The organism is Muriventricola aceti (assembly GCF_025567565.1).
Lineage (GTDB): Bacteria > Bacillota > Clostridia > Oscillospirales > Oscillospiraceae > Lawsonibacter > Lawsonibacter aceti.
Genome location: NZ_JAOQKF010000012.1, coordinates 57,672 through 113,272 on the forward strand (window position 1 = coordinate 57,672; position 55,601 = coordinate 113,272).

Annotated in this window: 61 protein-coding genes (2 of these 61 cut by a window edge); 18 read left to right on the plus strand and 43 right to left on the minus strand. The window is 55.6% G+C overall.

Features of this window, described 5'->3' with window-relative positions; genetic code table 11:
* Window positions 1-367, minus strand: partial view of a BlaI/MecI/CopY family transcriptional regulator gene (locus OCV64_RS12845; RefSeq protein WP_147571816.1) — the 5' portion only. The gene continues 17 nt to the left of window position 1, outside the view; 367 of the gene's 384 nt are visible here — the first part of the coding sequence; the start codon lies at window positions 365-367; its stop codon lies off the left edge, out of view.
* Between the two features lie 125 nt (window positions 368-492).
* Window positions 493-1,257, minus strand: a complete 765-nt coding sequence (locus OCV64_RS12850) for a MerR family transcriptional regulator (protein WP_262670258.1) — start codon at window positions 1,255-1,257, stop codon at window positions 493-495.
* Window positions 1,258-1,458: 201 nt separating this feature from the next.
* On the opposite strand from OCV64_RS12850, the gene OCV64_RS12855 reads away from it, so the two are divergent.
* Complete coding sequence (locus OCV64_RS12855) at window positions 1,459-3,285, plus strand: CvpA family protein (RefSeq protein WP_262670259.1); 1,827 nt, start codon at window positions 1,459-1,461, stop codon at window positions 3,283-3,285.
* A gap of 18 nt (window positions 3,286-3,303) precedes the next feature.
* Here the strand turns inward: OCV64_RS12855 and OCV64_RS12860 are convergent, their stop codons facing one another.
* Window positions 3,304-3,564 (minus strand): GIY-YIG nuclease family protein, encoded by a 261-nt coding sequence (locus OCV64_RS12860; RefSeq protein WP_147571818.1) that lies wholly within the window; start codon window positions 3,562-3,564, stop codon window positions 3,304-3,306.
* Between the two features lie 234 nt (window positions 3,565-3,798).
* Here OCV64_RS12860 and trpS point away from each other — a divergent pair, with 234 nt between their 5' ends.
* From trpS to OCV64_RS12880, 4 genes are all read left to right on the plus strand, one after another.
* Window positions 3,799-4,797 (plus strand): tryptophan--tRNA ligase, encoded by a 999-nt coding sequence (gene trpS / locus OCV64_RS12865; protein ID WP_147571819.1) that lies wholly within the window; start codon window positions 3,799-3,801, stop codon window positions 4,795-4,797.
* 81 nt (window positions 4,798-4,878) lie between these two features.
* The gene (locus OCV64_RS12870; RefSeq protein ID WP_147571820.1) at window positions 4,879-6,015 is read left to right on the plus strand and encodes an MraY family glycosyltransferase; all 1,137 of its coding nucleotides are present in this window, start codon (window positions 4,879-4,881) and stop codon (window positions 6,013-6,015) included.
* Complete coding sequence (wecB, locus tag OCV64_RS12875) at window positions 6,012-7,160, plus strand: non-hydrolyzing UDP-N-acetylglucosamine 2-epimerase (protein ID WP_147571821.1); 1,149 nt, start codon at window positions 6,012-6,014, stop codon at window positions 7,158-7,160. Before OCV64_RS12870 ends, wecB begins: the two co-directional genes overlap by 4 nt.
* A gap of 54 nt (window positions 7,161-7,214) precedes the next feature.
* Entirely contained in the window at window positions 7,215-7,976 is a 762-nt protein-coding gene (locus OCV64_RS12880) for a hypothetical protein (protein WP_262670260.1), read from the plus strand.
* A 37-nt stretch (window positions 7,977-8,013) separates the two neighbouring features.
* On the opposite strand, the gene OCV64_RS12885 is transcribed toward OCV64_RS12880, so the two are convergent.
* From OCV64_RS12885 to OCV64_RS12895, 3 genes are read right to left on the minus strand one after another with little or no spacing between them, the layout of a single operon-like run.
* The gene (locus OCV64_RS12885) at window positions 8,014-8,409 is read right to left on the minus strand and encodes a hypothetical protein (RefSeq protein WP_147571823.1); all 396 of its coding nucleotides are present in this window, start codon (window positions 8,407-8,409) and stop codon (window positions 8,014-8,016) included.
* Entirely contained in the window at window positions 8,402-8,821 is a 420-nt protein-coding gene (locus OCV64_RS12890; protein WP_240287625.1) for a hypothetical protein, read from the minus strand. The genes OCV64_RS12885 and OCV64_RS12890 overlap by 8 nt, the downstream gene beginning before the upstream one ends.
* Before the next feature lie 35 nt (window positions 8,822-8,856).
* Complete coding sequence (locus tag OCV64_RS12895; protein ID WP_240287623.1) at window positions 8,857-9,138, minus strand: hypothetical protein; 282 nt, start codon at window positions 9,136-9,138, stop codon at window positions 8,857-8,859.
* Window positions 9,139-9,201: 63 nt separating this feature from the next.
* Between OCV64_RS12895 and OCV64_RS12900 the strand changes: the two genes are divergently transcribed.
* Together OCV64_RS12900 and cls are read left to right on the plus strand one after the other, a co-directional pair.
* On the plus strand, window positions 9,202-9,660 hold the full coding sequence (locus tag OCV64_RS12900; RefSeq protein ID WP_147571825.1) for a metallophosphoesterase family protein: 459 nt from the start codon (window positions 9,202-9,204) through the stop codon (window positions 9,658-9,660).
* A 31-nt stretch (window positions 9,661-9,691) separates the two neighbouring features.
* Window positions 9,692-11,218, plus strand: a complete 1,527-nt coding sequence (gene cls, locus OCV64_RS12905) for a cardiolipin synthase (RefSeq protein WP_240287619.1) — start codon at window positions 9,692-9,694, stop codon at window positions 11,216-11,218.
* A gap of 74 nt (window positions 11,219-11,292) precedes the next feature.
* Here the strand turns inward: cls and OCV64_RS12910 are convergent, their stop codons facing one another.
* Entirely contained in the window at window positions 11,293-12,141 is an 849-nt protein-coding gene (locus OCV64_RS12910) for a hypothetical protein (protein WP_186852606.1), read from the minus strand.
* Between the two features lie 164 nt (window positions 12,142-12,305).
* On the opposite strand from OCV64_RS12910, the gene OCV64_RS12915 reads away from it, so the two are divergent.
* The 4 genes from OCV64_RS12915 to OCV64_RS12930 all read left to right on the plus strand — a co-directional run bounded on the left by OCV64_RS12915 (window position 12,306) and on the right by OCV64_RS12930 (window position 16,517).
* Complete coding sequence (locus tag OCV64_RS12915; protein WP_186852607.1) at window positions 12,306-12,872, plus strand: DUF4364 family protein; 567 nt, start codon at window positions 12,306-12,308, stop codon at window positions 12,870-12,872.
* A gap of 16 nt (window positions 12,873-12,888) precedes the next feature.
* Window positions 12,889-13,365 (plus strand): pyridoxamine 5'-phosphate oxidase family protein, encoded by a 477-nt coding sequence (locus OCV64_RS12920; RefSeq protein WP_262670261.1) that lies wholly within the window; start codon window positions 12,889-12,891, stop codon window positions 13,363-13,365.
* Window positions 13,366-13,575: 210 nt separating this feature from the next.
* On the plus strand, window positions 13,576-15,144 hold the full coding sequence (locus OCV64_RS12925) for an alkaline phosphatase (protein WP_240287615.1): 1,569 nt from the start codon (window positions 13,576-13,578) through the stop codon (window positions 15,142-15,144).
* A 212-nt stretch (window positions 15,145-15,356) separates the two neighbouring features.
* On the plus strand, window positions 15,357-16,517 hold the full coding sequence (locus tag OCV64_RS12930) for a YibE/F family protein (protein ID WP_240287613.1): 1,161 nt from the start codon (window positions 15,357-15,359) through the stop codon (window positions 16,515-16,517).
* Here the strand turns inward: OCV64_RS12930 and OCV64_RS12935 are convergent.
* Both OCV64_RS12935 and OCV64_RS12940 read right to left on the minus strand, forming a co-directional pair.
* Entirely contained in the window at window positions 16,514-17,173 is a 660-nt protein-coding gene (locus OCV64_RS12935; RefSeq protein WP_240287611.1) for a helix-turn-helix domain-containing protein, read from the minus strand. The genes OCV64_RS12930 and OCV64_RS12935 overlap by 4 nt on opposite strands.
* A 77-nt stretch (window positions 17,174-17,250) precedes the next feature.
* Entirely contained in the window at window positions 17,251-18,141 is an 891-nt protein-coding gene (locus tag OCV64_RS12940) for an SPL family radical SAM protein (protein WP_262670262.1), read from the minus strand.
* Between the two features lie 132 nt (window positions 18,142-18,273).
* Here OCV64_RS12940 and dinB point away from each other — a divergent pair, with 132 nt between their 5' ends.
* The 4 genes from dinB (at window position 18,274) to OCV64_RS12960 (ending at window position 23,194) form a co-directional block, all read left to right on the plus strand.
* The gene (gene dinB / locus OCV64_RS12945; RefSeq protein ID WP_262670263.1) at window positions 18,274-19,527 is read left to right on the plus strand and encodes a DNA polymerase IV; all 1,254 of its coding nucleotides are present in this window, start codon (window positions 18,274-18,276) and stop codon (window positions 19,525-19,527) included.
* Window positions 19,528-19,555: 28 nt separating this feature from the next.
* Complete coding sequence (locus OCV64_RS12950; RefSeq protein WP_262670264.1) at window positions 19,556-20,587, plus strand: inorganic phosphate transporter; 1,032 nt, start codon at window positions 19,556-19,558, stop codon at window positions 20,585-20,587.
* A gap of 187 nt (window positions 20,588-20,774) precedes the next feature.
* On the plus strand, window positions 20,775-21,515 hold the full coding sequence (locus OCV64_RS12955; RefSeq protein WP_394803844.1) for a ZIP family metal transporter: 741 nt from the start codon (window positions 20,775-20,777) through the stop codon (window positions 21,513-21,515).
* 218 nt (window positions 21,516-21,733) lie between these two features.
* Window positions 21,734-23,194 carry a carbon starvation CstA family protein gene (locus OCV64_RS12960; protein ID WP_147571877.1) on the plus strand — a complete coding sequence of 487 codons (1,461 nt, stop codon included), beginning with the start codon at window positions 21,734-21,736 and terminating at the stop codon, window positions 23,192-23,194.
* A 61-nt stretch (window positions 23,195-23,255) separates the two neighbouring features.
* Here OCV64_RS12960 and sigG read toward each other — a convergent pair whose 3' ends face one another.
* The 8 genes from sigG to OCV64_RS13000 all read right to left on the minus strand — a co-directional run bounded on the left by sigG (window position 23,256) and on the right by OCV64_RS13000 (window position 31,310).
* Window positions 23,256-24,026 carry an RNA polymerase sporulation sigma factor SigG gene (gene sigG, locus OCV64_RS12965; protein ID WP_147571878.1) on the minus strand — a complete coding sequence of 257 codons (771 nt, stop codon included), beginning with the start codon at window positions 24,024-24,026 and terminating at the stop codon, window positions 23,256-23,258.
* Between the two features lie 134 nt (window positions 24,027-24,160).
* Window positions 24,161-24,625: a DUF523 domain-containing protein gene (locus tag OCV64_RS12970; RefSeq protein WP_147571879.1), complete on the minus strand. Its 465-nt coding sequence runs from the start codon at window positions 24,623-24,625 to the stop codon at window positions 24,161-24,163.
* A complete protein-coding gene (locus OCV64_RS12975) occupies window positions 24,622-25,194 on the minus strand; it encodes a DUF3795 domain-containing protein (protein WP_147571880.1) in 573 nt (190 codons plus the stop codon). The genes OCV64_RS12970 and OCV64_RS12975 overlap by 4 nt, the downstream gene beginning before the upstream one ends.
* A 61-nt stretch (window positions 25,195-25,255) precedes the next feature.
* A complete protein-coding gene (locus OCV64_RS12980; protein WP_262670266.1) occupies window positions 25,256-25,507 on the minus strand; it encodes an IreB family regulatory phosphoprotein in 252 nt (83 codons plus the stop codon).
* A 95-nt stretch (window positions 25,508-25,602) separates the two neighbouring features.
* Window positions 25,603-26,817, minus strand: a complete 1,215-nt coding sequence (locus tag OCV64_RS12985) for an MFS transporter (RefSeq protein ID WP_147571882.1) — start codon at window positions 26,815-26,817, stop codon at window positions 25,603-25,605.
* Window positions 26,818-26,878: 61 nt separating this feature from the next.
* A complete protein-coding gene (locus OCV64_RS12990) occupies window positions 26,879-29,596 on the minus strand; it encodes an FtsK/SpoIIIE family DNA translocase (RefSeq protein ID WP_262670267.1) in 2,718 nt (905 codons plus the stop codon).
* 29 nt (window positions 29,597-29,625) lie between these two features.
* Entirely contained in the window at window positions 29,626-30,483 is an 858-nt protein-coding gene (locus OCV64_RS12995) for an undecaprenyl-diphosphate phosphatase (protein WP_262670268.1), read from the minus strand.
* A 110-nt stretch (window positions 30,484-30,593) separates the two neighbouring features.
* Window positions 30,594-31,310, minus strand: a complete 717-nt coding sequence (locus tag OCV64_RS13000) for a ClpP family protease (protein ID WP_147571884.1) — start codon at window positions 31,308-31,310, stop codon at window positions 30,594-30,596.
* Between the two features lie 142 nt (window positions 31,311-31,452).
* Here OCV64_RS13000 and OCV64_RS13005 point away from each other — a divergent pair, with 142 nt between their 5' ends.
* Together OCV64_RS13005 and OCV64_RS13010 are read left to right on the plus strand one after the other, a co-directional pair.
* Complete coding sequence (locus OCV64_RS13005; protein ID WP_262670269.1) at window positions 31,453-32,034, plus strand: helix-turn-helix domain-containing protein; 582 nt, start codon at window positions 31,453-31,455, stop codon at window positions 32,032-32,034.
* Window positions 32,031-32,462 carry a hypothetical protein gene (locus OCV64_RS13010; protein ID WP_262670270.1) on the plus strand — a complete coding sequence of 144 codons (432 nt, stop codon included), beginning with the start codon at window positions 32,031-32,033 and terminating at the stop codon, window positions 32,460-32,462. The genes OCV64_RS13005 and OCV64_RS13010 overlap by 4 nt, the downstream gene beginning before the upstream one ends.
* Window positions 32,463-32,562: 100 nt before the next feature.
* Here OCV64_RS13010 and OCV64_RS13015 read toward each other — a convergent pair whose 3' ends face one another.
* The 16 genes from OCV64_RS13015 to tsaE form a co-directional block, all read right to left on the minus strand.
* Window positions 32,563-33,234 carry a nucleotidyltransferase domain-containing protein gene (locus OCV64_RS13015; protein ID WP_262670271.1) on the minus strand — a complete coding sequence of 224 codons (672 nt, stop codon included), beginning with the start codon at window positions 33,232-33,234 and terminating at the stop codon, window positions 32,563-32,565.
* A gap of 70 nt (window positions 33,235-33,304) precedes the next feature.
* Window positions 33,305-34,717, minus strand: a complete 1,413-nt coding sequence (locus OCV64_RS13020) for an aminopeptidase (protein ID WP_262670272.1) — start codon at window positions 34,715-34,717, stop codon at window positions 33,305-33,307.
* 22 nt (window positions 34,718-34,739) lie between these two features.
* On the minus strand, window positions 34,740-35,357 hold the full coding sequence (coaE, locus tag OCV64_RS13025; RefSeq protein ID WP_262670273.1) for a dephospho-CoA kinase: 618 nt from the start codon (window positions 35,355-35,357) through the stop codon (window positions 34,740-34,742).
* On the minus strand, window positions 35,342-35,617 hold the full coding sequence (locus tag OCV64_RS13030; protein WP_243200961.1) for a DUF4180 domain-containing protein: 276 nt from the start codon (window positions 35,615-35,617) through the stop codon (window positions 35,342-35,344). Before OCV64_RS13030 ends, coaE begins: the two co-directional genes overlap by 16 nt.
* A gap of 95 nt (window positions 35,618-35,712) precedes the next feature.
* A complete protein-coding gene (locus OCV64_RS13035) occupies window positions 35,713-36,738 on the minus strand; it encodes an L-threonylcarbamoyladenylate synthase (RefSeq protein WP_262670274.1) in 1,026 nt (341 codons plus the stop codon).
* Window positions 36,735-37,283: a GNAT family N-acetyltransferase gene (locus tag OCV64_RS13040; RefSeq protein WP_262670275.1), complete on the minus strand. Its 549-nt coding sequence runs from the start codon at window positions 37,281-37,283 to the stop codon at window positions 36,735-36,737. Before OCV64_RS13040 ends, OCV64_RS13035 begins: the two co-directional genes overlap by 4 nt.
* Entirely contained in the window at window positions 37,276-37,932 is a 657-nt protein-coding gene (locus OCV64_RS13045; protein WP_262670276.1) for an HAD family hydrolase, read from the minus strand. The genes OCV64_RS13040 and OCV64_RS13045 overlap by 8 nt, the downstream gene beginning before the upstream one ends.
* A 10-nt stretch (window positions 37,933-37,942) precedes the next feature.
* On the minus strand, window positions 37,943-38,200 hold the full coding sequence (locus OCV64_RS13050; protein WP_147571894.1) for a hypothetical protein: 258 nt from the start codon (window positions 38,198-38,200) through the stop codon (window positions 37,943-37,945).
* Window positions 38,201-38,218: 18 nt separating this feature from the next.
* Window positions 38,219-39,277 (minus strand): peptide chain release factor 1, encoded by a 1,059-nt coding sequence (gene prfA, locus OCV64_RS13055; protein ID WP_147571895.1) that lies wholly within the window; start codon window positions 39,275-39,277, stop codon window positions 38,219-38,221.
* Between the two features lie 11 nt (window positions 39,278-39,288).
* Window positions 39,289-39,927, minus strand: a complete 639-nt coding sequence (locus OCV64_RS13060; RefSeq protein WP_262670277.1) for a YdcF family protein — start codon at window positions 39,925-39,927, stop codon at window positions 39,289-39,291.
* Window positions 39,924-41,837 carry a ribosomal protection-like ABC-F family protein gene (abc-f, locus tag OCV64_RS13065; RefSeq protein ID WP_147571897.1) on the minus strand — a complete coding sequence of 638 codons (1,914 nt, stop codon included), beginning with the start codon at window positions 41,835-41,837 and terminating at the stop codon, window positions 39,924-39,926. Before abc-f ends, OCV64_RS13060 begins: the two co-directional genes overlap by 4 nt.
* A 63-nt stretch (window positions 41,838-41,900) precedes the next feature.
* Complete coding sequence (locus OCV64_RS13070; protein ID WP_186852624.1) at window positions 41,901-43,292, minus strand: UDP-N-acetylmuramoyl-tripeptide--D-alanyl-D-alanine ligase; 1,392 nt, start codon at window positions 43,290-43,292, stop codon at window positions 41,901-41,903.
* Window positions 43,292-44,344: a D-alanine--D-alanine ligase gene (locus OCV64_RS13075; protein ID WP_147571899.1), complete on the minus strand. Its 1,053-nt coding sequence runs from the start codon at window positions 44,342-44,344 to the stop codon at window positions 43,292-43,294. The genes OCV64_RS13070 and OCV64_RS13075 overlap by 1 nt, the downstream gene beginning before the upstream one ends.
* A 322-nt stretch (window positions 44,345-44,666) precedes the next feature.
* On the minus strand, window positions 44,667-45,302 hold the full coding sequence (gene upp, locus OCV64_RS13080; protein ID WP_186852625.1) for a uracil phosphoribosyltransferase: 636 nt from the start codon (window positions 45,300-45,302) through the stop codon (window positions 44,667-44,669).
* Between the two features lie 19 nt (window positions 45,303-45,321).
* Window positions 45,322-46,035: a tRNA (adenosine(37)-N6)-threonylcarbamoyltransferase complex dimerization subunit type 1 TsaB gene (gene tsaB / locus OCV64_RS13085; protein ID WP_147571901.1), complete on the minus strand. Its 714-nt coding sequence runs from the start codon at window positions 46,033-46,035 to the stop codon at window positions 45,322-45,324.
* The gene (gene tsaE, locus OCV64_RS13090; protein WP_262670278.1) at window positions 46,032-46,463 is read right to left on the minus strand and encodes a tRNA (adenosine(37)-N6)-threonylcarbamoyltransferase complex ATPase subunit type 1 TsaE; all 432 of its coding nucleotides are present in this window, start codon (window positions 46,461-46,463) and stop codon (window positions 46,032-46,034) included. The genes tsaB and tsaE overlap by 4 nt, the downstream gene beginning before the upstream one ends.
* Before the next feature lie 124 nt (window positions 46,464-46,587).
* On the opposite strand from tsaE, the gene OCV64_RS13095 reads away from it, so the two are divergent.
* Window positions 46,588-47,778, plus strand: a complete 1,191-nt coding sequence (locus OCV64_RS13095) for an FtsW/RodA/SpoVE family cell cycle protein (protein ID WP_147571903.1) — start codon at window positions 46,588-46,590, stop codon at window positions 47,776-47,778.
* Window positions 47,779-47,816: 38 nt separating this feature from the next.
* On the opposite strand, the gene OCV64_RS13100 is transcribed toward OCV64_RS13095, so the two are convergent.
* The 10 genes from OCV64_RS13100 to OCV64_RS13145 form a co-directional block, all read right to left on the minus strand.
* Complete coding sequence (locus tag OCV64_RS13100) at window positions 47,817-48,617, minus strand: RnfABCDGE type electron transport complex subunit B (RefSeq protein ID WP_186852627.1); 801 nt, start codon at window positions 48,615-48,617, stop codon at window positions 47,817-47,819.
* A gap of 18 nt (window positions 48,618-48,635) precedes the next feature.
* On the minus strand, window positions 48,636-49,244 hold the full coding sequence (locus OCV64_RS13105; protein ID WP_262670290.1) for an electron transport complex protein RnfA: 609 nt from the start codon (window positions 49,242-49,244) through the stop codon (window positions 48,636-48,638).
* A gap of 5 nt (window positions 49,245-49,249) precedes the next feature.
* The gene (gene rsxE, locus OCV64_RS13110; protein WP_147571906.1) at window positions 49,250-49,936 is read right to left on the minus strand and encodes an electron transport complex subunit RsxE; all 687 of its coding nucleotides are present in this window, start codon (window positions 49,934-49,936) and stop codon (window positions 49,250-49,252) included.
* A gap of 16 nt (window positions 49,937-49,952) precedes the next feature.
* On the minus strand, window positions 49,953-50,486 hold the full coding sequence (locus OCV64_RS13115; protein ID WP_147571907.1) for an RnfABCDGE type electron transport complex subunit G: 534 nt from the start codon (window positions 50,484-50,486) through the stop codon (window positions 49,953-49,955).
* Window positions 50,483-51,427 carry an RnfABCDGE type electron transport complex subunit D gene (locus OCV64_RS13120; RefSeq protein ID WP_147571908.1) on the minus strand — a complete coding sequence of 315 codons (945 nt, stop codon included), beginning with the start codon at window positions 51,425-51,427 and terminating at the stop codon, window positions 50,483-50,485. The genes OCV64_RS13115 and OCV64_RS13120 overlap by 4 nt, the downstream gene beginning before the upstream one ends.
* On the minus strand, window positions 51,427-52,737 hold the full coding sequence (rsxC, locus tag OCV64_RS13125; RefSeq protein WP_147571909.1) for an electron transport complex subunit RsxC: 1,311 nt from the start codon (window positions 52,735-52,737) through the stop codon (window positions 51,427-51,429). Before rsxC ends, OCV64_RS13120 begins: the two co-directional genes overlap by 1 nt.
* 440 nt (window positions 52,738-53,177) lie before the next feature.
* Window positions 53,178-53,333, minus strand: coding sequence for a hypothetical protein (locus OCV64_RS13130; protein ID WP_186852629.1), 156 nt, complete (start codon window positions 53,331-53,333; stop codon window positions 53,178-53,180).
* Window positions 53,334-53,425: 92 nt separating this feature from the next.
* Entirely contained in the window at window positions 53,426-54,532 is a 1,107-nt protein-coding gene (locus tag OCV64_RS13135) for an S-layer homology domain-containing protein (RefSeq protein ID WP_186852630.1), read from the minus strand.
* Window positions 54,529-55,197: a redox-sensing transcriptional repressor Rex gene (locus tag OCV64_RS13140; RefSeq protein ID WP_147571911.1), complete on the minus strand. Its 669-nt coding sequence runs from the start codon at window positions 55,195-55,197 to the stop codon at window positions 54,529-54,531. The genes OCV64_RS13135 and OCV64_RS13140 overlap by 4 nt, the downstream gene beginning before the upstream one ends.
* 171 nt (window positions 55,198-55,368) lie before the next feature.
* On the minus strand, window positions 55,369-55,601 hold the end of the coding sequence (locus tag OCV64_RS13145; protein ID WP_147571912.1) for an alanine/glycine:cation symporter family protein. Its footprint extends 1,222 nt past the window's final position; 233 of the gene's 1,455 nt are visible here — the last part of the coding sequence; the start codon falls outside the window, past its right edge; its stop codon occupies window positions 55,369-55,371.

The window sequence follows — 55,601 nt, forward strand, 5'->3', positions numbered from 1 at the left end:
CCCGGTCCAGCAGAGCCCTCAGCTCATCTAAGTCCTGATCGGTCAGCTGATCTCCCCGCACCAGGCTGGCCACCAAATCTTTGGCACTTCCCCGGTAAACCCTCTGAATCAGAGAGCGGGTAGACCATCGCTGATAATCCTCCCTGTTCAAGACAGGGCGATAATAAAAGGACTCTCTCCTTCTGGCCTCTACCGCCCCTTTCTCGCACAGGCGGCGCAAAAGAGTCTTGATTGTAGAGCTGTCCCAGCCACGGCGCTCCTCCAGCCGCTTTCGTATGGGCGCGATGGGCAGGGCCTCCTCTGCCTCCCAGAGCACCTCTAACACTTCCAGCTCTGAATCTGATATTTTGGCCGCTATGTCCTGCATGGTACCTACCTCCTAAAGCAGTCTACACTTGTAACCCTTTATAAGTCTACAACTGTAACCTGCTTTTGTCAAGGATTTTTTAAGGAGGCGGGCCCCGAACAGATCGGGCGCCCGCCTCCTTCTCCTTACAGCTTACCTGCCCAATGCAGGATGGCATCTCGCAGGAACTGTGCACATCCATCTGTCTCTCTGTCATAGTAAGCGGTAAACCGCTCATCTGCCACATATAATTCGGCCAGTCCCTTATGCCTGTCCACATCATACTGATTTCCGGAGATCGTAAGCCAGCGGCGATGGAGAGCCGCCAGCTCCTCCCCTTTCTCTCCCGATGGGGCGTCACCCATTTCTACAGCCTGCCGAAGTTTGGAGCGTATCTCCTGACCGAGAGACTCCCACTGACGATACTGCTCTTGTGTCAGCCCCATCACAGACGCATTGGCCTGGTCCATCTCCTGGTCACCGTATGTTTGGCGGATCTCCGCCCCATATCTTTTCTCATTTTCCTCTACGGCACGCCGCTTAAAAGCCTGAAATTTCTGTTCATCCATCATAACATCATTCCTTTCCAATGACAGGATAGTTTCCTTTACAGAACCTATCAGCTTTTCGATTCTGGCCCTTTCTGCCATCAACGTGGACAGATGGCTCCGCAGGGCAGACAATCGATTGAAGGAGGGGTCGTCCAGACTTTCCCGTATCCGCGCCAGCTCCACCCCGAGGGCACGGTAATACAGGATATCCTGGAGTCGGTCCACCTCAGCCGGGCCATAATAACGGTATCCGCTCTCAGCGGTACGGCTCGGCTTCAGCAGGCCGATCTTGTCGTACCAGCGCAGCGCGCGGGTGGTCACGCCAGCCAGCTTCGACATTTCCTGAATCGAATATTCCATCGCTTTCCCTCCTTGCTCTGCATTGTATCAGTTGACGTTGCGTAAAAGTCAACCCTGTTTTTTTATTTTCTCATTTCTTCCAGCGGTTCCGTTTTTATCCAATTTTAATGCGCTCTTGATTGCTTTTTTTTAAAAAATCGTCTATGATATATTATGATATTTTTTCAGCACCATCAGAACTATGATAAAAGGAGAATTAATTTGAAAAAAGAACGGTCTGGGTCCCCTTTCCTCAAAACAGGCTTTGGGCGCACCCTTCTCAGTCTGGTCATCACAGCGGTGGTTGGCTTCCTCTACTTTTATGTCAGTCTGCCTGCCATCAATCCCCAGTCCAGTGATTTTTACACCTTCCTCGCCCTTCTATGTGTCGTCTATGTGATCTGTGTGTTTTTGCTGTCCGGTGCCCCCAGAGACAACGTGGTACGCACCCCGGCTGAAAAGCTGAAGGAGTGGGTCCGGTTTGTCAAAAGCCGCTGTCTTCCGGTCGGCATCCTGTTCGTGGTGGTATTGGCGGTCGCGCTGGTGGGGCAGATTATTTCCCTGCCCATCTTCCGCGCGTCCTCTTACCGGGATCTGCTCACAGTAGAGGATGGTAAGTTCACGGAAGACATCAGCCAAATCTCTTTTGATAAGATCCCCACTCTAGATCGGGAGTCCGCCGAGTATCTGGGTGACCGTCAGATGGGTACACTCAGCGATATGGTCAGTCAGTTTGAATACTCCAATGACTCCACCCAGATCAACTACCAGGGGCGGCCTGTCCGGGTGGCTCCTATCGCCTACGCTGATCTCATCAAGTGGTTTACCAACCGGAGCGAGGGCCTGCCCGCCTATGTATTGGTAGACATGGTCACCCAGGAGGCCACAGTTACTCGCTTGACTGAGGGCATGAAGTACTCCTTCTCCGAGCCCCTGAACCGGAACATCATGCGCCATCTCCGTTTCCAGTACCCCACTTTTCTCTTTGACACCCCCCAATTTGAGATTGACGAGGATGGACACCCCTGGTGGATCGCTCCCCGAGTGGTCAAGACCATCGGTCTGTTCGGTGGCCGGGATATCCAGGGGGCCGTACTGTGCGACGCCATTACCGGGGAGAGCGTCTATTACGACATCAGCGAAGTCCCAACCTGGGTAGACAATGTGTATACCCCCGCCCTGATCATGGAGCAGTACGATTACCATGGAACCCTGGTCAACGGCTTCATCAATTCCATTCTGGGCCAGCGGGGTGTGACTGTCACCACCGAGGGGTATAACTATATCGCTCTCAACGATGACGTGTATGTGTATACTGGTATTACTTCCGCAAACGCTGACCAGTCCAACCTAGGCTTCCTGCTCAGTAACCAGAGGACCAAGGAGACCAAATTTTATGATGCTCCCGGCGCTACAGAGTATGCCGCCATGGCTTCTGCACAGGGCGTGGTCCAGGACTTGGGATATGAGGCTACCTTCCCCCTGCTGCTGAACATCGCTGGAGAGCCCACCTATTTCATCCCCCTTAAGGATGCAGCCAGTTTGGTAAAGAGTTACGCTATGGTCAATGTGGCCCGATATGATATCGTGGCTACTGGAAACTCAGTCACCGCCTGTGAGCAGGCCTATATCCGTCAGCTCACCGAAAAGGGAGTAACACAGGCGGAAGAGCTTCCCCAGACGCAGGTCAGCGGCATTGTGGCAGAAATTCGGAGTGCTGTGCTGGAGGGCAACACCTACTATTTCGTCCGTCTGGAGGGAGAGGACGTGTTTTACTCCATCTCCGCCGCTCAGAACCGTGAGGTAGTCACCTTGAATGTTGGGGACCTGGTCACCATTGACCACGCGGTGGCCGCCGAAGGGAGCCAAAGCAGTATTCTGGACGGCTATTCCCTGGCCATTTTGGACGTCATCGGCGAAGCTGATAGCCCCACCGACACTACCCCCCAGCCCGCGGACTCATCTTTCAGCCCTTTGGACAGTGAGCAGATCGGCATCATCGGCGGAGCCGATGGCCTCACCGCTATTATCACACAGCCCAAGGCATAAGTCACACAGGAGCGCCAGTTATCTGGCGCTCCTGTGCCATGTTTGGATTAATTTCTCTTTCTGTTCCCGGCGAAGCTTTTTGAGCGCCAGCTCCCGGCGCAGGGCGGCAGGCTTGTCTGGCTGCGCCTCTGTGTAGCATAGCTCTAGCGGGCCTCTCCCCCTGGTATATTTGGCCCCTCTGCCCGCCCGGTGAGCGGCTAGGCGGCGGTCTACGTCGTCGGTGATCCCAGTATACAGTGTCCCATCTCCACAGCGGAGGATATAAACAAACCACGACACTCCTCTCCCCCCTTGCTGAATCATAGTGAAAAAATGGGATGTGCCGGTATCAGAAGAAAACGATTCCAATATTTTTCTTTCCAGAAAAAGTCTATCACAGAAATAAAACATCTACAAGGAAATCATCCCTCTTCGTTCAATCTTTTATTGCCATTCTTTTTATAAAGTGTTAAAATAAAATGATATTATATGGGCGCTTATCCTCTGTGCCCTAAAATAAAGGAGCAACACCAGATGGACGAAAAAAAAGTAATGCTCTCCGGCATCCAGCCCAGCGGAGATCTGCACCTGGGTAACTACCTGGGTGCCATCAAAAATTGGGCCGCCCGGGCCGAGGAGTTCGACTGCTACTATTTTATGGCAGATATGCACACCATCACCGTCCGGCAGGACCCCGCCGCCCTGCGGCGCCGCACGCTGGAGCAGCTGGCCCAGTACATCGCCTGCGGCCTGGATCCTGAAAAAAACACTCTCTTCATCCAGTCTCATGTCCCTGCCCACGCGGAGCTGGGCTGGGTACTCAACTGCTACACCATGTTTGGCGAGCTGTCCCGGATGACTCAGTTCAAGGACAAATCCGCCAAGCATAAGGACAACATCAACGGCGGTTTGTTCACCTATCCCGCTCTCATGGCGGCCGATATTCTCCTCTACCAGCCCGACTTTGTCCCCGTTGGAGAGGATCAGAAGCAGCACGTGGAGCTGACCCGGAACATTGTCCAGCGTTTCAACGGGATTTACGGTGATGTATTCAAAATGCCGGAGCCCTATATCCCGAAGGCCGGTGCCCGTATTATGGGACTGACTACTCCTGATTCCAAGATGTCTAAGTCCATCCCAGAGGGCTGTGTCTTCCTGATGGAGAAGCCGGAGGACATCGCCAGAAAGTTCAAGCGGGCTATCACCGACAGCGACACGGAGCGATGCGTCCATTTCGACCCGGAGCACAAGCCAGGAGTGGCCAACCTGATGAACATTTATTCCGCCGTCACTGGTAAGACCTTTGAGGAGATTGAGGCCGAGTTTGACGGCCTAGGCTATGGCAAATTCAAGCCCGCTGTGGGCGAGGCAGTCGTGGAGTGCCTGCGCCCCATCCGGGAGGAGGCTACCCACATTTTGGCGGATAAGGCTTATCTGGAGAAGGTCTACACCGAAGGGGCCCAGAAGGCATCCTATGTAGCGAACAAGACGCTTCGTAAGGTCTATAAAAAGGTAGGCTTTGTGGCCCGCTGACTCTATTTTGCCACTTCATCCGCCTCTGCGGCTTGGCCCGAAGGGCAAAGCTGGTCAGAAAAACGCAAAAGAGGATTTGATATGCCGATTCAACTTTCTGTGGTGGGGATGGCTTTGGCCGCCCTGCTAACCGCCGCGGTGGTATCTCTGATTGCCACTCCTGTTGTGAAATCGCTGGCCTTTCGTGTCGGCGCGGTGGATATCCCAAAGGACGGGCGGAGGATGCATGACCACCCGATCCCCCGTATGGGTGGACTGGCCATCTTTTTTGGCTTCATGCTCAGCGTCCTCCTATTTGTCCCGCTGACGGAGCAGTTGCGGGGAATGCTTTTAGGCGGTGTCATCATCGTCATACTAGGAATTTTTGACGACATCTATGCCCTCCCCGCCAAACCTAAATTCTTGGTACAGATCGCCGCTGCCCTTGTCGCCGTGTGGGCGGGGAATAAGATCGAGTTCCTCTCCAACCCTAATATTTTCAGTAGCGAGCCTTACTGGGAGCTGGGATGGCTGTCTATCCCCATCTCTGTATTGTGGATTGTGGGCATCACAAACGCCGTCAATCTGATTGACGGTCTGGACGGACTGGCTTGCGGAGTTTCCACCATCAGCTCCATGACTCTACTGGTCATCGCTTTGACTGTATCTGAGCCGGATGTGGCCCTTCTGATGGCCGCCCTGGCCGGTGCCTGCATCGGCTTCCTGCCCTATAACCTGAATCCCGCCAAAATCTTTATGGGGGACACCGGGTCAACCTTTTTGGGCTTTATCCTGGCCTCTGTGTCCATTCAGGGGCTGTTCAAGTTCCACATGATCATCTCCTTTGCGGTCCCATTCCTCATGCTTGGTCTGCCCATTTTTGACACCTGTTTCGCAATCCTCCGTCGGGTATCCAAGGGGCAGTCCCCTATGACTCCAGACCGTGGGCACATCCACCATCGGCTGATCGACATGGGCTTTTCCCAAAAGCAGGCAGTCGCTGTGCTCTATATCATCAGTGCGATCCTAGGCCTGTCCGCCGTAGTGCTGACCACCAGTGGGGTATTCAAAGCCATGTTGTTTCTGGTCGCGCTTTGCGCGGCCGGCGGTCTGGCTGCCGGCCTGTTTCTGACACACAATGACGGGAGGCATACGCCTCAGGACCCAGGAAGGCATCACAAGACACAGATTTCTGGCAACGACAACTTCTTTGGTGAGGAGGACCAGTCTGAAAAATGAGCGACCTGAAAGTTATGACGATCTTCGGCACCCGGCCGGAGGCCATCAAAATGGCCCCTCTGGCCCTGGAGCTATCGAAACGCCCCGGCATAGACGCTCTGTGCTGTGTCACAGCTCAACACCGGGAGATGTTGGACTCTGTACTGGATATTTTTCGGTTAAAACCTGACTACGACTTGAATATCATGGAGCCCCGACAGACCTTATCCACTATCACCTCTAAATGCCTGCTGGGCATGGAGCAGGTGCTGGAGGAGGCGAAGCCTGACCTTGTACTGGTCCACGGGGATACTTCCACTACCTTTGCGGGGGCTCTGGCCGCGTTCTATCACAAGATACCAGTAGGCCACGTGGAGGCCGGCCTTCGAACCTATGACAAGTGGTCTCCCTTTCCAGAAGAAATGAACCGAAAAATGGTGGGATCTATCGCCGATCTGCACTTTTGCCCCACTGTGTCAAACCGGGACAACCTAACCCGTGAAAATATTACGAACGGGATTTTTCTCACAGGTAACACGGTCATTGATGCCCTTCAAACTACAGTGAGAAAGGATTTTTCCTTTACAGAAAGGCTCCTTGACCAGTTGGAGTATGAAAAACGAAAAGTTGTATTAGTTACCTGCCATCGGAGGGAAAACTATGGTCAGCCCATGGAGGATATCATGGCTGCTCTGGCCTATATTGCCCGGACTCATCCCGAGGTATCTCTGGTCTACCCTGTCCACCTCTCCCCTGTGGTCCAGGAGTGCGCCCATCGGCATCTAGACGGCGTTGAAAACGCCCACCTGATCCCCCCCCTAAATGTGGAGGAGATGCACAATCTGATGGCCCGGTGTTATATGGTCATGACTGACTCCGGCGGTCTTCAGGAGGAGGCTCCCGCTCTTGGTAAGCCCGTTCTTGTCCTCCGCCGGGAGACCGAGCGACCTGAAGCCGTTAAGGCGGGCACGGCTAGACTGGCCGGCGTGGATTACAGCCGCATCACAGCGATGGCCGAGGAACTTCTGGAAAACCCAGATGCCTACGCTGCGATGGCCCATGCCGTCAATCCCTATGGAGATGGCCAGGCCTGCCGCCGGATTGTGGACGCTATTCAGTGGCACTTCGGCCAGCGCAAGGAGCCTCCGGACGAATTTTTGATTTGAGTCTGTTTTGACTCATCTGCTCTATTAATCCCAAAAAATCTTGGAGGTGAGGACGTGGAACCTAAAAATCGTCTTTTAATCGCAATCACTGTGATCGTCCTCATCGTAGCTGCTATGTTCACCAGTTTTGGGCGCAATCTTTTTGCCCTCAATACTCCGTCGGTCGTCCTGCCCAATGTGAACGGCGACGGACAGACTGGCGATGTCAGCGGTCCTCAAACTGGTCTAGAACAATACCAGGCGGTGGAGGTCACACCTCAGACTGTTGGCAGCGTGATTCGGACTCTGTCCCGCAAAGACAGCTATTACCGAGAACTCACCATCACGACCTTCTGGGACGGTGGTTCCTCCTCTATTCCGGTACAGACTTGGGTAGACGGCGGCTGGTCCCACAGCAGACAGGTGCTTCCCTCCGGTGCGGTCAGGCACGATCTGGTGGGGGATGGCACTCTTTATTACTGGTATGAGGGCTCCTCCCGCTGGGAGTCCACTCCCGCGGACAGCCTGTCCTATGATTTGACACAGCGGATCCCGACCTATGAGGTCGTGACCGAATTAGATCCTGATGAGATCACCCACGCCGGCTATGAGCTTCGTGAGGGAGTTCCTTGTGTCTATGTAGAAGTGGCCCGTGAAGACCCTGCCTATCAGGAGAGATACTGGGTCAGCGTGGAGAGCGGCCTTTTGATTTGCGCGGAGCTGGAAAAGGAGGGGGCGCTCGTCTATCAGATGACCTCCTACGGCACTGTTATATCTCCCTGTCCAGCGGAGGCCTCCTTCGCTCTGCCCAATGGTGACATATTATATACCAGGTAAAATATGGGACGGCCGGAGGCCGTCCCATCCTGATACCTCAATCTTCACCTTCCCGATCTCCAAGTCCCATGAGCAGGACCAGCCCCAGGGCTATCACCAGTTCCAGATCGTCTCCTTCCACCAAAAGAAACAGGATGATAAGCAGCAGAAGGATATCCCCCGGGTCGATGTCTTCTAACTTCAGGGCTTTCAATAGCCCGGATAGCCCCCCGCTGCCGTCTCCAGATGAAAAGAGGCTTCCCGCCCCCTCTTTTCCGCCCAATAGAGCGCCCAGCCCCTCCTTTCCGGAAAATAGAGAGGAAAACCTGAAGCCCCCTGTGGAGGCCGGACCATGGCCCTTTGTTCCGCTGTTGGATCTGCCCCCTCCTTGGGGGTGCTCGGCCTCCTGGATAGGGACATAAGGGGTGTCCTCTGATATGTAGCGGTTATACACTCCCCTCCTCCTCCTTCCTGCCCATAGCGGTCAGGGCCACCCGGATCAGGCGGGTCATGCGTGCTATCTGCTGGGCTCGGTCCAGCCGGGCCCGCCGTTCTTCTCGTAAAAATGGGCGCAACGCGGATAGCAGAGCCGCGTTTCTATCATCGGTACTCTGATACTCCCGCAGCACCTGCACCCCTATCTGGAGCATCCGCGGGTCTATCTGCCCCAGCAGCGAGGACAGGTCCCAGGATCCATCGGACGGGCCGCTCTGTTCCGGAGACTGGGCGGGGACCTCTTCCGCGCTCTGTGTCCCATTCCCCTGGGGCCCGTTCTCCCCTGATAACGACCGGGCTAGAGCCATGATCTGCCCCATGGCCTTTTCATTCCCCAGGATCGAGTTCAATTTTTCCTCAAATTCGGCCACGGTCTCGCCACCTTTCTACCCGGCTGTGGTTTCTCCTATTCCAGCCCTGCCTCTTTTGCCTTGCGTCCGATTCTATCTACCAGTTCCGCCCCCTCCTGGCTCCTCATCAGCCGGTCCATCATAGACATCAAGGCGCTGGGGTCCCCGTCAGCGGCCGCTTTGGCCGCCTCCTTCACCCCTCCCTGCTGGTTCAAAATCGACATCAGCTTTTGGGCATCGCTGGATTTAGCCAGTTTGGAGATCACTTCACGGTTTTTCACCAGATCAGCGGCAGTAGTCCCTTTTTTCAGATTGTCTTGACCCTGTTTTAAATTCACAATCTCTCACTCCCGATTTGATTTCATTCCAGTATATGCGGCTAGAATGGTAAGGTGACAAATTTGAAAATTCTCGTGTTTTCCGACTCCCACCGGTCCATGTCCGGGATGTATTCAGCCATTGACAGACATCTCCCAGACCAGGTCATTCACCTGGGAGATCTGCTCCAGGACGCTGAAATGCTGGCGGATATCTATCCGCGCCTGCCGATCTGTCGTGTGCCCGGTAACTGTGATGGCTGGACTACCGAGCCTCTGAAACGCCAGATCACTCTGGCCGGCAAACAGTTTCTTCTCTCCCACGGCCACCTGTGGGGTGTAAAAAGTGGATATAGCCACGCAATTTCCGACGCCAAAGCAGCTCAAGTCGATGTGCTTCTTTTTGGGCATACCCACCGCTCCCTGTGCCATCAGCTGGAGGACGGGCTTTGGGTCATGAATCCGGGTTCCAGTCGTTCCAGCTATGGGTTTATTGAGATCAAGGATGGAACTCTCCACTGTGAGATATTTCCTGTAAACTGATTTTTAGCCGTAAAGGAGGTAAGGCTGTCAAGTGAAAAAGCTGCTCTATATTCTGTTTCACCGCTCTGTTTTTGTCTGTCTGGCCCTGCTGGCCCAGTTTGCCACGCTAGTCATTATGGTAGTCGTTTTCTCCGAATATACAGAGTCCTTCTATTGGTGCTGTATCGTGATCAGCATCCTAGCCGCCTTAGCTATCATCTGCAGCAGGATGGAGCCTGGCTACAAAATTGCCTGGCTGATCCTGATTCTGCCCTTTCCTGTGTTTGGCGGTATCTTTTACCTGCTGGTGGGGGGAGGCACCATCCCCCGCCGGACGCAAAAGCGGATGCAGGGAATCTTGAAAAAATCCGCCCTTGCCCTACAAGATGACTTTAAGTCCGACGACCTTATCTCTCTTGGCGGCGATGCCGCCAGCCAGGCCCACTATATGGAGCAATACGCCGCCTGTCCCTCCTACACGAATACAGAAACAGAATACTTCCCTCTGGGGGACCAGGCCTTTCCGCGTATGCTGGAGGAGTTGGAAAAGGCGGAGCACTATATTTTTCTGGAATACTTCATTATACAGCCCGGTATTTTTTGGGACAGCATCCTGGCCATCCTGGAACGAAAAGCGGCCCAGGGCGTTGAAGTGCGTGTGATGTATGATGATATGGGCTGTATGTTTACCCTTCCCCGGGACTATGACCAGGTGTTAATGAAGAAGGGGATCCAGTGCCGGGTATTTAATCGCTTCCTGCCGGTGATGTCCCTCCGTCTGAACAACCGGGACCATCGGAAGCTGATGGTAATTGATGGGAAGGTTGGCTTCACCGGTGGACTCAATCTGGCTGATGAGTATATCAACATTCGTAAGCGATTCGGGCACTGGAAGGACAGCGCGATCCTATTGGAGGGAGACGCGGTCTGGTCTATGGCCGTCATGTTTTTGACCCTATGGGATTACTGCTGTGGCTGGGATGAAAATTTTGACCGGTTTCGTCCCCCGGCCTCTCCTGTCCGGCCCTGGACCGGCTATGTACAGCCCTACACGGATACCCCTCTGGACCGTGAGGCGGTGGGACAGGCCGTCTATCTCAATATGATCTCCAAGGCCAAAAACTACATCTATATCACCACCCCCTATCTGGTGGTAGATGTGGCGACCAACACCGCCCTGTGCAACGCCGCCAAGTCAGGGGTAAACGTAAAAATCATCACGCCCCATATCCCGGACAAACGCTACGTTTTTGAGGTGACCCGAGCCCACTATCCCCCTCTGCTGGATGCGGGAGTAGAGATTTATGAGTATACCCCCGGCTTTATCCACGCCAAAAACTTTGTGGTAGACGACCGTTTTGCTACCGTTGGCACCGTCAATCTGGACTATCGCAGCCTGTTTCTTCACTTTGAGGACGGCGTCTGGTTGTGCGAAGCGCCCTGTATCCGAGATATCCGCGCGGACTTTGAACGGACGTTGACCTGTTCAGAGCCAATTACTCCACGAAGGTTCAAACATTTGAACATCCTGCTCCAGCTCTACCGCAGCATCCTGCGTATCTTTGCTCCTCTGATGTGAGAATAAAAAGGCGGAAGAGCCGCCGCCCTCCTGTTTGGAGTGGCGGCGGCCCTTTTTATCGGCACCCTGCCGCTTTAGCTACAACAGCCGGAGCGTACCTCTTGATAGGTGGTATTCCCCTTGCTCTGGATGCTGTTGGGTGGGAAAAATTCGTTGAAGGGGAACTGAACCTTACGGAACATCTCGCAGGGGTCCTCCTGGCACTCGCAGCCGCAGCCACAGGTGCACTCCTTCTCCGGCAGGCAGTAGTCATAGACTGGGATCAGAAGCTGGGTATCCCGCTCCAAGCGGATGATGGAGAACTGGCCCAGTGTTACGAACATTCTGTGTATATCGCCGTCTACGATCAGATCCTCTTGGAAGACAGCGGTAATAGCGGGTGGGATATCCAGATAACTATTGTCGCAGCAGTGGCAGTTACAGGCGTCCATCAACTTCAGGTTTAGGATAATGGGGTCTACCGCCTCTACTACCGCGCTGGGCAGATTAGTTTGAGGCAGGTTTTGGATTTCTGGCCCTTCTCCTACTACTCCAGTCGAGAATATCTTGGAGCTTCCCTCACTTCCGAAGAGGACAACCCGCTTGTCAAAGATGGCCAGCCCGGTCACTTCCACCGGGCGGGCGGCTCCCACGAAGGCGTCAGCAGTGATGCGGTAGAAGTACCGCACATCTACCGTATAGAAGCCCCGGTTGAAATTGATGGGCTCCACATCGATGTACGCATACAGTAGTTCAGCAGTCCCCGCTTTCACCGACTGGGCCCGGTCGATGACCGCCTGAGAACTTCTGGTAGGATAGACGCGGATGTCTTCAATACAATCTTTGTCTTTGCAGGAGTCAAAGATTTTTTTCGTGTGTATGCACACGGCCTCCCGGATACTGCGGTCTTCGCAGACGGGGCCGGGCACGACCTTTTCTGGCATATGGTTCCCTCCTAGATTTGGATGGTAAGGACGGTCAAAGCCGCCCCTTTGGGTTTCGCTTACATTCCATCTTATGAGGCGCTCCGTATTTTGTGCGGCTCCATCTCTTTTCTATCCCACTCTTGCGGCTTTCCTCTGAATCGGGTATAATGGAGTGTACCTTAATGCCTCTTGCAAAAGGAGTGGACACCATGGCCCCCATCGGCTTTATTCAAAATGAGCTGGATCTGAAGTTCTTAGTTCTGTATATCATGGCCCGGACTGCCGGGCCCATTACCTTTCTTCAGCTTCTGGAGCTGGCCCTGTGCGACGCGGGCGTGGACTACTTTTCTCTGACCAAGGCTGTGGAACATATGGTGGAGACCGGCCAGTTGTCCAAAGAAGGCGACCGCTATTCTATCACCGAAAAGGGGGTGCGAAACAGTCAGATCTGTGAGAGCAGCCTCCCCTACTCGGTCCGAATGCATTGTGACGAGAATCTGGTCAAGGTCAACGAAGCTCTCCGCCGAGAAGCCCAGGTCCGCTCCCAGGTGTCGGAGAATCAAGACGGGACCTGTACGCTCAAGCTTGACTTCAATGATGAAACCACACCGCTTCTCCATCTGGAGCTGCTGGTCCCAGAACGGAAACAGGCGGACACCATGGCCCAGTGCTTTCAGGATGAGCCCACAGACTTTTATCGGCAGATCATTCAACTGTTGACCCAGCGGAATGGATCACAAAACTCGTAAAGGAGAAAATGTCATCATGAGAAGAGCAGACCGCGCACAGGACCGGGACTTTTGTCTGTCCGTTATTGACCGCTGCACCCACGGGGTAGCCGCTCTGACAACCGGGGAGGATACTCCCTACTGTCTTCCCCTCTCCTTTGTCCGTGTGGGTAACAGCCTCTATTTTCATTGTGCCCGTGAGGGGCGTAAGGTGGAGCTGTTGAAACGATGTCCCCGCATATGTATTACCTTTGTAGCCCAGGACGACCCCAATTTTGAGGTGCCCAACAACTATACCACCTATTTTCAGTCCGCCATCGTTACCGGGACTGTAGTTTTGGTGGAGGACGATCAGGAAAAGGTCGACGGCTTGCGGGCTCTCTGCCAGAAGCTCACCCCACAGTATATGACAGAGGGCCTTTTCAATGCCGCTATTCAGCACAGCCTCTCTGTCACGTCCGTGTGGCGGGTAGATATGGATGATCTCTCCGGAAAGGCCAAAAAGAAAAGATGATCCCTCCTTTCCGTTTCCCTTTCCTCAAAGGGAGCGTTATGATGTAAGATACAGCAACAGCGCGCTGCTTCTTGGCAGCGCGCTGTTTTTTCATAGCTATCTTTTTACCTATCTTTCACCCAAAGGCTGTAGCCGTTTTAACAGGCGGACCTTAGAATAGACCTGTCCCCAATGTCAAGAATAAGTGTAAACAGTCAGGAGGAAAACAGTATGAAACGATTTTTTTCCGCCGCGTTGGCGCTGGCCATGGCAGCTTTGTCTTTGGCTGGCTGCTCCGGCACATCTTCAAGGGATGCCGCAGGCAGCCCAGTACAAACCAGTGGGGTCACGCAGGTCGCTCCCATGTCGACCACTGCTGAAGCCTTAAAATCTCCGAAATATGTCTTTCTGTTTATTGGTGATGGAATGAGCTATCCACAGTTCCAGGCCGCATCCGACTATCTAGGCTCCATGGCCGATCCTGATTACCTGCTGGCCGAGCCCAGTCTGGATGACAACCAGGGCGCGATTCTGGACGGTCCTGTCGCTCTGAATTTTATGGGCTTTGACGTAGCTGGCTCTGCTGTGACCTATGACTCTAACTCCTTCGCCCCTGATTCTGCCTCCACAGCCACATCCATTGCTACCGGCCATAAGACCTATTCTGGGTCTATCAATGTGGATGAAACTGCTACCATCTCTTATGAGACTATTTCGGAAAAGGTCCATGAGCAGCTTGGTATGAAGGTGGGCGTCATTTCTTCTGTCAATCTGAATCACGCCACCCCAGCCGCCTTCTATGCCCATCAGGCCAGCCGCAACAGCTATTATGAAATCGGTCTGGAGCTGATAGACTCAGGATTTGATTACTTTGCCGGCGGCGCCCTGTTGAAGCCAGACGGAGCAGACGGTGATAAGGACAACCTGTATGATTTGGCCAAAGAGGCAGGTTATACTGTGGTAAAAACTCAGGCGGAAGCGGAGCAGGTCACTTCCGGCCCCGTTATCATCGTGGATGAGCATCTGGCCGACTCTGACGCCATGGCCTATGAGCTGGACAGGACTGACGATATGTGGTCCCTGGCAGACTATGTAAAAAAGGGTATCCAGGTACTGGACAACGACAAAGGCTTTTTCATGATGTGCGAAGGGGGCAAAATCGACTGGGCCTGCCATGCCAACGATGCCGCCGCCTCGATTCATGACACCCTGGCCCTGGCCGACGCGGTACAGGTAGCCATCGACTTCGCCAAGGACCACGCCGAAGAAACTTTGATTCTGGTCACAGGAGACCATGAGACCGGCGGCTTGTCCATTGGATTCGCCGGGACTGATTACGACACCTATCTCAGCCAGCTCAACAGCCAAACTATTTCCTATGCCAAGTATGACAGCGATTATGTGGCCGCTTACAAAGCGAATAAGACTCCCTTTGAAACTGTTCTGAAGGACATTGAAACGCTTTTTGGCCTGAAAGTCAACGGTGAGGCGGGCGATCGTCTGGTGCTCACCGACTATGAGCTGGGCCTGCTGAAGACCGCCTATGAGAAATCTGTCAACGAGAAGGATACCGGCATGGCCGACCAGGAGGAATACGTGGCCTACGGCACCTATGAACCATTGTCCGTCACCATCACCCACATCCTCAACAACAAATCCGGTATTTCCTTTACCTCGTACAGCCACACCGGACTCCCCGTGGCGGTATTTGCGGATGGCGTCAACGCCGAACTCTTCAAGGGCTACTACGACAACACTGCAATCTACGATAAGCTGGCCCAGATGCTGGCGGTTCGGTAACCCTCTCTTGAGAACACGATATCAACGGCCCGCTCCAGTCGATCCAACTGGAGCGGGCTTACCCCTGCATTTTCATTTGGTGGTACCCCCGCAGCTTTCGGATATCCGCCTTTCACCGGGCGAATTTGTTTTCATTTTTCTTCTCCTCCTCCACTCCCCCTCCAGATACGGGTACTTCCCAGTGATATTCTCTCTTCAAGGAGCAACACTATATGTTAAAGCAGATGAAAGCTGATTTTCTTCGTTACCATGCCCCTGTATGGGTATGCCTTCTTCTCACCGTTGTCCTGCTCGCCCTGCCTACGGGATATGAGGATAACATCGTTTTTCAGGAATCTGATATTCAGCCGGCTCTGGTACTGTCTACCGATGAGTCAACCGTTATTGATACCGGGCTCGTCCGGTCCGGCGAGCAGCGCTGTCAGCTTGAGGTACTAGGAGGACAGTTCAAAGGGCAGACGGTAGAGGGAAAAAACACCCTGAACGGCTCTCTGGAACAGGATAAGATCTTTTCTGTCGGTGATAAGGCTCTGGTCCGTATCAATTTCCAAGGGGAGCAGATCCTCAGTGTATCTATGATCGATCACTACCGGATGCCCTGGGAATTATTGATGGGCGGACTATTTGTCCTCCTGCTGGTCCTCTTTGCGGGAAAGACTGGTCTAAGGGCTGTGCTTTCCTTTCTCCTTACTGTCTTGATGATATGGAAGGTGATGGTCCCGCTCTATCTCAAAGGCTGGGATCCTATCTGGGTCGGCCTTGCCATAACACTGGCCCTCACTCTGCTTATCATCGCCCTGGTCTATGGTTTCGACCGGAGATGCTGGGCCGCCTCATCCGGTTCCGCTCTGGGTGTTCTGGTCACCTGTATCATGGGCATCCTGTTCACTGACCTATTTCAGGTCCACGGGGCGGTCATGTCCTACTCGGAAAGTTTGCTCTATGCCGGCTATCAGCATCTGGATCTGACCCGAATCTTTATGGCCTCTATTTTTATCGGGGCCTCCGGAGCAATCATGGATTTGAGCGTAGATATCACCTCCGCAGTCCACGAAGTCGTGGAGAAACGACCTGACCTTAGTTGGTGGGAGGCGGCCAAATCCGGGATGAACGTAGGCAGAGCGGCCATGGGGACCATGACCACCACTTTGCTGTTCGCCTACTCCGGTGGCTATGTGGCACTGCTGATGGTATTTATGGCCCAGGGCACTCCAATCTCCAATATTTTGAACTATAAGTATGTAGCCGCCGAGATGATCCATACCGTCATCGGCTCCTTCGGTCTGGTAACAGTCGCTCCCTTTACCGCCCTGTGCGCTGGCTTGTTCCTGGTTGGTAAAACAAAAAAAGCTCAAGGGATGGACCTCAATTAAGAGCCATCCCTTGAGCCCTTTTTCATCTTACAGACCGCTCTTTTTGGTTTCTTCCACCACAGCTTTCTCCCCATATATCGGGGATTTATCACACGCAGATAAAAAAGCAGAATGGCTATAGACAGCAGGAATCCGGCCAAGCCCAGATGAAAATAGAAGCTTAAGACGGTCAAAAGGAGCTGTGCCAGCATATAGCGCAACTCAATTTTCAAATTGTTCCGCCGCCGGTCCAAATCCAGCTCAAAGGACAGGTTCCACACCATCCACATAGAGCACAGTGCCAACATCACGATATTTCCGAACAGGGGCAAAAGGTAGCCGCCCCCAAGCTGCTCTCCATGCGGCATATCCTGTAATGTCCAGACACAGGCATAGAGTGCGCCCAGTTGGGCAGAAATAGCTATCACAGTTCTGTTTTCCCGCAGGATAGGGTTGTCCTCCCCATCTTTTACCCAGCCGGAGCGGTCCTCCATCAGCTCGTCCAGTGAGATGGCGTACAGCTCCGCCAACGCGGCCAGATTCTCACCGGTGGGTATCGTCTGCCCTGACTCCCATTTGGTCACCGCTTGGCGGCTCACGCCCACTCGCTCCGCCACCATCTCCTGAGAAAAACCGACTTGGTTCCGCAGTGCTTTCAGGCGTTCTCCCAATGGCATTCTTCCCACCTCCTTGGTCAAATAGTAGCAGACCAGAAGGAGAAAGTCCAGCAACCAACCGGCAACCGGGGGAAAAATCAGTCAAAAAAGGTGAGCTGCCGATCCTGATATCCACGGGTGGCAGCGGAAATGATAGAGCGCATCTCACACAACAGCCCCAGCTCCCCGCAGCGTTTGGAAAATCGTTCCCACAACTTCCCCGCTCTGGGACTGGAGCAGGTATACCGGTTTCCATACCGCTGGCGGTATTTCTCCCCCAGCCCCTGTTCTGGAAAAGCCCGGTCCAGTCCGTTTAGAAAATGCTCCCTCTGCCCATCCCGCATGGTCACACCGAAGGCCGAATAGACGAATCGTGCTCCCGCCTCGGCAGCCGCCTCCGCCACCGACAGCACATTTTCTACGCTGTCCTCCAGCCAGGGCAGGACCGGCATAAGCAGGACACCGGAAAAGATCCCCGCTCCCGCCAGCTCCTTCAGCGCCGCCAAACGGCGGCTGGGTGAGGGAGCCCCCGGCTCGATCTTGGCTGCCAGCGCGTCGTCTGTCGTAGTCACCGTCAGTTTACAAATCACTGGGGAATGGCGCTGAATGAACTGATACAGGTCGATATCCCGGACGATCAAATCACTTTTTGTGGCAGCCGCCACCCCACATCCGTAGGCGTCTATCAACTCTAGGGCATGACGGGTCAGTTCCAGCTCCTCCTCGAAGGGGTTATAGGGGTCGCTCATGGAACCCATACTGATAAATGCCGGACGCGTCTTTCGGGCCAGGTCATCCCGCAAAATAGTGAGGGCCCCAGCCTTTGCTTTCACGGTATCAAAATCTGGATTTTGATAACAGCTGCTTCGGCTGTCACAGTAGAGGCAGCCATGACAACATCCACGGTAAATATTCATGGTATGGTCGGTACCAAACCACTCCGTACCTTTATTTCTATGGAGCAGATGTTTAGCCGGTATATATTCCATGTCCTCTCCCCTCCTTTTTTCTTATCCTACCAGTCTCTCCCCTTTCCTGTCAAGAAAATTCGAACATTAGTTTGACTTTTTTCTTGGCCTGGAATATAATTTTTTTATTGAATGAAAAGGAGGCGCTGTCCGGTGGAACGGGTCATCTTTCACTGTGATTTAAATAGCTTTTACGCCTCGGTAGAGCTGCTGGACCATCCGGAGTTGCGTCACCTGCCGGTGGCGGTATGCGGAGACCCTAACAGCCGCCACGGCATCATCCTGGCAAAAAATGAGCCCGCCAAGCTTTTTGGCGTCAAGACCGCTGAAACCATCTGGCAGGCCAGAAAAAAATGCCCCGAACTGGTCCTTCTTCCCGCCCACCATGACCGATACCGTGAGCTATCCAGGCAGATCAACCGGGTATATCAGGACTACACCGACCTGGTAGAGTCCTTTGGGATCGATGAGAGCTGGCTGGATGTCACTGGCACCCTCCATCTCTTCGGCGGGGATCCGGAGGCGCTGGCGGACCAGCTTAGAGAGCATGTGCGGGGCAACTTTGGGCTGACCATCTCTGTGGGAGTGTCCTTCAACAAGGTCTTTGCCAAATTAGGCAGCGATTACAAAAAGCCAGATGCTACCACGCTCATCACCCGGGAAAATTTTAAACAGATTGTATGGCCTCTGCCGGTCACCGACCTGCTCTATGTCGGGCGGGCCGCCTCCCGGACTTTTGATCGCTTTGATATCCACACCATCGGCGACCTGGCTCGCTTTGATCGGGAGCAACTTTTTCTTCTGCTGGGTAAAAATGGCGCCCAGCTCCATGACTTTGCCAGTGGGGAGGACCGCTCCCCCGTCACACCCGCCGCCCAGTACGTCCCGCCGAAGTCAGTGGGCAATGGTCTCACCTTTTCTCACAATCTGCGGGGGCAGGAAGATATACAGGCTGGGATCACCCGCCTTTCGGACCAAGTGGCTGCCCGCCTTCGTCGGTATCACATGAAATGTAATGGTATTTCACTTGCCATACGGGACCCCGCCTTTCGGGATATCATCCGGCAGCAGCGGCTGGACTCCCCCAGCAATCTGGCCCGAGAAATCAGTCAAGCCGCCATGGGATTGGCCAAAAGCTGCTGGAATATGGATCATCCCGTCCGAGCCCTCACTGTAACAGCACTCTCTCTGGTCCCGGAGGAGGAGGTCTCGGCCCAGCTGGATCTGTTGGCCTTCGGCCAGGACAAAAAGAGAGAGCGGCTGGAAAAGCTGGAGGAAACAATGGATAGCATTCGGGCCAAGTACGGAAAATCTTCCATCTCCCATGCCTCCTCCACCCAGGCCGCCGGCGGCAGCGGCCATGCGCCCCCGCCTGGAGGCTCCCGGTCATATCTGGAGGAGGAGTAGCATACAACAGGGGCATGGAGGTGAACCCATGCCCCTGTCTTTTTTTGCTTTCCTCGACCAGTTGACGGGCGATCCAGCTCTGGCACTGATTGTTCTCCTCACCCTCGCGGTACTGCTGGTCAACGGGTGGACCGACGCACCCAATGCCATCGCCGGGGTAGTGGTGACTGGAGCACTCCCCTTCCCTTTGGCTGTCCTGCTGGCGGCTGTATGCAACTTTCTGGGAGTGCTTTGTGTCACCGCTGTCTCTACTTCTGTGGCGGAGACCGTCTATTCTATCGCCAACTTTGGCGGCGGCTCCCGCGCGGCTCTTACCGCTTTGTGTGCCGCCATGGCCGCCATCGTGCTCTGGGCCGCGGCTGCCTGGCTACTTGGCATTCCTACCAGTGAGAGCCACGCCTTGATTGCTGGTATCTCTGGCGCCGCGGTGGCTCTGGAGGGTGGCTTCTCCTGTATCCGCTGGGACAGTTGGGCCAAGGTTCTCCTCGGTCTGATTCTGTCCACTGCCGCCGGATTCTGGGCTGGACAGTTGTTTCAGAGTGCCTTAAAACATGTAAAGGCTTCCAACCATACATTTCTTTTGGCCCAGCTTCCCGGAGCCGCAGGAACTGCCTTTCTTCACGGTGCCCAAGATGGTCAAAAGTTTCTCGGTGTATTTCTCTTGGGGACGGCATTGGCCCAGGGTCGCGGAGATGAACAGACCTTTCTCATCCCTATCTGGCTTATGATTTTGTGTGCTGGCTTTATGGCCGCCGGTACCCTTATGGGGGGCAGGCGCATCATCGAAACAGTCGGGCGTGAAATGGTGTCGATTGGCCCGCGAGAAGGGCTGTCTGCCGATTTGGGCAATATTTTCTGCCTCATGACCGCCACTCTGCTGGGCCTTCCCGTCTCAACTACCCATACCCGCACAGCCGCTCTGCTCGGTGTGGGAGCAGCGGGGGGCGGTGTTGTGGACTGGTCCGTTGCCGGCAAAATCGCTCTCGCCTGGGCCCTTACCTTTCCCGGCTGTATGGCCATCGGCTACTGGATGGCCAAGGTGTTTCTGGCGGTCTTTTGAATAGAGCGCCGGGTGAATATCAGTCACCCGGCTCACCCCTCTCTGATCCGGCGCATAGCCTATTCTGGAAGCACCCGCACAGGCGCGGACCGGCTCCGGACATCGCGCCGCCGTTTTCAGAAAGGGAAATTACATCGTGACACAAGCACTTTTATGGGCTGCCGGCGGAACTGGGTTCACTGCCCTGATGACCGCTTCCGGCGCCGCTATGGTCTTTCTGTTCCGCAAGCAGTCCTCTCGCTCTCTTCAGCGCGTCCTACTTGGATTTGCCGCTGGCGTGATGATCGCCGCCAGCATGTGGTCCCTGCTCATCCCAGCCATTGAGGAGGCGGAGGCCATGGGAATGCCCGGTTGGCTGCCCGCCGCTGGTGGATCTGTCCTCGGCATCGTTTTCCTTTTGTCCATGGACTATCTGCTCCCCCGCTTCACACCGGAATCCTTCCACTGCAAAGAGGGCGAAACCTCCCGCCGCCGCACCGCCCTCCTGGTACTGGCCGTAACACTGCACAACATCCCGGAGGGGATGGCGGTCGGCATCTCCTTTGCCTTGGCTGCCCACAGTGGAGATCCCTCCCTCCTACCCGCTGCTACCGCCCTCGCCATGGGAATTGGCATCCAAAATTTTCCGGAAGGGGCCGCTATCTCCCTGCCCCTGCATCAGGAGGGAATGGGCCGTAGAAAGGCTTTTCTCATCGGGGCGGCCTCCGGCGTGGTGGAGCCTATCTTTGCCCTGCTCACTGTACTGGCTGCCGGGGCGATCCAGCCTCTGCTCCCGTGGCTGCTCTCCTTTGCCGCCGGCGCCATGCTCTATGTCGTGGTGGAGGAGCTCATCCCAGAAGCTAATCTCACCGAAGGGGGACATACCGGCACTCTAGGCGTCATGGCAGGGTTTCTCATTATGATGATCCTGGATGTGGCTCTTGGCTAAGTCCGCTGTTGACCCACTTTTTTCACAAAATCCTCGTTTACAAAATTTTAGTAAAAATTTTGATTTGGGGGTTGATTTTCTCAAGAAGCGTGATATAATGAAGCCGCCTTTTAAGGGATAGCTCAAAGTTTCCTTTGCTTCCCAGACCTTTAGTGGAAAATAAAGGCCTTTTTCATGTCTTTCGTCATGGAAAAGCAAATTAAGAGGAGGAGAAATTTATGATCACGTTCCTGATCTCCCTCGTAGTCCTTGTGGTGGGATTCGCACTGTACAGCCGTCTCATTGAGCGGGTGTTCCGTGTGGATGACCGGCAGACCCCGGCGGTCGCCCATCCGGACGGCGTGGACTACACCCCAATGAAAACTTGGCGTCTGTTCCTGATCCAGCTTTTGAACATCGCAGGTCTTGGCCCTATTTTTGGTGCCCTGGCCGGCGCTTGCTGGGGGCCCCGTGTCTATTTGTGGATCGTCTTTGGTACTATCCTGGGCGGCGGTGTCCACGACTTCCTGTCCGGCATGATGAGCGAGCGCCACGACGGCGCCTCCATCTCTGAAATCGTGGGCATCTACTTAGGCAAATTCATGCTGCAGGTCATGCGTGTCTTCTCGGTAGTCCTGCTGATCCTGGTCGGCGTCAACTTCTCCAAGAACCCCGCCCAGCTTTTGGCTATTCTGACTCCTGAAACACTGGATGCCAACTTCTGGCTGGCTGTCGTGCTGATTTACTACTTTATCGCCACCTTCCTGCCCATTGACAAGGTCATTGGCAAGTTGTACCCCATCTTCGGGGCCTGCCTCATCATCATGGCCCTTGGCCTCATGGGTGTAATGCTGATCGACCCCTCTTACCGCGCCGCGATGCCTGAAATGTGGCAGTATATCGGCGTGGAAGGGATGGGGCACCCCACCAACACTCCTATCTGGGCCCAGATGTTTGTCACTGTGGCCTGCGGCGCTATCTCCGGCTTCCACGCTACCCAGTCCCCCATGGTCGCCCGCTGCATGACCTCTGAAAAAGAGGGGCGGAAGGTATTTTACGGCGCCATGGTCGCTGAGGGCGCTATCGCTCTGGTCTGGGCTGCTGCCGGTGTCACCTTCTATGGCAATGTGGCTGCTCTGAACGAGGCGCTGGCTGGTGGTCAGTCCGTTGTCGTTGAGAACATCTGTTCCTCTATGATGGGCCCTGTCGGTGGTGTCTTGGCCCTGCTGGGTGTCATCGCCTGTCCCATCACTTCCGGCGACACCGCTTTCCGCTCCGCCCGGTTGACCATCGCCGATTGGTTCAAAATCGATCAGGGCAATTGGAAGAACCGTCTGCTCCTGTCCGTCCCTGTGCTGGGCATAGGAGCCCTGATCACCCAGTGGGGTGACTTCGCCACTCTCTGGAAGTACTTCTCTTGGTCCAATCAGACCCTGGCTATGATGGTCCTGTGGGCTGGCGCCGTCTATCTGCATCGCAACGGCTTCCCCCCTGTAGCCTGTTTCATGGCTGCTTTACCCGCTACCTTTATGTCCGCTGTCTCTGTGACCTACTTTGTCCAGGCTCCTGAATGTCTGAATATGTCCACCACCCTGGCCTACCCGCTGGGCATCCTGGTAGCCGCCCTGTTCCTGGGTATCTTTATTTGGCGTGAATGGGTCATGCGTAAAAACGACGTACTCAACCCCGCCACTGTCTAAACGTATTTTCTCCACAACTGTTTTTAAGAGGCCGCCTGACAGGATCTGTCAGGCGGCCTCTTTACATCTCTTTCCGTATCTGCCTTAATGCATTCTTTTCCAGCCTAGATACCTGCGCCTGCGAGATTCCGATTTCAGCGGACACCTCCATCTGAGTCTTGCCCTGAAAAAAACGCATAGACAAAATCTTTTTCTCCCGTTCAGACAGGTGCGACACCGCTTCCTTCAGTGCGATGCGCTCCAACCACATCTCATCTGTATTTTTGCTGTCCCTGACCTGGTCCATCACACATATGGTATCCCCACTGTCGGAGTACACTGGCTCATAGAGAGACACAGGCTCTAAAATCGCGTCCAGCGCAAAGACCACCTCCTCCCGTTTGATGTCCAGGATGTTGGCGATCTCCTCCACTGTGGGCTCTTTCTGGTGTTGAGCGATATAGGCCTCCTTGGCCTGCAACACCTTGTAGGCCGTATCCCGCATCGCTCTGGATACCCGCATAGTGCTGTTGTCCCGCAAGTAGCGGCGAATCTCTCCGATGATCATGGGCACTCCATAGGTGGAAAACTTAACATCCAGGTCCGTGTTGAAGTTATCGATAGCCTTCATCAGCCCAATGCAGCCCACCTGAAATAGGTCATCAGCATTCTCGCCCCGGTTGGAAAATCGCTGTATCACAGACAGGACCAAGCGTAAATTCCCCGATATCAGTTCCTCTCTGGCCTGCTGGTCTCCCTCCTTCGCTCTCAACAGCAGCGCACGGGTCTCCTCGTTTTTCAGCACCTTTAACTTTGATGTATTAACACCGCAAATTTCCACCTTGTGCTGCATATAAAAACCTCCCGCCCCAGTGATACTGTGTTTCCAGTATCTCCGGGGCGGAGGGTTTCATACGGGGTCAATGGCCCTTAAATTTTTTATCGTCTGACCCTTTTCGATGGATTTTGCTCTGATGTACGATACAGTTACATCTCAGATGGCCACGCCGTCGGATCATATAGCCAACTCTCCAAATTTTCCTCGTCCATGACCCGAAGGCCCGCCTCTGCCAACAGACGGGCCGTGACGCCCCATCCGGCCTTGATGGTGTGGGTAAAGCTGCCGTCATAGATTTCGCCGCAGCCACAGGACGGAGATCTGGCTTTGAGCACCGCCACCGTGCAGCTATGCTCTCTTGCGATTTTAAGGGCCGCCTCTGCCCCCGCCCGATATGCGTCGGTGACATCCTCTCCATCTTCGGTGATGACCCTACCATCCGCCTGCACCTCGGCCGGCGCCCTGGGAGTGTCCAGACCTCCTAGCACCTCAGGACACACCGGGACCAGCGTATGTCCCGCTTTGTGCAGTTCGATGACTTGGCGGTCCAGACGGCTGCAGCCGTCATACCGACAGGGTTCCCCTAAAAAACAGTAGCTCACCAAAATATTCATAAATGCTTCCCTCTACTTCTTCTCTTTTGTTTTTTATTCAGCTTCAGTACTAACCCCTGCTGCTCTGCGATTTTCTGAAGGGCCTGTGTCATACAGGCCGCACGCTCCTTTTCAGACATCTCTTTTGTGGAAAGGGAAGTCACTTGCTGGACAGCATGGCGCAGGTCATCCAGCTCCAACAGGTAGACCGCTGTGGTGTAAAAGCTTTTCTTCCGTCCGTCGTTCCATTCCCCTACTAGCAGTTCCAAAATAGCCCGCTTCTCCTCCAGCTCCCGCACATAGGTTTCCGGCCCCAGTTCACGGACTCTGTCCAGGTCCGCGCTCCTGCGCCGTGTGGGCACAAAAGAATCATAGTCCCCCATCCCCTCATAGAGTTCACAGGGGTATTGTTCACAGCGGTAACAGAAATCACCGATATTTCGCTCCCGGGCACACCGGGCACGGGGACAGCTCTGATTTCCCTCTCCCCCGCCACATCCGGGACACCAGCCTCCGATGTTCATAGGGCAGAGCAGGCAGTTCAGGCCACATAACGCTACTTGAGGATAGGTTCTATAAAAGTCCTTCATCATGCCCCCTCCTTTTCTATCAAAAAAGCGGCCCGCCAGTCGGCGGGCCGCTGTGCGGTCATCAGTGTGTCAGATAATATTTGACCAAGGTCTGGAGCAGCTCATCCCGGTCCACTTTGCGGATTAAAGCTCTGGCATTGTTGTGGTTGGTAATATAGGTGGGGTCCTCAGACAAAATATAGCCCACAATCTGGTTAATGGGGTTATACCCCTTCTCCTGCAGCGCCTGATAGACAGAGGCCAAGATGGCCTTGATCTCCAGGTCCCGCTGGTCCCCCAGACTAAATTTTCTGGTAAAATCCAATTCTTCCATTCTGGGCACCTCCTGTCTAAAAACCTAATAATAGTCTACTCTAAAAAGTCGCTCCTGTAAAGGGGCACAAGGCAAATTTAATAAAAATGAAATATTTATACCCTAGACAGCTCTGTTTTTCCCACCATACCGGCTGCAGCCAGCTGCAGGATGGCGGACAGCGCCGCCAGATAAAAGACGTACTGGACTCCCCAGCCCTCCCAGATCAGCCCCATGATGGGCGAGGCGACAATGGCCATCACATGGTCTACACTGAGTCCCACAGACAGTGTCTGGGTCACCTCCCCCGGGTCCAATGCCATGGAACGCATCATGAAAGAATGGACCATATTGAACTGCTCAAACAGGACACAGAGGATATAGGCTGCGAACACCAGCCAGGTCTGCCAGCCGCCGGAAGAGAAAGCTCCACCAGCCAGTTGCCCCGCCAGCAGGCCCATAGCAGTGAATGACAGGACAATATACCCGGCCTCCAGCCAGAGCATCCTGCGCACCCCCATCCGGTCCAGCAGGCGGCCAATCAGTGGAGCAAACCAGGTCCCCACAAAGTGGACCACAATGGTTAGCAGGGCGACCGTATCCGCCCCCTGACCCAGCAGGTTGATGATGACCCATGGCGCAAAGACAATTTTGATTCGCTTCTGGCAGCCGTAGGCCAAAGTAACCATGTAATAGGGCATATAGGCACGCCGGAATAAAAGTTTATGACTTTTCACATGGCCGCTCTGCCGGGGTATGCTAACTGCCATCCGGGCCAGCAATACTACCGCTGCCGCTGTGGCCGCCGCCCCAATGGCAAAGGGCAGGATAAAGCCCTCCCCAAAGTGGAACACGCCGAACCGGAATCCTAAAAAGACCATCAGCGCCGCCGCCATGGAAAAGAATGTGTTGACTCCTTTGAACTTTCCAAAGGCTGTCCCCACTTTCCCCTTTTCCGCCAGATCCATGGAGATGGCGTCATTCAAAGGCATGAACAGGTGCATTCCCAAGGAATGGATAAACAGGAAAACCAGCATCACCCCATAGCTGGGGCTAAACAGACCCATGACAACCAAACCGGTCAACAGCAGCAGCTGCGCCACTACCGACATCCACAGGCTGCCCAGAGATCCCAGCGCCGCCACCAGTGCCATGCACAGTACCCCGGGGCTCTCCCTGGGGATCTCAATGAATCCGCGCTGAATCGAATCGATATGATAGACCTCATTAAAATAATTGGAAAAAATACTGCTTCCCAGGCCATTGGCCAAAGCGGTAAGGGCAATCACCAGGGTAAACAGCCGGACCGCCCGCTTTTTCGATGGTTCCATCTCTCCCACTCCCTCTATTCAGTCCACCGCCTGTCATCCGGTCTGCTGTCCGTATCCTGGGTTATAGGGTATCCTCTTCCGCTCGGTCCAGAGACTCCTCCACGTCAAAGGGCGGATCGACCTGGGTGCTGTCTAAATCGGTTCGATCTGGTATTTCCGCTTCTGTCTGAGGAGGAGGCGCCCCGACCCCCTGCCGATACTTCAGCTCCTGCCACTGCTCCTTAGTAATCAAAACCTGGCGGGGTTTGCTGCCCTCAAAGGGACCTACAATCCCCTTTTCCTCCAGCTGGTCCACCAGGCGGGCAGCACGGGCATAGCCCAGCTTCAGTCGGCGCTGGAGCATGGAAACAGAGGCCATCCCTGTTTCCACCACAACCTCCGCCGCCGCATCGATGAGCTCGTCATACTCATCACTGACCTCATCCGGAGCGGAGCCGCCTACACCTTTTGTTCCCTTCTCCTTCTCGGCGGCGTGCTGCTCGATCTCCTGCATGACGTTGTCATCATACTGGGCGGAGCCGCTGCGTTTGACAAACTCTACTACGGAAGCGACCTCCTGGTCGCTAATCAGGCAACCCTGTACACGGGTTGGCTTCCCGGCGCCCAGCGGGAAATAGAGCATATCCCCCCGGCCGACCAGCTTTTCTGCGCCAGTAATGTCCAAAATAATGCGTGACTCCAGGCTGGAGGCCACGGCAAAGGCGATCCGACTTGGTATATTGGCCTTCATCAGACCAGTGATGACGTCAGCAGAGGGGCGCTGGGTGGCAATAATCAGGTGCATACCGCTGGCACGGCCCATCTGAGCCACCCGGCAGATAGACTCCTCCACTTCCTTCGCCGCCACTAGCATCAGGTCGGCCAGCTCGTCGATGATGACCACAATCTGGGGCATTTTTTCCATTCCCTCGGTCTTTGCGGCCTTAGCATTGTACGAAGCCAGGTCCCGCACGCCAACTTCGGCAAAGGAGCGGTATCGCTTCATCATTTCCGTGACTGCCCATTGAAGGGCGCCCGCCGCTTTCTTGGGATCTGTGACCACGGGAATCAACAGATGGGGGATCCCGTTGTAGATGCCCAGCTCTACCATCTTGGGATCCACCATGATCAGACGGACTTCCTCTGGAGTGGCCTTATACAACAGGGAGATGATCAGAGAATTGGTACACACCGACTTACCGGAGCCTGTCGTACCCGCAATGAGCAGGTGGGGCATCTTGGCGATGTTTCCGACGATACAGTTTCCTCCAATGTCCTTGCCCACGGCAAAGGATACCTTAGAGGCGCTGTTTGTGAAGGCGGTAGAGCCGATGACCGAGTGGATATTGACCGGGGAAACCAGCTTATTGGGCACCTCAATCCCGACCATGGATATCTGGTCTGGGATTGGGGCGATGCGGACCCCTGTTGCGCCCAACGCCAAGGCGATATCGTCCGCCAGATTGGTCAGCTTGTTCAGCCGGACTCCCTGGTCCAGTTCCAGCTCATACCGGGTCACAGAGGGGCCCCTTGTCACGTTGACGATGTTGGCGTCGATTCCAAAGGAGTGGATCGTATCAGCGAGGCGCTGCCTGTTGGCGTTGAGCTCCACCAGCGCCTCGCCACCAATATCCCCTGTCCCCTCAGTGAGCAGGGATAGAGGCGGATACTGGTAAGGCGGGCTGCCCTGGTCCATGGTTTCCTGGATATCCTGTGCCACCTGAACTGCCGCTTCTTCCGCCTCCTGGCGGGTCACCTTTTGTGGCTGCTCGTCCTTCCGTGGAGTGGGCGGCACCGCAGGCCGCTCCTCTGGTACGGACGGCGGCGCCACAGTGACCGGCGGGACCACCGGGATCGGCCGGGGCCGCTCTGCCGCGGGGGCAGGCGGCTGTTCCTCTACAGCCTCGGGCTCTGCTGTCGGGGGAACGCTCTCCTGCTCTGTAGACCCCTTCAACAGTTGGTCGGGGGCAGGCACACGGGCTTTGCGGTCAAAAAATCCCAGCCGTTTCTTCTCCTGGGGGGCCGACGGTTCTTTCCCCACCAACGGTCCCTCATCCACAGGGATATCGATTTCAGAGCGGCGCGTCCGGGTCTGGGACAGCGATTCCGCCGCCCTCTCTCCCTGGCGCTCCTCAGTCCGGCTCCGGCGTGGCTGCTCCGGCTCTGGCTCATATTCATATTTCGGCCGGTTAAAGACCCAGTCCGCCACATCCACCAGAGAACGGTCAAAGGCGGCCAGTCCCATCAGAATCGCTCCCATGGCAAAGATGATCGTGGAGCCCAAGCTGGTAAACAGGGATACACAGGCCTGGGCCAGCACACCGGCCAGCACACCACCGGATCTCATCGCCTCGCCGCTGTTCCACAACTCCTTGACCAGCGCACCGTTCCAAGGAAGCGGATCTGACAGCATACCATGGAATACGCCCGCCACCATCAGGGGCAGGAGGAGGGCGCAGGTCAGCCTTAGACGGACCGGCCGTCCACGGTGGAACGCCAGGATATAGGCTCCCAAAAGCAAGGCGGGAGGGACCAGCCAAAAGCCATAGCCTACCAGTCCCTTGACCAGCCCCACAAAGAAGGTGATGAAGATCGCCTCCATTTTGAAGTATCCAAAGGAGGAGAAGATCGCCAGGAGCAGGCAGACCACCGCCCCTACCTCACGCCGGAACGGGCGGTGGGAGGAAGTGTCGGCACGGCTACTCTTGGACGCTGGCTTGGATCTTGCCGCTGAAGTAGTCCGTTTTCCGCCGGAGGAGGCCGACCGTCCCCCTCCGGATCTCTTTTGTGTCGTTGCCATTCTTAAAGGTTCCTACCTTTCCAGGAAAATCAGATCGTACCCGACGTTAGCGTCCACCCCATGGCGCATAGGACCAGAGAGAGCAGGCCGGCGCCCCAGCAATAGTAGGCAAACGCGCCAAACTTGCCCTTGGATGCCAACAGGTTGACCAGTCCGATGGAGAAATAGCCCACCACGCCGGCGATGACCATACCCATCAGGTATATGGGTAGTCTCCCTTCCGGCAGACCGCCTTCCATCTCCAGAACGTCCTTGACCTCCAGGATCGTCGCGCCCAGCACTGCGGGCAGAGACATAAGGAAAGAGTAGCGCACGGCAAATTTGCGGTCGAATCCTCTGGCCATACCGGCGGAGATGGTACAACCGGAGCGGGACAGCCCTGGGATGGTGGCAAAGCCCTGGGCCACGCCCACCAGCAATACGTCCTTCAGGGTGGCATTTCGGGCGTTCTTCCTTCCGCCCGCCATTCGGTCAGAACAGAAGAGGATACAGCCTGTCACCAGCAGAGCACAGCTGACAAAATAAGGATTGGATCCAAGAGCCTCCACCTTATTTTTGATCAGCAGCACCGCAAAGAGCGGCAGCGTACCGACGATGACCAGGAGGACCAGCCGGCGCGCCTCCGGTGGATTCCCATGAGAAGGATGGCGGGAAAAAAGAGCCGCGATCCCTCGAAAAAACTCAACGATCATTTCCGCTACATCCTGGAAGTAGTAGATGCACACAGCCAGCAGAGTGGCAAAGTGGAGCAGCACGTTGAACAAATTATCTGGCTCCGCCAGGCCAAAAAAATGCTGAAACAAGGTCAGGTGCCCAGAGCTGGAGATAGGCAGGAACTCGGCTACACCCTGGACAAACCCCAGAATAGCGGACATAGGATAGGTCACTGTATTTACCCCCTAAATGGCAAGAAGCCAATAAAATCACTGATACTATATTAACACAACAGGACAGGAAATTCCAGTCTTTTTCATTTGCATTATGTAAACGGGCGGGATCACTCCCGCCCGCCTGTTTCTATTGCTTGCTTTCTATCCTCTATCATCCCATGCAGGCAGGACAGCGCGTCAGACAGCCCGCCAATCTGGTCAATCAGCCCAAGTTCCACCGCCTCCTCGCCGTAGATCACACTGCCTACGTCGGCGGCCAGTTCCCCTGTCTGAAGCATCAGTTTGGTCAGCGCCTCCCGCTTGATCCCGCTGTTGGCGGTGATAAATTGTGTGATACGATCCTGAATGCGCTCAAAATAATAGAACGTCTGGGGTACACCGATGACCAAGCCGTTGAGCCGAACTGGGTGGATCGTCATAGCAGCCGAGGGCGCAATGAAAGACCGTTTGGCCGAAACCGCCAGCGGAACCCCAATCGAGTGGCTCCCGCCCAGCACAAGGGAAACGGTCGGCTTAGACATAGAGGCGATAAGTTCCGAAATGGCCAGCCCAGCCTCCACATCTCCCCCGCCGTTATTCAGTAAGATGAGCAGTCCATCTATCTGGGGGCTCTCCTCCACTGTGGCCAGCAGAGGGAGAACATGCTCGTACTTCGTACTCTTGCTGCTGGGGGGCAGCATCTGGTGGCCCTCGATCTGTCCCACGATAGTCAGCACGTAGATGGTCCCTTTGTCCGTCTGGATCAGGGAGGACCCCAGATCTATGATCGGCTGTATGATCGGTTCGCTCGTCTGCTGTTCCTCTTTCTCCTGAGATTCATCCATAATAAGCACCCCTCCTATGAAAACTCCTTTCTAGGTTGTACTGGAAGAGCCTTTCTTAGTCAAAAACCGCTTCTCTACTTTTCGTAGGTTGCTTTTTGCGGCGGCAATGCTCATAATAGAAAAAGATCAAGGAGGTCATCCCATGGATAACATACGCTTTGGGGCCTTTGTGGCCCAGTTGAGGAAAGAACAGGGCCTGACCCAGAAAGGGTTGGCAGACCGGCTCAATGTCACAGACAAGGCCGTGTCCAAATGGGAGACTGGAAAGGGGTTTCCTGATGTAAAGCTTCTGGAACCTCTGGCCCAGGCCCTCGGCATCTCACTTGTGGAACTGATACGAGGAGAAAAAGACCCCAGGGACAGCTTGACAGCTGCCGAAGCGGAGGCTGTTGTTTCTCAGGCTATGGACCAGTCCCAGAGGATCACCGCCCGCCGGTATCTGAAGCTGCTGCGTTGGCTGCTGACCTCCATCGCGGCAATATGCGCTGTTGGCCCTCTGACTCAACTGGCGCTTGCCTTGGAGTTATTCTTCACGGGATCTAAGCTTTTTGCCACAGGGACTTCCCACATGGGACACATCGGCGGGGTGGATGGCCCCACCTCTATTTTTGTGTCCTCCGCACCCCTTCCCACCTGGCTGTCCGTCGGGCTGCCCACTTTGCTTCTGGTCCTCTGTATTATTCTGGCCTTCCGAGTCTGGAAATTAGAAAGGAAATTGAAATGAGAAATTGGATACGAGCCATACTTGTCCCCTTATCGACGCTGGCCATCCTGTTGCTGGCCGCCTGTGGCCAACAGACTGTTGGCAGCGCCACTTCCCCTCCCACCTTGACTCCCGCCAATCAATGGCCGGACAACCGCTTTACCCAATCCATACCCAAACCTTCCTCTGGCACCGTGACCGCCGTCTCCGAGGGCAACTCAGCCGGCTATCAAATCTTTGCGGTCTATCTGGATGATATTGGTGAGGCCGAGGTTGACGCCTACCTCCAAGCGGTCCAGGAAGCCGGGTTTCAGAGCGTACATGATACCCTTGGTATTGCCACGGAAAATGCGGTTGCGCTTGGAGAGCTCTTTTATAATGGGGAGGTTTCCCTCAGCGTTGCCGCTTCAGGCAGCTCACTTAGCCTTGCTGTCTCCCTTCCGGAATAGGAGCCTTGTCCTTTTTGATAACTGCCAGACCGGGCAAAACAACCCAGGCACGAAGGCAACACAGTTCACTCGTAATGAGCAGATCCATTTTTAGGGCTGTCTAGTACTGCTTCACGCCCTCTCGCAATGTTGCTCCCGCCCATTGAAGCAGGAGGGCGCTGTCTTTTTCCAGATCAGGCCCCTCTCCGGCCCGGAACGCCAGAACCCGCTCCAGCACTGACCGCTCCTCTCCAGTTAGCTCCAGCCACAGCTCTCGATGTTTTTTGACGTACACCCCGGTTTTCAGCCAATATATCGCCTGAAGGGTGAAAGCGGCGGATTTATAAAGCGCGGCCAGCAGCGCCTCATCTCGCTCGTGAAGATAATTATGTACACAGCCGTGGTATAAATTGCACAGGCCAGTATGGACTGCCCGACTGGCGTCCTCTCTGGCGAATGTCCCCCGTAAAAATTCCAAATCTCCCACAACAGGGGCTGTGTCGTGATAAAACTGGAACAGGTCGCCCGGTTCCCAGGCCAGCAGCTCTTCCTTTCCAGATACGAAGCCACAAAGCAGCTCCCGGCAGGGCAGGTTAGCCACTACCCGGCGATACCTGTCCAAGTCCTCCAGCTCCACCCGGTCCAGTACGACTACCATGTCGATATCGCTGTCTTCCCTCTCCTCCCCTCGCCCACGGCTGCCTTGCAGTCCGATACAGACGATCCGGCCTCCAAACTCGTCTTTCACCGCTTGGCAAAATTGGGCTATCCAGGCTTTTTCATCCAATTTCATAGATACCTCCTTAGGACAGGACAGGGACCGCCAGAGGGCGGTCCCTGTCTTTTTCATCTGCTTTTTGGGACTAACAGGCCTCGAAGACGGCCTTCATGCCTTTATAGGTCATATAACAATCCAGTTTTCCAACCGTTTCAAAGGGAGAGTGCATGGACAAGACAGGAACCCCGGCATCTAGGGTGTCGATGTTCCGCTCGGCCATATAGGCGGCCACGGTCCCACCGCCGCCGGCATCCACCTTGCCCAGCTCGGCCATCTGCCAAGCCACACCGGCGCCGTCCAACACCTTTCGGACATAAGCCACCAGCTCGGCGGAGGCGTCAGAGGCGCCGGACTTACCTCGGGCTCCGGTATACTTGCAGAGCCCCATACCGTAGTTCACAAAGGCGCTGTTGCGCTTTTCATATACATCGGCAAAGTTGGGGTCATAGGCCGCCGTCACATCGGCGGACAGGCAGAAGGATTTTTCATAGCAGGCTCTGGGCAGCACCCCCTGGGCGGCGCACAGGTCCGCCATAAAGGTGTCAAAGGAGGCAGACTTCATGCCCGTAACTCCTTCAGAGCCTATTTCTTCCTTGTCAGCCAGCATACAGACCGCTGTACGCTCCGGGGTATCCAACTGGAGCAGGGCGGCCAGGGCCGCATAGGCGCACACCCGGTCGTCGTGGCCGTAGGCTCCGATCATGGAGCGGTCAAAGCCGATATCAGAGGCCCGGAAGGCAGGGACAGCGCACAGTTCGGCGGAAATAAAATCCTCCTCAACGATGCCGTACTTCCGGTTGAGCAGCTCCAGCACAGCCACCTTCACCCGGTCACTGCCCTCGTCATCAGCCAGGGGGCGGCTGCCTATCAGAATATTCAGGCTCTCACCGGGAATGGCCTCTCCCAGGGTTTTTTTAGATTGCTCTGCCCCCAAGTGGGGAAGCAGGTCGTCAATGGTAAACAGGGGGTCACCCTCTCCGTTTCCTACGGATACCCGGACCACATTACCGCCCTTCAAGGCCACCACCCCATGGAGCTCCAGAGGAATGGTCACCCACTGGTACTTGCGGATGCCGCCGTAGTAGTGGGTCTTGAAAAAGGCCAGCTCCTCCGCCTCATACACAGGGTTCTGCTTAAGATCCAGCCGGGGGGAGTCGATATGAGCCGCACCGATGTTGACGCCCTGGTCCAGATCTTTTCGGCCGATAACGGCCAGCATAACAGCCTTGCCCCGGTTGGACTGGTACACCTTGTCCCCAGGCTTGAGCTCCATGCCACGGACATAGGGACGGAAGCCGGCGGTCTCCGCCAGTGCAATGGTACGGTCCACACACTCCCGCTCGGTCTTGCCTCCGTCCAGAAACTGCTTGTATCCGGAACAGTAAGCCTCTATGGCCTCCAGCTCACCGGTCTGTAACCGGTCATAGCCGTTTTTCTTCTGATAGGTCAGGGCCCGGCGCAGCTGCTCGCCCCGTGTCAGTTCTTTTTTTTCATCCATTGGGAAAACCTCCTTTGTACCTCTATTGTATGTGTTCCTGCAAAATCGATTCTACCAACGCCTTGGCCTGGAGGGCAAATTCCTCCACCTGGTCACAGTCGTTCACCAAGGTGCGGTCGCACCCTTTCACAAAATATTCGTCACTCTTCTGGGCCTTTACCCGTAACCAGGCGTACTCCTCCGTGATGCCCTCCCGATCCATGATCCGTTTTACCCGTATCTCCGCGGGTGCGACCACCGCCAGGGTAACGTCACAGAGCTTGGCCAGCGGACTCTCCAGCAGGGCGATGGCATCGATGGCGGCCAGAGCTATCCCCTTGCGGCGGTATCCCTCCAGCAATTCCTGGGTGCGCCTAACTGTGGCGGTTTGAGCAATGATATTGAGCTGTCGCAGCTTCTCCGGGTCGCCAAAGACGATGGTACCCAGCTTCTTTCGGTCGATTGCTCCACTCACATCCCGGAGCGGCCCAAAGGTTTTCTCCAAGCTATGCTGTAAGGCACTATCCCTTTCCAGCAGATCGTGGTACACGACATCGCAGTCAATGACCGCACCGCCTAGCTTCTCCACCTCTTTCAGAAGGGTTGTCTTACCCGCTCCAGTGGGACCGGTGATGCCTAGAACAATCATCTGTTTAACCATGCCAGGGCCTCCTCCTCAGTAGGCCAGAAGCCTACCTGACTGCCCTTGTTGCTTTCACAAATGAAATCCCGCAACGGCTTGCTGGTGTAATGGGAGAAATCGCCTACAATGGCCAGACGCATTTTGTAATTGACAAATTTCTGTAAGACCTCCCCAGCCAGCTTAGAGGACAGGCGGAAGAAGGACTCGTCCAGACAGTCCTTGTATAACACAACAGCGCTGGCCCCCGTTTCATAGCGCAGGGACGCAATCACATCCATGGCTGCGGGGCCGCTGGTAATGGGACTCTCAAGGCTCCGTATTATGGGAATTTTGTTGATGATTTGAGATTGCATAAAATAAAGTTACCTTTCTCTTACACTTCAATGATATGGAAGCCGGCCGCCTTGTTCAGACGGTTGGCGATAGCCAGTCCGATGCCCGCAGCGTCAGGGCATTGGGCCCAGATGGCCTTCACCGCTGTATGGTCAAAGGAACGCAGGGCGTCGAAGATGTGCCGGGCCTGCTCCGCCTTATCCACAGAGGGGCCCAGGTTCATGACAGGCCTCATCTCGTGCCGTTTCGTGAACAGGGGCACAAACTCGTCAAAACAGATGATCCCGTCCTCTGGGGCGGCATGGTTCAGTATGTACGCAGCACTTTTGGACGCCTCCCCCGCCACTACCGTCACTGGCGCCTTAGGGGCGTAGTGGCGGTACTTCATGCCGGGGGCGCGGGGTTTCTCCCCCGCCCCCATCAATCGGGTCACCGCAGGGTCTACTTCCACATCCCCCAGGACAGCCTCAAGTTGCTCCAGGGTGACGCCCCCCGGCCGCAGCAGCCGGGGCGAGTCACAGGACAAGTCCACGATGGTGGACTCCACCCCCACAGCACAGGGACCGCCGTCTACAATGGCGTCAATCTTTCCATCCATATCCTCCCACATATGGGCGGCGGAGGTGGGACTGGGCCGCCCAGAGGTATTCCCTGAGGGTGCGGCCACGGGGACATCCGCATCTCTGAGGATAGCCCGGCATAGAGCGTGAGCGGGGCAACGCATTCCCACCGTGTCCAGGCCGGCGGTGACCACATCTGGCACTACATCCCGCCGGGCGAGAATCATGGTCAGCGGGCCTGGCCAGAAACGTTCTGCTAACCGATAGGCTGTAAGGGGAATTCCCTTGCAATACCGGTCCAGATGGTCTATCGATGGAATATGTAAAATCAGAGGATTATCCTGGGGCCGCCCCTTGGCCTGAAAAATACGGGCCACTGCCTGGGGATTCAGTCCATTGGCGCCCAGGCCATATACGGTCTCTGTGGGAATCCCAACCAATCCCCCATCCCGAAGGATAGCGGCGGCCTGTTGGATATCCTTCTCGTTTAAAAGTTGGGTGTTCAATGCAAAAACTCCTCATCCTCAGCCTTCCGTCTGACCGAAAAGATCAGATGCGGCATGTCTATTCCGTAGTAATGCTTGATAAACTGTCCCCGGATCTCCATACCATTTCGTCTGGCTACCTCCTGAGAAGGCAAGTTATTGTCCCGGATGATGGAAAAAACCTCTCTCTGGCCCAATTTCTGGAAGGCATAGTTCCGGCACGCCTGGGCCGCCTCCGTGGCATATCCCCTGTGCCAGACGGCTTTTTCCAATAGATAGCCAACCTCCATCACCAAGTCGCCCTGGCCTCGGTCCTGCCAAGTCAGGCCACACTGGCCCACCATTTTACCACTGGACTTTTCCACCGCCGCCCACAGGCCCATCCCATCTCTAGCATAACGCTCTTGCTGGCGGCGCAACCACTCCCAGGCCTCCTCATCTGAAAAGGCGTGCTCATAGGCATACATCACCGCTGGGTCCTGGAGCATCCGGCACAGCGCCGGGAAGTCTTTGTCCCCCATCTCCCGGAGGAGGAGCCGCTCTGTCTTCAAAATCGTTTTATCCATGGCCGAGAATCACTTCCAGTAACTCCTGAGGTTCCTCAACCAACTGATCTGCTCCTTCTTTCTCCAGCTCCTCCCGTCCACGGAATCCCCACAGGACACCACAACTGGTCAGGCCACCGTTTTTCGCGGTACGGATATCCACGTTGCTGTCCCCAACGAACAGGGTATTTCCCCTCTCTGCTCCCATCCGCTCCATAAGCCTTTGGAGCAGGGCAGGGTCCGGCTTGGGCTCATAACCGGGAATGGCTCCCTGGACGATAGAAAAGACACCCGGATAGTAGCTTTCCACCACAGGTCCTGCCAGTTCGTCCGCCTTGTTGGTCAGTACGGACATAGAAACGCCCGCCTCCTTCAGCATCCGGACCACCTCTGGAAGTCCGGCATAGGGTGCGGTCTTGTCCTCCTTATGGGCATCGTAGTAGGGCATAAACTCCTCCAGGATAGCCGCTACCCCCTCCGGGGTGCGCCACTCCTCCGGAACAAAACGGGCCACCAGTTTGGCCATCCCGTTTCCCACGAACCGCTTGTACTCCTCCACTGTATAGGTGGGCCAGCCATGGAGGCGGCAGACGTAGTTGCCCGCGTCAGCCAGGTCGTCAATAGTATCCAGCAACGTACCATCCAGATCAAAGATCACATTGTGAAACATGGCTCGCTCCTCATTCGTAAATGCCGATCTCCATGCCGCCGATCTCCACGGTGGTATTTTTATCAAACGCGGCCCGCTGGAGATAGGCCTTCACCGCCATCTGGGCATATTTAGGGTTGTGCCTCTCATCCTCCAGTTCCAGATCGATGCGGCCGTCTTCCCCTCCGCACACGACGCCGCCCTCCTCCAGCACCTCGTTTAGTTCCTCCACCACATCGGGCAGCTCCTTATCCTGGGGAAGGCTGGTATAGTGAATATACAGTTCCATAGTCCTCTCTCCTGCTTTCTACTCTTGTTGTTTCAATTTTTCTGCCTGGTCCGCGGCGGCCAGCGCATCGATCAGCTCGTCCAGGCCGCCGTCCATCACGCTGTCTATCTTATAGAGGGTCAGCCCAATGCGGTGGTCCGTAACACGACCCTGGGGAAAATTGTAGGTACGGATGCGCTCGTTCCGCATGCCGGAGCCCACCTGGCTGCGCCGCTGTGCCGTATATTCGGAGGATATCTTCTCTTGCTCGGCCTCATACAGTCGGGAAGCCAGGATACGCATGGCCTTGTCCCGATTTTGGAACTGGCTGCGCTCCTGCTGACACTCCACCACGGTCCCCGTCGGCTTGTGAATCAGGCGGACAGCGGAGGAGGTCTTGTTCACATGCTGGCCCCCGGCCCCGGAGGAGCGGAAAACCTGCATTTCGATGTCCGCCGGATTCAGTCGCACATCCGCACTTTCCATCTCCGGCAGGACCGCTACTGTCACCGTGGAGGTATGGACCCGTCCTCCAGACTCGGTCTCGGGCACCCGCTGGACCCGGTGGACGCCACTCTCGAACTTCAGGCGGGAAAAAGCCCCTGTCCCCTCAATCGTAAAGGTTATTTCCTTTATGCCCCCAAGCTCTGTCTCACTGGCCGAGTCCACCTCACAGTGCCATCGCTGGCTCTCGGCATACATGGAGTACATCCGATAGAGGGAGTGGGCAAAGAGGGCGGCCTCCTCTCCGCCTACCCCGGCTCGTATTTCCACAATAACGTTTTTGTCATCGTTAGGATCCTTTGGGAGGAGCAATATCTGCAGCTCCCTTTCCAGCTTTGGGATGTCCTCCATCGCCTGAGAATATTCCTCCTGGGCCAGTTCCTTCATCTCAGAATCCGACATCAGCTCTCGAGCCTGGTCCCGGGCCTCTAGGGTCCGCCGATAGGTACGGAAGGTCTCCACCAGAGGCTGGAGCTCCGACTGCTCCTTATTCAGTTTCGCCACCTGGGCCGGATCGTCATAGGTTTCCGGCGCGGCCAGCCGCGCCTCGATTTGGCTGTATTTCGCCTCAATGGCGGTAAGCTTGTCCAGCATGAGGTCACTCCTTATCGGTCAAACACAAAAGACTTTACCAGGGCCAGAGGCTCCCGGATATACATATGCAGCCTAGAAGGCAGATGGCTGGTAGGCGCGGCCAAAGTATATACCTCCTCAAAACCCGCTCGCTGGGCCAGCATTCTGGCCCGAGTCAGGTGGAACCCATTGGATACGACCAAAATCCCGTCAGAGTAATCTATCTGGGCCTCATCCATTTGCTTTTTGGAATAAGCAAAGTTTTGGGCCGTATTATGAGAAGCCGTTTCCAAGAGAACCTTTTCCCCGTCCACTCCATTGGCGATCAGATAGTCCGCCATCGCCTGGGCCTCACTTGTAGGCTCGTCTGGACCCTGGCCGCCGGAAACTACCACCGTCAGATCGGGGTGGTCCTCCAAATAGTTCAGTGCCTCATCCAACCGGTCTCGGAGAAGAATGGAGGGCCCGTCCTCCTTCACCTGGCAGCCCAGGACGATCATCACCTGTGGTTCGCCGCTGATGTGGTCATAGGCCCCGGAGAGAACCGCCCCCAACAGAGTGGCAAAAGTGAGCGCTCCGGCCAGCATCAGAGCCAATATCACTTTGAAGGCAAGACCAAAACGCTTGCCCTTGTAACTGGCTACCTCTATTTTGGACCTTCTCGCCCTCATCCCCTGGCCTCCTCCAGCTGTGCGGACAGACCTTCCCAGGTCCCGTACAGCTTCAAGATCTCCTCTTCCAAGGCCTCCCGCTGTTCATACAGCTCCTGGAGCTTCAAATAGTCGGCGGCGGCCTCCTCAATCTGAATGGACAGGTCGTACATCCTCTCCTCAGCCTTGGCTACGGCACGCTCTGCGGCGTTGACCTGCTTTTCCAGTTCCTTGGTGCCCCCTGTCCGCTTGGGTTTCTCCTCTTTTGCCCCCTCCTCTGGAACTGGAGCATGGTGCGGGGCTGCCTGACCAGACTGCTTCTGCCGCTGCCTGACGGCCTGGAATTCCTGATAGCTGCCCTTAAAATCGGTAATGCGGCCGCCCTCCAGCATCCAGATACGGGTGGCAAATCGGTCGATAAAATAGCGGTCGTGGGACACAAAAAGAAGATTTCCCTCGTATTCCTCCACCGCCTCCTCGATCCACTCCCGGCTCTGGATATCCAGATGGTTGGTGGGCTCGTCCAGGATCAGCAGATTAATCTTGGAGTCCATCAGCATGCACAGCCGCAGCCGTGACTGTTCCCCGCCGGACAGGGCGGACACGGGCTTGAACACGTCCTCCCCTCGGAATTTGAAGGCGGCCAATCGATTCCGGGCGGTCTGAGCAGTACAGTCCAAATCGTAGATCATGGTATCCACCAGGTTGCGCTCCGGGTGGCTGAAATGGATGATCTGGGGAAGGTAGCCAATCCGTACCGTGGGGCCCAGGCGGAGCTTTCCGCCGTCGGGCGTCTCCTCCCCCATTAAAATTTTAATGAGGGTAGATTTTCCGGTTCCATTGTCCCCCAGCAGAGCGACGCGCTCGCCGCCCTCCACTTCCAGATTGACATCAGAAAACAGCCTTCGCTCCCCAAAGGACTTTTCCAGCCCTTTGATGGACAGCACCTCATCCCCTCGAAACTCCCGTTCCCCAAAGCGGACCTCCATTTTCCGCTCCTTCTTGGGGCGGTCGGTGGTACGCATCCGCTCGATGCGCTTCTCCATGGACTGGGCCCGTTTGAATATCTTGTCGTTGCCCGAATAGGCCCAGATACGCAGCTGCTGGGCAGCCTTCTCCAACTGCTCGATCTTGGCCTGCTCCTTCTCATACTGCCTGAGCTGCTCCTCATAGCGCCGCTCCTTTTCCACCGCGTAGAAGGAATAGTTTCCAGAATAAAACTCCGCCTTTCCCTCTTTGATCTCGATGACCCGGTCCACTACAGAATCCAGAAAATAGCGGTCATGAGATACAGCCAGGACCGTACCCTTGAATTTTTCCAGGTACTCCTCCAACCACTCGGTGGCCCGTAGGTCAAGGTGGTTGGTGGGCTCATCCAACAGGAGGATGTCTGTATCCTCCAGAATCAGTCTGGCCAGGTTTACCCTGGTCTTTTCCCCTCCGGACAGCTTGTCAAAGGGCTGCTCCCGCATCGCCCGTGGAATGGACAGGCCGTTACACACCTTATTTTTTGCGGTATCCATCTCATAGCCGCCGCCTGTCTGAAACGAGGCGCTCAACCTGTCATAGCGGGCCAGCAGGGCAGGATCATGGTCTCCGGCCGCCATTCTTTGGGCGATGGAAGCCATCTCCTCCTCCATGTCGCGCAGAGATTGAAACGCGGTGTCTAGCACATCCTCCACCCGGTATCCCACTGGATAGACCGGAATTTGGGAGATGAGTCCTATCCGCTTCCCAGGGGCAGTGACCACCTCTCCCTCGTCGCAGTCCACCACGCCTGTCAGGATGCGGAGCAGGGTAGTCTTGCCGCACCCATTCGGGCCCAGCAGGCCTACCCGCTCTCCTGAGTCCACCTGAAAGGTGAGCCCATCTAAAATTTTCTTTCCAACCTCAAACTCCTTGACCAGGTTGGATACCGAAATGTCGATCATAACATCCTCTTAGTTTATCTATTTCCGCTCCACCAGACCGATTCGGTTTGGTAGAACTCTATGCTACGCTTCTTTGGTATGCTCCAACAGGAAGGCTGTCAGGTCCTCCAGCTTCATCCCCCTGGACGCTTTGACTAGGAAGGTGCTGTTGGGACGGATCAGCTCCTCTAGCACCACTTTCGCCGCCTCTTTGTCCGCACAGTGATACACCAGAGGAACTCCAGAGTCCCTGGCGCCCTGGGCGATATGCTCCGATTCCTCTCCCACCGCCACAAGGCATTGGATCCCAGCCCGGCCCAGACACTCGCCTACGCCGCTGTGGAGGGCGGGGGAAAAGGGGCCCAGCTCCAGCATATCACCCAGCACAGCCACCTTCCACTCCCCCAGACTGTCCGCCAGCACGCTGACAGCCGCCCGCATGGACTGGGGATTGGCATTATAGGTGTCGTCCAAAATGGTAATTCCTTCCCCCCGGCGCAGGACATTCATCCGCATGCGGGTCGGTACAAACTGGGTCAGCCCCTGCTCGATCTCGTCGGCAGTCAGCCCAAATCGCTCTGCCACAGCGGTGGCGGCCAGCGTGGGATAAATCATATGTTCTCCCAGTGCTGGGATGCGGACTTCCCGGTCCATAGCCGGCGTGGTCAGCCGACAGAGAATATGGCTGACGCTGTCGCCTCCTGTGATATGGGCCTGATATTCCAGTCCCTCCTCTTTGCCGTAAAAGACCGCCGGCACAGTAGTATGCCCCCGGAGAGTGGACAACAGCTCGTCATCTCCGTTCAATACCAGCAGACCATTTCCCTTTACATGAGGCAGAAGCTCACACTTTGCCTTAAAAATATTTTCCCGGCTGCCCAGGCGCTCAATGTGGGCATCTCCGATATTGGTAATGATTCCCACGTCCGGCTTGACAATCTCTGCCAAATAGTCAATCTCCCCGGCCTTGTCCATGCCCATTTCCAGGACACAAATCTGATGCTCCCCGGTGAGCCGCAACAGGGTAAGGGGCAGTCCCACATTGTTGTTGAAGTTCCCTTCAGTCTTCAGCACCTTATACTTTGTACCCAATACAGCGGCCACCATATCCTTTGCGGTTGTCTTGCCAACACTGCCGGTAATGGCTACAAATGGGATATCAAATCTTCCCTTGTACCATGCCGCCAGATCACGCAGGGCCTTCTGGGTATTGGAAACCTTGACATAGAACTTTCCAGGCAGATAATTCTCTCGTTCCCGGGCTGTAATACAGCCCACTGCCCCTCCCTCCAGCGCGGCATTAATGTAGGCGTGCCCGTCAAATCGCTCGCCGATCAGCGGGATAAACAGGGCTCCCTCATGGATATTCCGGCTGTCTGTATCTACACGTTGGATCAGGGCCTCCCGGTCCTGAAATTCACCCAGCAACGTTCCACCCACTGCCTCCAGCAGCTGGCCCAAAGTGATGGTTTCCATCACATTCCTTCCTTTCTGGCTTCCAGAGATCTCTGGATAATGATCTCACACAATGAGGGATAATCGATCCCCACAGCGGCCGCCTCCTGGGGGACCAGACTGGTTGGCGTCATGCCAGGAAGTGTATTGATCTCCAGAAAATAGGGAGTACCGTCCTCCGTGACAATAAAATCGGCTCTAGCATATACCGCCAGCCCGATAGTCTGGAACACAGCCAGGGCCGCCTCTCCTACTTTTTTCTCCCACTCCTCTGGAATATGGGCGGGGCAGATCTCCTCTGCCGCACCAGGCTGGTATTTGTTCTCATAGTCGTAAAAGCCTTCTTTGGGAATGATCTCAATGGAGGGCAGGGCCTTTCCATCCAATACTGCCACCTGGATCTCACGGCCTTGAATGTACTGTTCCAAAACTGTTCGGCCGCCCAGTTTCAGGCTGTCATACAGCGCCTTCTCCAGTTCTTCCCTGTCATGGGCAATATAGACGCCAATGGAGGAACCGCTGGCGATGGGTTTGACCACCACAGGCAGGCAAGTCTCCTCAACCAGTGCCCCAATATTCTCTTTCGTGACCGTGACGGTCCTCCAACTGGGCGTGGTTACCCTATCGGCTACCAGCCGCTTGGTCAGATCCTTATCCATCGCAATAGCCGAGCCCAGACAGCCGGAGCCGGTATAGGGGACTCCCAGCAGATCCAGAGCGGCCTGGATCCGACCATCCTCGCCACAGGTCCCGTGGAGGGCCAGATAGACCACATCCGCATGGGCGCATAGCTCCAGCACACCTCGGCCAATCGCGGAGGGGCCCTGATCCTTTCTGCTGGCCCGCACCTGGTTCAGGTCAGGGGCCTGCCGAGCTACCCTCTTGAATTTCTCCGGGATCGGGGCTGAGTACAGCTCTTCTTCACTGCCGCTCCAATCCTCCAGCCCAAAAAACAGGTCCACCAGGGCCACCTGATGTCCCCGGTCCCGCAGGGCCTGGCACACCTTGGAACCGGAGGACAGGGATACGTTCCGCTCCGGACTCAGGCCGCCGGCCAGTACCACGATCTTCATATCAAACACCTCATTTGGTCAGTAGACATACTTATGACATTTTATACACTAATGGATTATTTTAGCACACCTGGACCAAATACACAAGACAGGCCTTGAAAAAAGCGTGGTATCTCTTGGCGAAAAGGATCATATATTGCGCTTCTCTCTCCAAAGTTTCTTTTCCATCTGTCTTTATAGAGGGACAAAAGGACGCAAACGGAAACACCGCTTGCGTCCTTTGTTGATCTTACTGTTTCCGGCAATTTAGCAAGGTCAAGCCTTGTTTATCAGCCGTTAAATATCCGTTATCCCCATTCATTCTGAATCTAACGGACTATCTTTATTTTGTTCCAAAAATACGGTCGCCGGCATCGCCCAGTCCTGGCACGATATAGGCGTGATCATTTAGCTTCTCGTCTACCGCGGCCACATAGATCTCCACGTCAGGGTGATCCTTCTGAATGACCGCGATGCCCTCGGGCGCCGCGATAATGTTCATTAGCTTGATATGCTTACAGCCGTATCCTTTAATAAATGTGATCGCCGCAGAGGCAGAGCCGCCGGTAGCCAGCATGGGGTCGAGAATGATCACGTCACGCTCCGCGATGTCAGAGGGCATCTTGCAGTAATACTCCACAGGCTGATGGGTTTCAGGGTCACGGTACAGACCGATGTGGCCCACCTTGGCGGAGGGGATCAGATCCAGAATACCATCCACCATCCCAAGACCGGCCCGCAGGATAGGCACGATGGCCAGCTTCTTCCCGGCCAGTTGCTTAAAGGTGCCGGTAGCGATGGGCGTCTTGATCTCCACGTCCTCCAGAGGCAGGTCTCTTGTGGCCTCGTAGCATTCTAGAGCCGCGATCTCGGATACGATCTCTCGGAACTCCTTAACGCCGGTATTTTCGTCCCGGAGAATAGCTACCTTGTGCTGCAGCAGAGGGTGGTCTAGAATATGTACTTTCTCATTAAACATTGGCAGGATCCCCTTCATTTTATTTTTTGGTCTGACGTTCCCGCTCTAAACGCTCCCGTTCCGCTTGGGAAAGTCGGTGGTATACCGGCTCTAGTTCCCGCCCCTTGACCAGGGCGCCCTGAGCCGCTAACTCCTCCGCCGCTCGTGCCACACCCCAGGCGCACTGCATTCTCAGATACCGGGGTGCCAATTTTAATGTCAGACCAGCTTCCGTCAAGATATTATAGCACAGTTTGGCTCCATCTCCAACGACAATTTTCGAATTGTTGTAATTTTTCAGTTCTTCTCCCAGTTCCTCCAAGGAGATGGCCCGGTCCGGAGACAGCCGCCTCAGCTTGTCTCCCTCCGCCAAAAATAGGGCGTTGTATACCTGATCACGCCGGGCATCCATGGCACAGACGATAAGCTCGCCCTCCATATGGGCCAGCGGCCAGGCCATAGACTCCAGGGTAGAGCAGGGAGCGCAGTCCTTGTCCTCGCCCCAGGCTAGTCCTTTGGCCGTAGCCACCCCAATGCGAAGCCCCGTGAATGAACCAGGCCCGGCCGCTACGGCAATCACATCAACCTTGTCCAAACTCTCTCCACAGTTCTTCAGCAAATCGTGTACCATTGGCAGCAGCGTTCTGCTGTGGGTGAGGCCGCTATTCTGGAAGGACTGGGCCACCAGCTCACCATCTCTGCACAGGGCCACCGAACAGGCCGTGGCAGAGGATTCCAACGCTAAGATATTCAAAGGTCCACCCCCTTGATCTGGATGACACGCTGGTCCTGGCCCTCTCCCCGGCGGATCTCGACCCAGATGGTGTGACGATCCAGAGCCTCTCTTACATTCTCGCTCCACTCCACGGCACACACGCCGCCTCGGGCCAGGTAGTCCTCCCAACCGATGTCGAACAGCTCGTCGGCAGAGGACAACCGGTACATATCAAAATGAAACAACGGAAGGCGCCCCCCCTCGTACTCGTTTACGATGGTAAAGGTAGGACTGGTCACTCGGTCCGGAATGTCAAGTCCTTTGGCCAGCCCTCTTGTAAACGCGGTCTTTCCCGCGCCCAGGTCACCGGTAAACGCCACCACAGTGCTCTGGTCCAGTATCTCGCCCAGCCGACGGCCCAGGGCCTCGGTTTCCTCCTCTGAATTGGACACGAACTGCTCTGCCATTGCTTACCTCTCCCTGTTCACAAAAAATTTTCACATACAAAAAAGATTATACCATGATATGGTTTGCGTTTCCACTAAAATGTGCTAGAATATATTGTCACATTATTTGGCAGGAGGTGAGGCATTGTCCCTTCTCTTTTCCCCTATTCGAGAATTTTTTAAAAAGGGAGACCGGATGCTCCTGTTTTTCGCCCTTTTAGCCAGCGGATACGGTCTGCTGCTGATCTACTCAGCTACTCAATATCTGGACAATGACCGGTTTATACGGTTCATGCTGGTGCAGACAGCTGCTATTTTTCTGGGCGTGGTGGCCTATATGCTGCTAACCCTTGTGGATTTCCGGCTGTTCACCGAAAAAAACTGGCGGCTGCTGTTGGCCTTCAATGTCCTGTTTATCCTCCTGCTCCTCACTCCCCTCGGGACAGACCATGGAATGGGAAATGTAAACTGGCTGTCTATCCCCGGTTTTCCGGTGGATATTCAGCCAAACGAGATCGTCAAGCTGCCCTTCATCCTTCTCCTCTCGCTACAGATCACCCAGATTCAAGAGGAAGGCCGCGACATTAGTTCCCTCCCCTCTCTCATCCAAATCGGCGGTCACACAGTATTTATGCTGGGATTGATTGCCGTTGTCTGTGGAGATATGGGAATGTGCGTCATCTATATGATGATCTTCGTGTTTATGGCCTGGGCCTCAGGCGTCAAATTGCGGTGGTTTCTCCTTGTGGGCGGTGGCCTGCTGGCCGCGGTAGTTATTCTGTGGCTCTTTGTCCTGCCCGAGACCAGCCTATGGACCGACTACCGGATTATGCGCTTCCGGGTGGTCTTGGACCACGACCTGGACCCGTTAGGAAAGGGCTATCAACAGAGCCGCTCTATCCTGGCCATTGGTTCGGGTCAACTCTTCGGTCAGGGCTATCTCCAGGGCATCCAGACCCACGCCTCCAACAGCGATGCCCTCCCCGAGCGGTACAACGACTTCATCTTCGCTGTGTGCGGCGAGGAACTGGGGATGGCAGGCTGTCTGCTCCTGCTACTGATCTTAGGCGCCGTGGTCTTCCGGTGCCTCTGGGTGGGACGCCACGCCAGCTCTCCCTTTGACGCCTATGTCTGTATCGGCGTCGCCGGGATGCTGCTGGTCCAAATCATATTGAATGTGGGAATGTGTCTCTTTGTCCTGCCTGTCATGGGACTGACGCTCCCCTTCATCAGCTACGGCGGTTCCTCCATTGTCACTCTGTATGCCGCCCTGGGCCTTGTTTCCAGTGTAAAAGCGAGGGCGCTGCCCAGTTGGTTAAAGGACCGAAGCCTATAAAAAGAGCCATCCCGGACGGGATGGCTCTTTTCTTATGATTACTCGGCAGCCGGGACATGGATGACGCCCACAGGGCACTCCTTGACACACAGCTGACAGCCAATACACTTGTCCTGGTCGATGCGCGCCAGGTTGTTCTCCACAGTGATGGCCTCCTTGGGGCAGGCCTTGGCACACTTCATGCAGCCGATACAGCCGGCAGTACAGGCCTTCCGGGTATCGGCGCCTTTATCCTTATTCTGGCACAGGACCACGGGCTTACGCTTATGCTCGGGGATGATAGAGATGACCGCATTGGGGCAGACAGCGGCACAGGCGCCACAGCCCACACACTTCTCACGGTCCACCTTAGCGATCCCGTCCACGATGTGAATGGCGTCAAAGGCGCAGGCACGGGTACAGTCCCCATAGCCCAGACAGCCATACTTACACATACCATCGCCGCCATAGAGGCCCTTGACGGCCTGGCAGCTGTGGATGCCCTCGAACTCGTAGCGTTTGGAGGTCTTTTCACAGGTGCCGGAACAGGCGACCACCGCTTTCATGGGAGTGGCGGAACCGGCCTCCACACCCATAATCTCCGCAATGGCGGCCAGGGACTTCGCCCCACCGGGGGTACACTTATTGATGGCGTTGCCGTCCTCCACGATGCTCTTGGCGTAGTCGGCACAGCCAGCACATCCGCAAGCGCCGCAGTTGGCGCCAGCTAAAACGGCGGTAATCTTTTCAACACGCTCGTCCACAGGGACATACATGAAGATAGAGGCGGCCACCAGGATCACCGCGCCGATCAAACCGATCACGGTGACGACAATGATTGCAAGGATAATTGGATCCATATTACTCTCCCCCTCCTATCAGACACGGAAGATGGCTTCCACGATACCGCCGAAGCCCATAAAGGACAGGGAGGTCATGGCAGCAGCCACCAGAGTGATGGGCAGGCCCTTAAAGCAGGCAGGAGTCACGGCCTGCTCCACACGGCGGCGGACACCGGAGAACAAGACCATAGCTACCAGGAAGCCGATGCCGGCGCCGGCGGCGCAGACGATGGACTCAATGAAGTTGTAGCCGTTGTCGATGTTCAAAATGGTGACGCCCAGGATGGTGCAGTTAGTGGTGATCAGGGGCAGATATACGCCCAGTGCCTTATACAGAGCGGGAACAAACTTCTTCAGGAAGTTCTCCAGCAGCTGTACCAAGATGGCGATGATTAGGATGAACACGATGGTCTGTAGATAACCCAGGTCCCAGGCCCCGCTGGCAGGGGTCAGCAGGAGCATCTGGATAGGCCAAGTGGCGGCAGTGGCCACCACCATGACGAAGGTAACGGCCAGGGACATGCCTACGGCGCTGTCCAGCTTCTTGGAGACGCCCAGGAAGGGGCAGATACCCAGGAACTTAGCAAGAACGTAGTTGTCGACCAGGATCATGGTAAAGAAGATGCTGGCCAATTTCAGAGCCATTTCCATTACGCATTACCCCCTTCCTCGACCTGAGCGGGCGCGGCGGCCTTCTTAGGACGGGTGGTCAGCCAGGTGGCGGCGGCCATCATGACACCAAAGACGAAGAAGCCGCCGGGAGCGCTGGTCATCAGAGAGAAGGTATCGATGGACTCCGGGATCACCTGGATGGCAAAATCGGCGCCCAGAGCGGGAATCAGGCTGCCCAGGCCGGCCATCCAAGTACCGGAACCCAGGATCTCACGGATAGAACCCATGATAGTCAGGGTAATGGTAAAGCCAATGCCCATGCCGATACCGTCCAGAGCGGAGTCCACGATGCCGTTCTTGGAGGCGAACATCTCGGCACGACCCAGGATGATGCAGTTGACCACGATCAGGGGCAGATACACACCCAGCGCCTTATCCAAATCGGGCACGAATGCCTTGACCAACATCTGCACCACAGACACGAAACCGGCGATAACAGTAATATAGCAGGGGATACGGACCTGGTCAGGGATGACCTTCCGCAGAGCGGAAATAACCACGTTGGAGCACAGCAGCACAAAGGTAGCCGCCAGACCCATACCGATGCCATTGGAGGCCATAGTAGAGGTGGCCAAAGTGGGGCAGGTACCCAAGACCAACCGGAGAACAGGGTTCTCATTCAAAAAACCGTTGGTTAAAATATGAAGTTTATTATTACTACTCATCTTGACTCACCGCCTTTCAAGGAATCTGGTTATAGGCGTCGATGGCGGAGTTCACAGCGTTGTTCACCGCACGACTGGAAATAGTGGCGCCGGAATAGGCGTCCACATCGGTACCCAGGACCAGGGCCTGAGTGGCAGGCAGGCCGCTGTAATTGGCCTGATACTCGCTGTTTTCCGTCACATTGCTGCCGATGCCCTTGGTCTCGGCGGCTTCGGTGACCTTGATCTGCTTGATGGTGTCATCGGGATTGAAGGCCACCATGACAGTGACCGTCCCACCGTAGCCCTTGGCAGAGCAAGTAATCACAGTGCCCACTCCATTATCCGCGGTGTAGATGTCAGACACGTTCTCCACCGCGACACCCTCCACCTTGGTGAAGTTATCCGCGTCAGGCAGCAGCTCCTTCCTGGCCTGCTCCTGTGCCACACGGGTGGCCTCGTCAATGATGGGCTTTGTTACCTTGTTCGTAGCGGCCAGAGCCCCGGTGACGATGATACAGATGACCACCAGCACCACGATGGGCTTAAATACGCGATTCCAGTTGCTCATTTCGCGGCACCTCCCTTTTTCACCTTGGCGATACCCAGCTTATCCTGACGGGTGTTGACCTCGATATAGGGGACCAGCAGATTCATCAGCAGGATGGCGAAGGACACGCCCTCATTCATCGTACCCAGGAAGCGGATCGCGCAGGTGATGATGCCCAGGCCCAGGCCGAAGATTATCTTGCCCTTGTTGGTGGTAGGGGAAGTGACATAGTCAGTGGCCATAAAGAAGGCGCCCAGCATCAGGCCGCCAGAGAGCAGCTGCACGATGGGGTCCCGGCCAGCGACCAGGGACAGGACAGCCACAGTGGCCAGATAAGTAACCGGGATGACCGGGCTAATGACCTTGGTAGCGATTAGATAGATGCCACCGATCAGAATCGTGATGGCGCAGGTCTCGCCCAGGACGCCGCCGTGGTTACCCAGCAGCAAAGTCACATACTCACTGGAGCCCAGCTGGTCAAAAACGGCCAGCGGAGTAGCGGAGGCCAGAGCGTCAATCCCATTCTCAGGCTTGGGGTAGCTGGCCATACGGCTGGCAAAGCCAACCGCAAGAGCGATACGGGCCACAATGGCGGGATTGGCGAAGTTGTAGCCCATGCCGCCGAAGAGCTGCTTCACGATAACGATGGCGATAAAGGCACCCACGATAGCCATCCACCAGGGCAGGCTGGCGGGCAGGTTAAAGGCCAGCAGGAGGCCAGTCACGACGGCGGAGAAATCAGCGATGGGTACCTCACGGCCCACCATCTTGCAGTAGCCCCACTCAAAGAAAACACAGGCGGCTACGGTGATAGCGGTAAGGATAAGGGAATTAATTCCAAAAATAAACACAGAAGCGATCAGCGTGGGCACCAGGGCAATACAGACCCGCTGCATGATCTTCTGGGTGGAGTCCGCGCTGGTGATATGGGGCGCGGCGGTGACGATCAGTTTGTTGGCCATCACTTCTTACCTCCATTCTTCATCATGATCTTAGCCAGGGCGATGGAGGGTGCCAGAGGCCGCTTTGCGGGGCAGACAAAGGAACAAGTGCCGCAGCTCATGCACAGGTCGGCGTTGAGCTGCTGGAGCAGTTCCACGTTGCCGTCGTTATAGGCCTGGACGATCTCCTTGGCGGACAGGCCCAGAGGGCAGGCGTTGGTACACCGGCCACAGTGGATGCAGTTTGTGGCCTTGGGGATGTGGGCCCACTTCTTGGAGAAGGCCAGAACAGCGTTGTTGTTTTTCAGGACCGGCTGGGACAGATCAGCGATGCAGTTGCCCATCATAGGGCCACCATAGAGCACCTTGCCGGGCTCGTCGGTAAAGCCGCCGCAGAAATCCAGCAGCTCCTGGACAGGAGTGCCGATGATGACCTCGACGTTCTTGGGCTCTTTGACGATGTCGCCGTCCACCGTGAGGCGCTTGGTGACCAGAGGCATGCCGGTCTCCAGATACTTGCCCACAAAGGCCACAGAGGTAACGTTCATGACGATAACCCCCACGTCAGAGGGCAGACCGGGGAAGGGAACTTCCCGTCCGGTGCAATTCTCAATCAGGACTTTCTCAGCACCCTGGGGATAGCGGCAGGGCAGCTCCTTGACCTCGACACCGGGCATATCAATGGCATCCTTCATCTTGGCGATTGCCTGGGGTTTATTGCCCTCGATGCCGATGACGCACTTTTTGATATCCAGATACTTCATGACTGCCTTGATGCCGCCCAGGATGAAGTGGGTGTCCTCGATCAGGCAGCGGTTGTCAGAAGTGATGTACGGCTCACACTCAGCGCCATTGATCACCAGAGTGTCGATCTCATCCAGATTCTTAGGCGCCAGCTTGACCGCAGTGGGGAAGCCGGCTCCGCCCAGTCCAACCAGGCCACTGGCCCGGATGGCGTCCTGGAAAGACTTTAGGTCTGTCACCACCGGGGGCGCCACGGCGGGGTCCACCTTCTGCTCCCCGTCTGGAATGATGACCACGGCGGTCTGGGCCGCGCCATTGGGAGCGGTAATGGTGACGATGCTGTCCACGGTGCCGGATACGCCGGAGTGGATGTCGCTGGACACGAAGCCTCCGGCCTTGCCTACCACGGTACCTACATACACCTGATCGCCCTTGGCCACGGCGGGGGCAGCCGGAGCGCCAATGTGCTGTCCCATGGACAGAACGATCTTAGACGGCAGCGGCATCACTACCGTTTCAAGGTTGGAAGTCCTTTTTTCATGAGGGACTCCCGCACCTTGCGCGGAACGTTTGAGAAATTTACTCATTCAGATTTCGACCTCCCTATACTGCAATCGCTGGAACTGTGGAGCCTGGACACGCATTTTATACGGTCCCCCTCTTCCCTCCTGACAGGAACTGGAAACCACTGGGGGACCCCGCCCCTCTATCATACCCATGCCCCGCGGCGTCCGAGTTCAGCGGACGCACGACAAAACCCGCCGGACCCCGTTTCTCCTGTAAAACAAGTCCGTCGGTTCTGCTTGCGGGCTTTATCATACACCTTTTATGGAAAAATTGCAAGATTGATTTCGAAAAAAACGACCTGTTTCCCGAGCATTCTTCCCCCTCTCCCAAAGGATTTCACCCCACCGGCATTTCCTTCTCTTCCATAGCCGCACCCCAGGCACAGGCTTGTCCGCGTTGACCATAAAAGAGGCGCGGGCCCTCTCAGGTCCGCGCCTCCCAATCAATCTGGATCGCCTGGTCAGCAGCCACAGCCGCAGCCGTTGTTATTGTTACAGCCACAGCCATTGTTGCAGCCACAGCTATTGCCCCAGCCGCCGCAGCAGAACAGGATGATGATCAGAATGATGATCCACAGGCAGCCTCCGCCGCCCCAACCGTTATTGCAGCACCCCATTTGAAGTACCTCCTGATATGAAGTTCTGAGAGGGGCTGTTTGCCGCTCTCAATCTCATCATATGCGGAGGGGGCGGATGGGTTCTGCCTATGTCAGATAATTTTTTCCGCGAAGGCACGCAGCATCGTGGCCACTTCAGCCCGGTTAGCGCTCTTTTGTGGACTGAGCGTCAGGCTGTCGGCAGAAGAACTGCTGATGATTCCCTCCGCCACAGCCCAGGACAGGGCATTATGAGCCCAGTCGCTGGCCTGCCCCAGGTCCTGATACCCGGACAGGTCGGCCCCCTCAGCCGCTTCCAGCCCAAGGTAACTCGTGGTGAAGCTGTACAGCAGCGCCGCCACCTGCTGGCGGGTCACTTGCTGCTCCGGGCTGAAGGTGTCTGCTCCTGTTCCAGCTGTAATTCCCTGCTCCGCGCCCCACTTCACATAAGGGGCATACCAGGCACTCTCCGGCACGTCGGCAAAGGTGACACTGGCGCGCTCCAGCTCCTCTTTCGGCGCTCCAGCCATCTGGTAGAGCACCGTCATCAGCATAGCTCGGTTCATAGCTGAACTCGGTCCAAAGTGGTGCTCGTCCATCCCCGAAAACAGTGTGTTTCGGTACACATAATCTACGGGAGCGTAGTACCAATCCGTCTGGCATACATCATAGAAGGGCGTCGGATCCTCTCTGCCGTCTTCCAGGGCATAGACGCCCTGGAGCCCCAACTGGGCCGCCCCGGACAGGACCGTTACACTGGCCACAGTATTCTCTCCCACCAGGTAGCGGTGTCCGGAGGTCAGGCGGGCCCCGGAGGCCAGCTCTATTCCGTCTGTCACATCTATGAAAGCCCCGTCGTGAGAAACGGAGGCGGCTCCGTTCATCAACATGACTCCAGCCCCAGTGGTCAGTGTCATCTCATCGCCATCCGACCAATCTCTGGCCTGGAGCGTGGCGCTGTATGCGCCGCTCTCTTCGCCGGCCAGTTGCGCCAGATAGCCCTGATGCAGGTTATCGAGGCCTTTTTTGCTCTCCTCGTAAGTGCCCTGTAAGGCTTTTTCCGCAGCTTCGTTTCCAGTAGACACAGCCTTGGGCACAAAAGTCCCGGTCAGATAGCTGAGGCTGATCAGGCTGTCGCCCCCCGAAAGGGCATAAGCGCCGCAGGCCAGCATACCCAGCAGCATCACACCGCACAGCAGGCCGATCACAGGCCTTCTCATTGTGGCTCCCCCTTCTTCTCTTCCTCCCGATCCTCCCGCTGGGTAATCATGTAGCTCAGAGCCAAAAGGCTGTCAGAAAAATGGACCGATTCCACCACCACATCATCCCGAACACAGGATATCTCATAGTTTGTAAAATTCCAGATGCCGCGAACTCCGGCGGCCACCAGCCGGTCCCCCATCTCCTGGGCAGCGGCGATGGGCACTGTCAGCAGGCCTACGCTCACTTGGTTTTCCCCCAAAAAGGCCTCCAGGGAATCCGCATGATAGACAGGCACCCCAGCGATTCTGGTCCCCACCACCCGCTCATTTACGTCAAAAGCGGCCAAAAGCTGAAAGCCGTTACTGGAAAATTTAAAATTTTCTATGATAGCCCGGCCTAGGTTGCCGGTCCCCAGCACCACAATGGTATGGCCCTGATTAATGCCCAAAATATCACCGATCTCCTCTTTCAGGCTGTCCACCTTATATCCATAGCCCTGCTGCCCAAAACCACCGAAGCAGAACAAATCTTGGCGGATTTGAGAAGCGGTCAGTCCCATAGATTTCCCTAAGGCATTGGAGGATATCCGGACAACGCCGGACTCCTGAAGCTCTGAGAGCTGTCGGTAGTATCTGGGCAGGCGGCGTATCACCGCCGTTGATACTCGGGTATTTCGTTTCATAGCTTTCGCCTCATCTGCACAACCTCCCCTATACAGCGGAGGCCACTGGATATGATGTTTTTATATAGTTTACCTGATTGCCCCCCCTTGTGTCAAATCCTTTTACGACTCAAAAGGCCCAGGGACGATTCGTCGTCCCTGGGCCTTTTATTGGCAGAAAGCCTGCCAGATTCAGTTCCAAAAATCAGTTTTTTCCTTCAGGCCGATGCTGGAGGCTTTGAATACAGGGTTCTTGCCCGCCCTGCGCTGTTCCATGTAGTCCTGAAGGGCCCGCATAGCTGTACGGCCCAAAATGACAATGACCGGCAGGTTGATGATGGCCATAATGCCCATCAGCACATCGGCCAGGTCCCAGACCAAGCCAAAGGACAACTGGGCCCCTACAAAGACCAGCCCGCAAGCGA

What these genes read in the sequence shown, in the direction of transcription:
- OCV64_RS12850 (WP_262670258.1), bottom strand. Translation starts at nt 1,257, where the DNA reads ATGGAATATTCGATTCAGGAAATGTCGAAGCTGGCTGGCGTGACCACC.
- trpS (WP_147571819.1), top strand. Translation starts at nt 3,799, where the DNA reads ATGGACGAAAAAAAAGTAATGCTCTCCGGCATCCAGCCCAGCGGAGAT.
- OCV64_RS12870 (WP_147571820.1), top strand. Translation starts at nt 4,879, where the DNA reads ATGCCGATTCAACTTTCTGTGGTGGGGATGGCTTTGGCCGCCCTGCTA.
- wecB (WP_147571821.1), top strand. Translation starts at nt 6,012, where the DNA reads ATGAGCGACCTGAAAGTTATGACGATCTTCGGCACCCGGCCGGAGGCC.
- OCV64_RS12910 (WP_186852606.1), bottom strand. Translation starts at nt 12,141, where the DNA reads ATGCCAGAAAAGGTCGTGCCCGGCCCCGTCTGCGAAGACCGCAGTATC.
- OCV64_RS12915 (WP_186852607.1), top strand. Translation starts at nt 12,306, where the DNA reads ATGCCTCTTGCAAAAGGAGTGGACACCATGGCCCCCATCGGCTTTATT.
- OCV64_RS12920 (WP_262670261.1), top strand. Translation starts at nt 12,889, where the DNA reads ATGAGAAGAGCAGACCGCGCACAGGACCGGGACTTTTGTCTGTCCGTT.
- OCV64_RS12925 (WP_240287615.1), top strand. Translation starts at nt 13,576, where the DNA reads ATGAAACGATTTTTTTCCGCCGCGTTGGCGCTGGCCATGGCAGCTTTG.
- OCV64_RS12930 (WP_240287613.1), top strand. Translation starts at nt 15,357, where the DNA reads ATGTTAAAGCAGATGAAAGCTGATTTTCTTCGTTACCATGCCCCTGTA.
- OCV64_RS12935 (WP_240287611.1), bottom strand. Translation starts at nt 17,173, where the DNA reads ATGCCATTGGGAGAACGCCTGAAAGCACTGCGGAACCAAGTCGGTTTT.
- OCV64_RS12940 (WP_262670262.1), bottom strand. Translation starts at nt 18,141, where the DNA reads ATGGAATATATACCGGCTAAACATCTGCTCCATAGAAATAAAGGTACG.
- OCV64_RS12950 (WP_262670264.1), top strand. Translation starts at nt 19,556, where the DNA reads ATGCCCCTGTCTTTTTTTGCTTTCCTCGACCAGTTGACGGGCGATCCA.
- OCV64_RS12955 (WP_394803844.1), top strand. Translation starts at nt 20,775, where the DNA reads ATGACCGCTTCCGGCGCCGCTATGGTCTTTCTGTTCCGCAAGCAGTCC.
- OCV64_RS12960 (WP_147571877.1), top strand. Translation starts at nt 21,734, where the DNA reads ATGATCACGTTCCTGATCTCCCTCGTAGTCCTTGTGGTGGGATTCGCA.
- sigG (WP_147571878.1), bottom strand. Translation starts at nt 24,026, where the DNA reads ATGCAGCACAAGGTGGAAATTTGCGGTGTTAATACATCAAAGTTAAAG.
- OCV64_RS12970 (WP_147571879.1), bottom strand. Translation starts at nt 24,625, where the DNA reads ATGAATATTTTGGTGAGCTACTGTTTTTTAGGGGAACCCTGTCGGTAT.
- OCV64_RS12975 (WP_147571880.1), bottom strand. Translation starts at nt 25,194, where the DNA reads ATGAAGGACTTTTATAGAACCTATCCTCAAGTAGCGTTATGTGGCCTG.
- OCV64_RS12980 (WP_262670266.1), bottom strand. Translation starts at nt 25,507, where the DNA reads ATGGAAGAATTGGATTTTACCAGAAAATTTAGTCTGGGGGACCAGCGG.
- OCV64_RS12985 (WP_147571882.1), bottom strand. Translation starts at nt 26,817, where the DNA reads ATGGAACCATCGAAAAAGCGGGCGGTCCGGCTGTTTACCCTGGTGATT.
- OCV64_RS12990 (WP_262670267.1), bottom strand. Translation starts at nt 29,596, where the DNA reads ATGGCAACGACACAAAAGAGATCCGGAGGGGGACGGTCGGCCTCCTCC.
- OCV64_RS13000 (WP_147571884.1), bottom strand. Translation starts at nt 31,310, where the DNA reads ATGGATGAATCTCAGGAGAAAGAGGAACAGCAGACGAGCGAACCGATC.
- OCV64_RS13005 (WP_262670269.1), top strand. Translation starts at nt 31,453, where the DNA reads ATGGATAACATACGCTTTGGGGCCTTTGTGGCCCAGTTGAGGAAAGAA.
- OCV64_RS13010 (WP_262670270.1), top strand. Translation starts at nt 32,031, where the DNA reads ATGAGAAATTGGATACGAGCCATACTTGTCCCCTTATCGACGCTGGCC.
- OCV64_RS13015 (WP_262670271.1), bottom strand. Translation starts at nt 33,234, where the DNA reads ATGAAATTGGATGAAAAAGCCTGGATAGCCCAATTTTGCCAAGCGGTG.
- OCV64_RS13020 (WP_262670272.1), bottom strand. Translation starts at nt 34,717, where the DNA reads ATGGATGAAAAAAAAGAACTGACACGGGGCGAGCAGCTGCGCCGGGCC.
- coaE (WP_262670273.1), bottom strand. Translation starts at nt 35,357, where the DNA reads ATGGTTAAACAGATGATTGTTCTAGGCATCACCGGTCCCACTGGAGCG.
- OCV64_RS13030 (WP_243200961.1), bottom strand. Translation starts at nt 35,617, where the DNA reads ATGGATGTGATTGCGTCCCTGCGCTATGAAACGGGGGCCAGCGCTGTT.
- OCV64_RS13040 (WP_262670275.1), bottom strand. Translation starts at nt 37,283, where the DNA reads ATGGATAAAACGATTTTGAAGACAGAGCGGCTCCTCCTCCGGGAGATG.
- OCV64_RS13045 (WP_262670276.1), bottom strand. Translation starts at nt 37,932, where the DNA reads ATGTTTCACAATGTGATCTTTGATCTGGATGGTACGTTGCTGGATACT.
- OCV64_RS13050 (WP_147571894.1), bottom strand. Translation starts at nt 38,200, where the DNA reads ATGGAACTGTATATTCACTATACCAGCCTTCCCCAGGATAAGGAGCTG.
- prfA (WP_147571895.1), bottom strand. Translation starts at nt 39,277, where the DNA reads ATGCTGGACAAGCTTACCGCCATTGAGGCGAAATACAGCCAAATCGAG.
- OCV64_RS13060 (WP_262670277.1), bottom strand. Translation starts at nt 39,927, where the DNA reads ATGAGGGCGAGAAGGTCCAAAATAGAGGTAGCCAGTTACAAGGGCAAG.
- abc-f (WP_147571897.1), bottom strand. Translation starts at nt 41,837, where the DNA reads ATGATCGACATTTCGGTATCCAACCTGGTCAAGGAGTTTGAGGTTGGA.
- OCV64_RS13070 (WP_186852624.1), bottom strand. Translation starts at nt 43,292, where the DNA reads ATGGAAACCATCACTTTGGGCCAGCTGCTGGAGGCAGTGGGTGGAACG.
- OCV64_RS13075 (WP_147571899.1), bottom strand. Translation starts at nt 44,344, where the DNA reads ATGAAGATCGTGGTACTGGCCGGCGGCCTGAGTCCGGAGCGGAACGTA.
- upp (WP_186852625.1), bottom strand. Translation starts at nt 45,302, where the DNA reads ATGTTTAATGAGAAAGTACATATTCTAGACCACCCTCTGCTGCAGCAC.
- tsaE (WP_262670278.1), bottom strand. Translation starts at nt 46,463, where the DNA reads ATGGCAGAGCAGTTCGTGTCCAATTCAGAGGAGGAAACCGAGGCCCTG.
- OCV64_RS13100 (WP_186852627.1), bottom strand. Translation starts at nt 48,617, where the DNA reads ATGGATCCAATTATCCTTGCAATCATTGTCGTCACCGTGATCGGTTTG.
- OCV64_RS13105 (WP_262670290.1), bottom strand. Translation starts at nt 49,244, where the DNA reads ATGGCTCTGAAATTGGCCAGCATCTTCTTTACCATGATCCTGGTCGAC.
- rsxE (WP_147571906.1), bottom strand. Translation starts at nt 49,936, where the DNA reads ATGAGTAGTAATAATAAACTTCATATTTTAACCAACGGTTTTTTGAAT.
- OCV64_RS13115 (WP_147571907.1), bottom strand. Translation starts at nt 50,486, where the DNA reads ATGAGCAACTGGAATCGCGTATTTAAGCCCATCGTGGTGCTGGTGGTC.
- OCV64_RS13120 (WP_147571908.1), bottom strand. Translation starts at nt 51,427, where the DNA reads ATGGCCAACAAACTGATCGTCACCGCCGCGCCCCATATCACCAGCGCG.
- rsxC (WP_147571909.1), bottom strand. Translation starts at nt 52,737, where the DNA reads ATGAGTAAATTTCTCAAACGTTCCGCGCAAGGTGCGGGAGTCCCTCAT.
- OCV64_RS13130 (WP_186852629.1), bottom strand. Translation starts at nt 53,333, where the DNA reads ATGGGGTGCTGCAATAACGGTTGGGGCGGCGGAGGCTGCCTGTGGATC.
- OCV64_RS13135 (WP_186852630.1), bottom strand. Translation starts at nt 54,532, where the DNA reads ATGAGAAGGCCTGTGATCGGCCTGCTGTGCGGTGTGATGCTGCTGGGT.
- OCV64_RS13140 (WP_147571911.1), bottom strand. Translation starts at nt 55,197, where the DNA reads ATGAAACGAAATACCCGAGTATCAACGGCGGTGATACGCCGCCTGCCC.